Source organism: Gemmiger formicilis (assembly GCF_024462815.1).
Classification (GTDB): Bacteria; Bacillota; Clostridia; order Oscillospirales; family Ruminococcaceae; genus Gemmiger.
The window spans coordinates 110,700-151,414 of sequence record NZ_JANGCG010000008.1 but is presented as its reverse complement, the minus strand read 5'-3'; the positions used below and the strand labels follow the sequence as shown (position 1 = coordinate 151,414).

Sequence of the window (40,715 nt, the reverse complement as noted above, 5' to 3'; positions counted from 1 at the left end):
CCGATCTGCCCATTCAGCCTGTCGATGCAAGCATCGCCCCCTACAACCATAACCAAGCGCAACCCCCTTGACAACCTACCAGATTTGCGCTATAATAGCAGTCACTGATGCGGGATTAGCTCATCCGGTAGAGTGACTGCTTCCCAAGCAGTAGGTGGCGAGTTCGAGACTCGTATCCCGCTCCAAAGTGCCCCGAGGCGTTTCGCTTCGGGGTGTTTTTTATTTTGAGGTGCTGACTATGCTGGATGCTTTTCCGATTTATCACTGGTTCCACAACGGCAACCCCTATTCCGGGGCCGAGGGGGGAATGCGCTACGTTATCACCCCCGGCAAAAAGCCTGACCCGAACGATGAAAGCGGCAAGAAGAAGGTCGAGTACCTGACCGCGCAGGTCTGGCCCGGTCCGTGGAGCATAGAACATACCACGGAGGAGAAAATCGAAGCCGCCGAGTTTGAGGGCAACCAGGCGGGTCTGGATGCCGCCGTGACATGGCTGCATGACCGCTACCACAACGAGCCGGAGCGCTGGGAAAATCTGCCCTCCATTCTGGACTGCGAACCCGACCGATAAGCACACCAAAACCACTTGCTGTTGCAAAACAAGCGGGTGGTTTTTTGTACAGTAAGGTAAAATTGATGTAAAGGGCTCCTGCACCGGTTGCACATCACTGGCAGACGGCGTATAATGAGTGCTAAAGAGGCAATTTGTATGTGGTTGTTGTACGCGGTCGGCTCGGCACTGTTTGCGGGACTGACCTCCATTCTGGCAAAATGCGGCATCCGTAAGACGGATTCCACGGTGGCCACGGCCATCCGCACGATTGTGGTGCTGATTTTTGCGTGGATTATGGTGTTTGTTGTCGGTTCGCAGGGCACACTCCTGGACATTCCGGCCAAGAGTCTTGTGTTTCTGGTGCTGTCGGGTCTGGCTACAGGTGCCAGCTGGCTGTGCTATTTTTACGCGCTGCAGCGCGGGCCGATTGATAAGGTTGTGCCCATCGACAAGAGCAGCACGGTTATGACGATTCTGCTGGCGGCGCTGCTGCTGGGCGAGAGCGTGACCCTGACCAAGGGCGTCGGCGTGGTGCTTATCGCGGTGGGCACCTTCCTGATGATTGAGAAAAAGGGCGGCGTCCAGAAAGAGGCGGGCGGCTGGATGCTGGCCGCTTTCGGGTCTGCTATTTTCGCCGCTCTGACGTCCATTCTGGGTAAGGTTGGCATTACGGCGGTGGAGTCTAACCTCGGCACGGCACTGCGCACCGGCGTGGTGCTTGTTATGGCGTGGGTCATGGTCTTTGTGCAGGGCAAGCAGGGGCAGATGCGCACCGTGCCGCGCAATGAGCTGGGCTTTATCTGCCTGTCGGGTCTGGCCACAGGTGCCAGTTGGCTGTGCTATTACAAGGCGCTGCAGCTCGGCCCGGCCAGTCTGGTTGTCCCCATTGACAAGCTGAGTATTCTGGTCACGGTGCTGTTCTCGTATCTGGTTTTCCACGAAAAGCTCAGCAAAAAAGCACTGGCCGGTCTGGCCGTTCTGGTGGCGGGCACGCTGGTTATGCTGCTGTAAGGAGCCGTCTGCCAAGAAAAAATCTGTCATAAGCAACACCTTTTGTCTGAAATGGTGTTGCTTTTTTTGTGGATTTTTGTCATAATAAACATAGTTACAAGAGAGGGGGATGCAGCTGATGGCTAAAATCGCCGTGGTCGAGGATAACGATGCCGTGCGCGGGGAGCTATGCGGGTTTATCGCGCAGTACGCGCAGGAAAGCGGCTGCCAGCTGGATGTGACCCCCTTCGCGGACGGCTCACAGCTGGTGGAGCCCTACCGCCCTGGCTTTGACATCATCTTTCTGGATATTGAGATGCCCACGCTGGGCGGTATGCCCACGGCGGAGCGCATCCGTATGCTGGACCCCGATGTAATCCTGATTTTCGTCACGAATATGGCGCAGTATGCCATTCGCGGGTATGAGGTTGACGCGATGGACTTTGTGCTGAAGCCCGTCAGCTACTACCAGTTCAGCACCAAGCTGGAGCGCGCCTTGCAGCGCATCCGCCGCCGCCGCGGCGGGCAGGTGGCCCTGCAGGTGGGCGGCGGGGTGCAGCTACTGGACACCGATGACATTCTGTATCTGGAAACCCGCGAACGTCTGCTGCACTACCACACCGCCGATAATACATGGTCGGTGCGCGGCAGCCTGCTGAAGGCGGAAAAGGAGTTGGCACCCTACCACTTTGCCCGCTGCAACCAGTGCTATCTGGTCAATCTGCGCCACGTCCGCGGCGTGCAGGATGATATTGTGCAGGTGGGGGAGGAACGGCTGGAAATCAGCCGCCGCCAGCACACCTCCTTTCTGGCTGCGGTGGCGGCTTATGTCGGGGGTGTGCTGTAGGTGGAAGCGGTTATGACACTGGCGGTCTGTGCAGGGGGCCTTCTGGCTGCGCAGCTTGCCTACTGGCTGCCGCTGAAACGGCGGCCCGATTTTGCCAGACGTGCGGCGCTGAACGCGGTGGCCATGTTGCCCTTTGCGCAGCTGATGGTATGGGGCAACAGCGGGCACGGCAGCACATGGCTGCTGCTGGTCATTTACGGCATTACGTTTGCCTATGCGGCGGTTTCAACGCATCTGTGTACAAAAATGGATTGGCCAGCCAGCGCCTATTGCGGCATCTGGATTGTGCTGACCTCGGAATCCCTGTATGAGCTCTGGCGCGTTGTGCTGTGGCTGGCCGAGGCGCTGGGTATGCAGCACACGGCACTGGACAGCACGCCGCTGCTGCTGGGGCAGCTTGCCTTTACGGTGGCGGGCTGCGTGATTGTCCGCTATACCATGGCCCGCGCCATGCCGGAGGACGGTGGCTACCGCATCGGCCCGCGGCAGCTGGGCAGTGCGGGGCTGCTGGGGGCAATTTTCGTGTTCCAGTTTTTTGCCCTGCAGACCAGTCTGCGCATCGGACTGCGGCCGTCCGCGGTGGTGACGCCCTCTCTGCTGACGCAGCTTTATTGCCTGACGCTGCTGTATCTGCAAACCGAGCTTTTCAAAAAATCGGCTATGCAGAAGGAAATGGAAACGCTGAACCTGCTGTATGACCGCCAGCGCAAGCAGTACCAGATTGCACGGCGCAACGTGCAGATTATCAACCGCAAATGCCATGAGCTGAAGGTGCAGATTGCCGATTTGCGCCGCCTGCAGCCCGATGAGGCAACCGTCCGCAGTCTGGACGAGGCCGAGCAGGCCGCCCGGATGTATGATGCCAACGCTGCTACCGGCAATGAGGTGCTGGATGTTGTGCTGACGGAAAAGAGCCTGCTGTGTGAGTCGCAGCGCATCCGCCTGAACTGCGTGGCGGACGGCATCTGCCTTGCCTATGTGGAGCCGGGGGACCTGTACGCGCTGTTTTCCAACCTGTTGGATCAGGCCGTGGACGCCGCGGTTCAGCAGCAGGAGACCGACCACCGTATGATTGATTTGCTGGTGTGCAAGCGGCAGGGCTTTGCTGTTATCAACGTAATCGGGCCGGTGCTGCCCGCGCAGTCCGAGCATGGTCGCCGCCACAATTATGAGCTGAAGGTGGCCCGCCGTGTGGTGCAGAAATATAACGGTACTATGTCTACCGAGCTGCGTGGTGCCCTGTTTGCGGTTAAGATTGTGCTGCCGCCCCCCAAAACCGAATAACCAAAATGACGCCTATGCTTTTGTGCACATTGTACAAAATATAGGCGCTTTTTTGTACACCGAAACACCGAATTTCACGCCAGAAATACCACTTTTCGCAAACCTGTTGCCATAAAATTAACAGTTCTGTATAATAGTAACACAACAAAAACAACACAGGAGGGCGCAATGCGAAGCACGACCAAGCTGATGGAAAACTGGCAGTTCACCGGCCCCGACGGCAAAACCACCGCCGTGACTCTGCCCCACACATGGAACAACATCGACGGTCAGGACGGCGGCAACGATTACTGGCGCGGCACCTGCACCTACAAAACGCAGTTCGCGGCACCCGCCTTTGACGCGGCCACCCAGCAGGTCTGGCTGCAGTTTGAGGGCGTCAACGCGAGCGCCAAGGTCACGCTGAACGGTCAGGAGATTATGACCCATGACGGCGGCTACTCCACCTTCCGCGCTGACATCACCGCGCTGCTGGCAGAGAACAACGACCTGGTTGTCGCTGTGGACAACAGCAAGAATGACCGCGTCTACCCCCAGAAAGCCGACTTCACCTTCTACGGCGGCATCTACCGTGATGTGACGCTGCTGGTGGTCAACAAAAACCACATTGCACTGAATTATCTCGGCGGCTGCGGTGTGCAGATTACCCCGACCGTCAGCGGCAGCAAGGCCGACATTGCCGTCAAATCCTGGGTCGAGGGCGAGGGTGAAATCGAGTTCTCGATTCTGGACGCTGCCGGTGCAGAGGTACTGACCGGCGGGGGCACCGACACGACCGTGACGCTCGAGCATCCCCACCTGTGGGACGGCGTGCGCGACCCGTATCTCTACACCTGCGCGGTGCGTCTGGTGCTGAATGGGGAAGTGCAGGACGAAGTCCGCCAGCGCTTCGGCGTGCGCAGCTTCAGTGTTGACCCGAAGAAGGGCTTCTTCCTCAACGGCCGCGCCTATCCGCTGCACGGCGTTTCCCGCCATCAGGACCGCAAGGGGCTGGGCAACGCCATCACCCGGGAAATGCACGAGGAGGATATGCAGCTGATTAAGGAGCTGGGTGCGAACACGATTCGCCTTGCCCACTATCAGCACGACCAGTATTTCTACGACCTCTGCGACGAGGCCGGTATGGTCGTCTGGGCGGAAATCCCGTATATCTCGGAGCATATGAACAACGGCCGCGAAAACACGATTTCCCAGATGAAAGAGCTGATTGTCCAGAACTACAACCACGCCTGCATCGTCTGCTGGGGTGTTTCCAACGAAATCACGATTTCCACCAAGGACAAGCGCGATATGCTGGACAACCACCGTGTGCTGAATGACCTCTGCCACGAGATGGACAAGACCCGCCTGACCACGCTGGCCTGCTACGCCATGTGCGGCCCCTTCAACCCGGTGGCGCACATTACAGACCTTGTCAGCTGGAACCTCTATCTCGGCTGGTATGTGCCGGGGCTGTTCCTGAACGATTTGTGGATGGACTTCTTCCACCTCTGCTACCCCAACCGCCCGCTCGGCTTCAGTGAGTACGGCGCCGAGGGTATGCCGAACCTGCACAGCACCCACCCCCACCGCGGCGACCACACCGAGGAGTATCAGGCCATCTACCATGAGTATATGCTGCGCTGCTTTGACCGCCACAAGTGGCTGTGGGCCACCCATGTGTGGAATATGTACGATTTCGCCGCCGATGCCCGCGACCAGGGCGGCGAGCCGGGTATGAACCACAAGGGCCTTGTGACCTTTGACCGCAAGACCAAGAAGGACAGCTTCTACATCTATAAAGCATGGTGGAGCGATGAGCCGTTTGTGCATATCTGCTCCAAGCGGTTCACCGACCGCACCCAGAGTGAGATTGAGGTCAAGGTCTACTCCAACCAGAAGAACGTCAGCCTCTATGTCAACGGCGCAAAGCTGGACGAGCAGGAGGGTGAGCACATCTTCAAGTTCCGCGTCAAGCTGAACGGCGAAACCAAGGTACAGGCCGTGGCAGGGGACTGCATTGATGAGGCTGTGTTTACCAAGGTAAGCACGCCGAACCCCGCCTACAAGCTGACTAAGAGCAAGACAAAGAGCGCAAACTGGGTGTGACACCTTAAATAATAAATAATAGATAATAAATAATAAATATGGAGTGCGCGCCGTGCGCGCACATTCAAAAAAAGCGGCGGTGACCCCGCCAACGCCCTATTGTAACGACCCGCTGTCAGGCGGTTTGTTTATAGAAACCCATGGAGAAAACAACAAGGAGAAAACAAGATGGAAGACGTAAAGACCCAAAAAAAGGCTTTGAAAAAAGCCTACAAAAAGGCTAAGCGTAAGACCATTACGCTGTGGAAAGTCCTGACAATCCTCTGCGCGATCGTTATGATCATTTCCGTGCCTTTGTCCGTACTGGCCGCAAAGTTCGACAACACCATGGCTGCCCGTTTCGGCGGCAGCTTCTGGAAGCTGCAGAACGAGGACACCAACGCCCAGTATTACACCAGTGACTTCAACTCCGCCGAGGAGATGGTCAACTACGGTCTGGCTTTGACCCAGCAGGTCGAGGCCGAGGGCGCTGCCCTGCTGATGAACAACAACAACGCGCTGCCTCTGGCTGCCGACGCGAAGGTCAGCACCTTCTCCAGCAGCAGCGTCAACCTCGTGTACGGCGGCACCGGTTCCGGCAACATTGATGCCTCCACCGCCGACACCCTGCGCACCGCCCTCGAAAAGGTCGGCGTCACCGTCAACCCCACCCTGTGGGACTTCTACACCACCGGCGCCGGCAAGGATTACTCCCGCAAGACCGCCGGCACCGTCGCCAAATCTAGTGAGGTCACCGCCGAGGTGCCTTGGGATGTCTACACCGACGAGGTCAAGGACAGCGTTGCCCAGTACGGCGATGCCGCTATCGTGACCCTGTCCCGCGTCGGCGGCGAGGGTGCTGACCTTTCTTACGGCGAGGTCAACTACCTGGCCCTCGACGAGAACGAGAAGGCCATGCTGCAGAACGTTGCCGAGATGAAGAAGAACGGCACCGTCAAAAAGACCATCTTGCTGATCAACTCCGCCAACGCCCTGCAGGTCGATTTCCTCAAGAACAACGAGTACGACATCGACGCCGCACTGTGGATCGGTGACGTGGGCATCTCCGGTATCAATGCCGTTGCCGAGATCCTGACCGGCAAGGTCAACCCCTCCGGCAGCCTGGTCGATACCTACTGCTACGACAACTTCAGCGCCCCCGCCATGTGGAACTTCAACCCCACCACCTATGAAGGCTACGTCGAGGGCGGCGATGTTCCCGCCAAGGCCAAGTCCTACATGATTTACCAGGAAGGCATCTATGTAGGCTACAAATACTACGAAACCCGCTACGAGGACTTCGTCACCGGCAACGGCAACGCAGGCGACTACGCCTACGGCGATATCGTGGCATACCCCTTCGGCTACGGCATGAGCTACACCGACTTCGACATCAGCGATATGAACGTCAGCTACAATGCCGCCGATGACACCTACACCGTCACCGTCAATGTCACCAACACCGGCGACATGGCGGGCAAAAAGACCGTGCAGGTCTATGTCCAGAGCCCCTACACCGACTACGACAAGGAAAACGGCGTCGAGAAGTCTGCCGTTTCTCTGGTCGGTTTCGGCAAGACCGGCATGATTGAGCCGGGCACATCCGAAACCCTGTCCATGACTGTCAACAAGCGCGACATCGCCTCCTTTGACACCTACGGCGCAGGCACCTACATTCTGGATGCCGGTGACTACTACTTCACCGCCGCCACCGATGCCCACAACGCCGTCAACAACATTCTGGCTGCCAAGGGCTACACCGTCGAGTCCACCGACGGCAAGATGACCGCCGACGGCAACGCCGACCTGACCTACACCTGGACCGAGGATGCCCTCGACACCACCACCTATGCCACCAGCGAAAACGGCACCGCCATCACCAACCAGCTGTCCTGCGCCGACCCCAACCTGTACGAGGGCGTCGAGGAGACCGTGACCTGGCTGAGCCGTTCTGACTGGAACGGCACCCTGCCCACCGAAACCGTTAAGCTGACCCTGACCGAGCTGCTCAAGAAGGACCTGAAGGACATCCGCTACGATCCTGCCGACTACGAGAGCGTCGAGATGCCCACCCTGGGTGCCAAGAACGGCGTCAAGCTGTACGATATGATCGGTCTGGACTACAACGATCCCAAGTGGGACGAGCTGCTGGATCAGATGACCTTCGACGAGATGAACTCCCTGATCAGCGATGCTTTCCACTGGACCATGCCTGTCAAGAGCGTGGAAGCCCCCGGCACCCGTGACGAGAACGGCCCCCAGGGTCTGACCGCCAGCCTGCTGGGCAACGACAAGACCCAGCTGACCGCCACCGCCTTCACCTCTGAGGACGTTATGGCTGCCACCTTCAACACCGAGATCATGACCGAGATCGGCAAGGTCATCGGCAACAACTGCCTGCAAGCCAACATTGCCTGCCTGTACGGCCCCGGCAACAACATTCACCGCACCCCCTACGGCGGCCGTAACTTCGAGTACTACTCCGAGGACGGCTTCCTGTCCGGCATGATGAGCGCCTACGAGGTCGCCGCCATTCAGGCAAAGGGCGTACACGTCGTTATGAAGCACTTTGCCCTGAACGACTGCGAGCAGGACCGTATCGGTCTGGGCGTCTGGCTGAACGAGCAGGCTGCCCGTGAGGTCTACCTGAAAGCCTTCCAGGCTCCCGTCGAGGTCGGCAACGGCAACGGCGTTATGATTGCCTACACCCGCTGGGGTGCCATCTGGTCCGGCGGCAACTACGGTCTGGTCACCGGCATCCTGCGCAACGAGTGGGGCTGCGACGGCATGGTCATTACCGATAACGTTCTGACCCAGTATGTCAACGGTCCCGACGGCGTTCTGGCCGGTGTGTCCATCTACGACGCCATGATGTCCTTCGTCACCGACACCCTGCCCCAGTACAAGAACGACCCCGTCATTGTTACCGCCATGCGCGAGGCCTGCCACCACAACCTGTACGCCATCGCCAACTCCTGCGGTATGAACGGCGTCGGCGCGGACACTACCATCAAGGTGCAGGAGCTGCCTCTGGTAAGCATGCTCAAGAACATTGCCCGCATCTCCGCGGTGCTGTTCATTGTCTTTGCCGTGCTGTGGGTGCTGGGCGGCAAGAAGTTCCGCAAGACCGAAGAATACAAGGCTTATAAAGATTTCAAAAAATCCCTGAAGGCCGCTAAGAAAGCCTAACCCCCCCTACAGGATCCCGTAAGCTCCCCGCCGGCCCCGGCGGGGACTTTTGAGTAAATTCTCCCCCACAACAAGGAGCAGCCCATGAGTGAAAATGCAAAGGCACCCAGTGTCAACCGCGCCAAACTCTACCAGCTGGTATTGTTTCCGCTGAACAACGGTGCCACCAACGTCTATTATGTACTGGTGCTTTCTTACATTGCTACGTTTGGCAGCAATGTGCTGGCACTGGGTACGCTGTTTGCCTCCGTTATGGTTACGGCCATGCGCCTGTGCGACGCTATCACCGACCCGATTATCGGCGCCCTGATGGACCGCACCAACGGTAAGTTCGGCAAATTCCGCCCCTTTATGGCCATCGGCAACATTATTATGGCCGTCAGTATTCTGGTGCTGTACGGCATCACCCCCATGATTCCCGATACCATGATGTGGGCGCGGTATGCCGCCTTCGTGGGGCTGTACTTCGTCTGGGTTATCGGCTACACCTTCCAGACCAGCTGCACGCGCTCCGGCCAGACCGTTCTGACCAATGACCCCAAGCAGCGTCCGCTGTTCACGATTTTCAACACCGTCGGCTCTCTGCTGGGTATGGGCGTTATGCAGTTCTTCGCGCCCATCCTCGCCAAGAATTTTGAGGGCGGCTATTCCTCCGCAGGTTTCTTCCGTGCGCTGGCACCTGTTGGCATCGTGATGTCCATTGCGCTGACCATCCTTGCCATCATCGGCATCTGGGAGAAGGACCAGCCCAAGTACTTCGGTATCGGCGGCGAAAAGACCGAGAAGGTCAAGGTCAGCGAGTATCTGCAGATTATCAAGGAAAACAAGCCCATGCAGCGCCTGATGATTGCGGGCGCCGGCACCAAACTGGCGCTGTCCATCGCCAACAACACCACGGTTCTCTGTATGCTCTACGGCTGCATGATGGGGGCTTACGATGGCCTGTATCTGCCCATGATGGTGCTGGGCTATGTGTTCAGCGTGCCGTTCTTCCTGCTGTCTGTCCGCACCAGCCAGAAGAAGGGCCAGAAGGCCAGCCTGACCAAGTATGTCAGCGTGGCGCTGGTCTGCTATATCGGCGTGTTCGTCCTGCTGGCCCTGTGGGGTCACGGTGACGCCTTCCATCTGAGCCTGATGGGGGAGAACGGTCTGTCCATCAACCTGTACACTGTGCTGTTCATCCTCTTCTTCGGCATCGGTTACGGCGCATACTACGCCACTGCCGATATGCCCATCCCGATGGTGGCCGACTGCTCCGACTACGAGACCTATCGTTCCGGTAAGTATATCCCCGGCATTATGGGTACGCTGTTCAGCCTTGTGGATAAGCTGGTATCCAGCCTGTCCGCCACGGTTGTCGGTATTGCCGTGACCTTTATCGGCCTGAACACCCTGCCCACCCAGTATGAACCCTACACCCCCGGTATGAATGTGGTGGTCATCGTGCTGTTCTGCGTTATCCCGATGGTGGCATGGACCGCCACTCTGATTGCCATGAAGGGCTACAGCCTGACCGGCGAGAAGATGAAGGAAATCCAGGCCGTCAACGCCTGCCGCCGCGACGCCGTGGCCGAGGGCATGAGCCTGGAGGACGCCATGAATAAGTGGCAGACTGCTGACCAGCTGCCCGAGCACTACCGCGCTTAATTTTGCCTTCCTCTTTGTCTTTGTTTCTGTCTTAAAAGCAATGCCGCCCCGGATGCTGCTGCATCCGGGGCGGCGTTGCTTTTGCAGGGAAATACCGTAGGGGTGGATTTCATATTCGCCCATTTTCCCATAAACAAGAAAAGAGCGATGAAACCTGCGTTTCATCGCTCTTGACTTTGGTGCGGAAGATGGGACTTGAACCCACACGTCATAGACACACGCACCTCAAACGTGCCTGTCTGCCGATTCCAGCACTTCCGCTTGTTGCATTGACTGCGAGGATTATTCTATCACAAACCACCCCCAAAAGTCAAGCTTTTACAGCAAAATTTTCCGCCCTTGTAAAAACAGGCCGTGAATGATAGAATGAACACCATAGAGAGGGGAGGCAACCGACGTGCAAAACCTGATATTCAGTCTGAACGCCACCATGCCGGTGTTCTTTGTTATGGTGGTGGGGTATCTGCTGGGGCGGATGGGCTTTCTGCCGCCCGCGTTCTGCAAGGCGGCGGATAAGCTCTGCTTCAAAATTACATTGCCGGTCATGCTGTTTCTGAATATGGGCAGTGTGGATATTCTGCATGAGTTTCAGCCGAAGTTTGTGCTGTTCTGCTTTGCCGCCACGCTCATCGGCATCCTGCTTGTCTGGGCGGGGGCAAAGCGCTTCTTAAAAGACAAGACGCTGGTGGGGGAGTTTGTGCAGGCGGGCTACCGCAGTAGCGCCGCCGTGCTGGGCGTGGCGTTCATCCAGAACATCTACGGCAGTGCGGGTATGGCACCGCTGATGATTTTGGGCAGCGTGCCGCTGTTCAACATCTTTGCAGTGCTGATTCTGATGCTGGAATCCCCGGAGCAGCGCGGCACACCAGATCCAAAGCAGCTTTTGCGCGGTGTGGTGACGAACCCGATTCTGCTGGGCATTGTCTTTGGCACGGTCTATGCGCTGCTGCCGTTCACGCTGCCCCAGATGGTGACAAAAACCATGAGCAATATTGCCTCGCTCACCACGCCGCTGTCGCTGCTTTCCATCGGCGCTTCGTTTGAGGGCACAAAGGCCATCAAAAAGCTCGGCCCCACGGTGGCGGCGGCCTTCATCAAGACAATCGGTCTGGCGGCGGCCTTTCTGCCCTGCGCGGTGGCGCTCGGCTTCCGGAATGAGGAGCTTGTGGCGCTGCTTATTATGCTGGGCAGCCCCACGACCCCCAGTGCCTACGTTATGAGCAAGAATATGGGCCATGAGGGCGTGCTGACCTCCAGCTGCATTGCGCTGACAACGCTGCTATCGGCCCTGACACTGACCGGCTGGATTTTTATTCTGCGCAGCGGGGGATACCTGTGAGGTAAATAAGAAATAAGAAATAATGCGGGAAGCGGATTACGGTTCTTCTGCGGCCACGGGCACGCCGCGGTGCTCTACGGGCGTGGAGAACACAATCTGGGTGCGGGTGCGGCCGAACTGCTGCAGATGGTTGATGAACTGGTCCAGCTCCTGCGTGGTGCCGAACAGCACCTCAATCAGCATACTGTAATCGCCGGTGACACAGTTGCACTCCACCACGTGGGTGCAGCTCTGGATATAGGGGTAAAACTCCGGCTTGCGCTGGGGATCCATATCCAGATTGATGAAGGCCTTGACCATATAGCCCAGCTTAGGCGCATCGACCTGTGCCTGATAGGCCGTGATGATGTCGGCGCTTTCCAGCCGGGCAATGCGGGCCGAAACAGCCGGGCTGGACAAAAACACGTGGTCGGCGATTTCTTTCAGGGGTGCGCGGGCGTTGCCCTGCAGAATGTCAATGATTTTGCGGTCGATGTGGTCCATAATAACACCTCAAATACCTCAAAAAGCTCTCGTTCTGTGCGCCATTGCACTTGAACGAGAGCTTCCTTGCTTCACTATGTAAAGTATTCTAGCATATCGGAACGCGAAAGTAAAGAGCTTTGCAAAATAAAGTAAACAGCCCCGGAGTAACTCAAAAAATACCGCGCAGTAGGGGCGGGCATTGCCCGCCCGCATACGCCGGGGCTGGCGCTTAGCGGCTGGGTACATATCCCAGCGGGTTCACGCGGGCACCGTCCACACGCAGCTCTAAATGTAAATGATACCCGCCGCCCGCGCCGTACACGTTGCCGGTGTTGCCCACATAGCCCAGCAAATCCCCCTTCTGCACGGCGGTGCCCTCAGCAACGGTAATGCTGCTCATATGCGCGTAGAGGCTGTCATAGCGGTGGCCGTCATCGGCTGTGCCATGGCTGACCTGTACGCAGTTGCCGTAGCTGTTCATCGTGCGTGCCGCGCTGACAACGCCGTCGGCGACGGCGTAAATCGGTGTGCCGCCCGGCGCTGCAAAATCGGTGCCGCGGTGGGGGATACCCCATGGGTCGGGCTCGGCAAACTGTGTGGTAATGCGGCCGTAGCTGTCCAGCGGGCAGCGGAAGGCAAGGCTTGTCAGGTGCAGATCGGCGGTGGTATAACGGCGGCTCTGCTCCCGGACATAGGCATCCAGCGCGGCGGTGGCATCCTCATAGGCCTTTTTGGCGGCGTCAGTCACGGCGGCCTGTGCCTGTGCGGCGGCTTGCTGCTGGGTCAGCGCGCTGTTCGCCGCCAGCAGGGCGGCCTCCAGTTCACTTTGTGTCGCGCTGAGAGCTGCCTGCTGGCTTTCCAGCGCGGCCTTGGCCTCGGCGGCCTGCTGTACGGCGGTGTCGGCCTTGGCGCGTGCCTGCTCCAGTGCGGCGGCTTCGGCGTCCAGCTCGGCCAGAACGGCGCTGTTTTTGGCATTCATCTGCCGCAGCACCGTGTCAAAGGTCAACAGCTGGTAAAGGCTTTTTGCCTGCGACAGCAGCCAGATACCCCCGCCGCCGTCCAGCCGCTGCATGGCGCGCAGCTGCTCCTTGCAGGCGGCAAGGCGTGCGTCATATTCGGCCTGCTTGGCATCCAGCGCGGCGCGGGCGGTGTCTGCGGCGGCCTGCCGTTCGTCCAGCGCGGTCTGGGCATCCTGCACAGCCTGCGTCACAGCCGCAATCTGCCCGGTCAGCTCCGCTGCCTGCCCGGACAACGCGGCAACCTCGCTTTCGGTCTGCGTCTGGACACTCTGCAAATCGCGCAGGGTGGACTGTGCGGCCTCGTATTCCTGCCGCGTTTCGGCTTGCTTTTGCGTCAATTCGTCCTTTTTGTCCTCCGCGTAGGCGGTCTGGCCCGAAAAAAGGGTACAAAAAAGCAGCCCCGCCGCCAGAACAGCGGCGGGGAAGTGCCTGTATTTCATCTTGTTACTCCGCTAATAGGGCAGTTCCGGTCAGGTCTGCGGGCGCGCCGTCCTGCCGTGCCTCAAAGTGCAGGTGCGGCCCGGTGGAATTGCCGGTGCTGCCCACATATCCCAAGACCTGGCCTTGGACCACGGACTGCCCGGCAGAGACGAGCAACGACTTCATGTGCTGATACTCCGTTTCCAGCCCGCCGCCGTGGTCAAGCACGACATAGTTGCCCTTTTCAACATCGTAGTCGGCGGCGGTCACGATGCCACCGGCGACGGCGTAAACCTCCGCGCCTTCCTCGGCGGCAAAGTCAATGCCGGGGTGGCCGTTTTCGGGGTCATAGCCGCTGACCTGCGGCGGGGGCGCGACCGGCAGGGTAAAGAGATCCACGCCGGAAAGGGCGGCTCCATCGGCGGCAGTCACCTGGTCGGAAGTGGCACGGCGCACGGCCTCGGCCAGGATTTCATCCGCCATTTCCTGCGTCAGCTCGCCGGAATCTGCGCCGTAATCGGTGAAATAGCGGGGCTGCAGCAGAACACCGCCGACATACATTTCAAAATGGCACGCATTGCCGGTCGCATTGCCGGTGGAACCCACATACCCGATGACATCTCCCGCGTGCACGGTCTGACCCTCCTGCACGGTATAGGACTGCATATGGGCGTACAACGTGGCCCAGCGCAGGCCGTCGGCATCGGTGCCGTGGTCAATCTCGACAAAATTGCCCCAGCTGTAATGCTCCTGCGCGGCTACCACAACGCCGTCTGCGGCGGCGTGGATTTCGGTGCCTGCGTCGGCGCGCAGGTCATCACCGCGGTGGCCGTTCCCCATAAAGCGGATAACGGACTCATACTGCACCGGGCAGAGGAAACGCGGGCTGTTGGCGGCATCATGCAGATTGGGCAGTACAGCGGTGGACGCGGCGTTCACGGCCGGTGCGGGGGAGGATGCTGGCGCGGCGGTCTCGGGGGTCTGGATTTCTGCGGCTTCGGTTTGCGGCTCGGGTGCGGCGTCTACCTGCGGGCGTACCATGCAGGCGGTGGCGCAAAGGCCTACCACCGCCACGCAGAGCGCCAGCGCCCCGGCACCAAGGCGGCGGTAGTGCAGCAGATGCACAATGCGGGCCTTTACGCCGCCTGCGCCAAAGGAGAGGCTGCCGGGCACGGCACGGCCCTGTGTGGCAAATTGCAGCAGGCTGGCACAGTAGGCGCTGCGCTCCGGCAGGGAACGCCCGCGCACCGCGGCCTCATCGCAGGCGGCTTCCATATCGTGCGAAAGCTCCCGGAAGGCCAGCCACGCCAGCGGGTTGAACCAATGCAGGCAGGCCACGGCGTAGAACAGCGGCTTTGTCAGCGTGTCATGGCGGCGGATGTGGGTCTGCTCATGCAGCAGCACCGCCTGCCGCGCTGTGCCCTGCACGTGGTCCGGCATATAGATGCGCGGGCGCACCACGCCCAGCGTGAACGGAACGGCAACACAGGCACCACTGTAGCAGCCGTCCGGCGTTTTGCAGGCCAGTGCCACACGGCGCTTCAGACGGATATATCCGACAACACTGTATACGGCCAGAGCAACTACACCCACGGCCCAGACGGCCGCCGCCGCGTGCCACGGTGTCAGGCGTGCGTACCACGGCAGAGGGAAAACTGCTGCAGCCGCTGCGGCGGGTGCGGCGGACGCTATGGGCGGCACCAGCGGCAGCTCGCCCAACTTCTGCACGGTATCGGCGGCCGCTGCCACGGGGGCACTTTGTGGGCGCGGCAGATGCAGCGGAATCCCCCACGGCAGCACAAACCGCAGCCCTACGGCCAGCCACAGCCAGCACAAAAGGCGGCTGGGGGCGTGGGCACGGCGCAGCAGTTTGCACACGGCCCAGACGGCCAACGCGGCAATGCCGCCGCGGGCGCTCAATAGTAAAAAAGCAAGCACGGTCTGGCGCATGGCTATTCCTCCTTCTGGCAGGCCGCGTCCAGCAGGGCGCGGATCTCGGCGGCTTCGGCGTCACTGATGGGCTTTGCATTCAGAAAGGCGGCCACAAACTGCGGCAGGCTCCCGCCGAAGGTCTTGTCCACCACGGCGGCGCTTTCGGCCTGCTGGACGTACTCCTTTTTAATAAGGCTTGTCACACAGCCGTCCGCATTTTGCAGCACACCGCGCTCACAGAGCTTTTTCAACACTGTGTAGGCGGTGCTTTTTTTCCAGCCCAGTGCGTCATCGGCCAGCGCGGCCAGCTGCCCACTGGGCAGGGGTTCGTGGTCCCACACAAGGGTGGCAAAGCGGTATTCGCCTTCGGCAAGGCGCATTGGTTCATGGGTCGGCATAGAAAACAGCTCCTTTTGGTTTATTGCGATAGACCAGTCTGTACCTATAGTCTATCACGATAGACCGACGCTGTCAATACAAAAAAAGAAAAGAGCTTACAGAAACCTGTAAGCTCTTTTCATGGCGGAAAGAAAGGGATTCGAACCCTTGAGGGCTTTAGGGGCCCTACACGATTTCCAGTCGTGCGCCTTAGACCAGCTCAGCCATCTTTCCACATTTTCAGTTGCGCAGCGCCTGACTGCAAGAGCTATTATAGCAATCGCAGCACAAAATGTCAAGCGCAATTTTGCATTTTTTTGCAAAAAAATCTTAGCTGGGCAAGATGCACGCAAAATGTGCGTGTTAAACGCATAAATTTGCACGTTTTATCCTATTGCAAACTGCTGCACAAGGTGCTAAAACTATATAGGTGTGAAACTTTGCCCTAAAGGAGAGGATATTTCATGTATTCCGTTTTTCGTGATTTGGCGATTATTATTCTGAGCGCAAAATTCTTTGCGCTGGTCGCCCGCAAGTGCAAGGCACCGCAGGTTGTCGGCGAGATTCTTGCTGGCCTGCTGATTGGCCCCTGCCTTCTGAATCTGGTACAAACCAGTGACGCCATCTCTATCTTTGCGGAAATCGGCGTTGTGCTGCTTATGTTCTGCACCGGCCTTGGCACCAACCTGAAGGAGCTTATGCGTGCGGGCCCCATTGCAACCCTGATTGCCTGTGTCGGCGTCTTTGTGCCGCTGGTGGGCGGTACGCTGCTGTACAGCGCGTTCTATGGCTTTGCTGCAGTGGGCAGCCCGGAATTTTACCGCGCACTGTTCATTGGTACGATTATGACGGCCACCAGCGTCTCCATCACGGTGGCCACCCTGCAGGAGCTTGGCCATCTGAAGAGCTTCCTTGGCACAACCATCGTCAGCGCGGCGGTCATTGATGACGTTATCGGCATTATCGTGCTGACCTGTGTGCTGGGCGCAAGCTCGGGCGAGGGGGTCGGCATCGGCGGTGTGCTGATTCAGACCGCGCTGTTCTTCCTGGTGGCCATCGGCGTGGGTGTGGTCATCCACTATGCCATGAAGTGGCTGGACGCCCGCAACCCCCACACCCAGCGCATCACCATCGTCAGCATGGCATTCTGCTTTGCCATGGCCTATATTGCAGAGCAGTATTTCGGCATTGCCGATATCACCGGCGCCTACATTGCGGGCATTGTCCTGTGCACCATGACGGATGCACCTTATGTTGAGCGCCGCGTGGACATCAGCAACTATGTGATTTTTGCGCCGGTATTCTTTGCCAGCATCGGCCTGAAAACCGACATCAGCGGCCTTACGCCGGAAATTCTTCTGTTCTGCATCTGCTTTGTGATTGTGGCGCTGCTGACGAAAATTATCGGCTGCGGTCTGGCCGCCAAGGTCTGCCGCTTCAACTGGGGCGACTCCCTCAAGGTCGGCGTTGGTATGATGACCCGCGGCGAGGTGGCGCTGATTGTTGCCCAGAAGGGTCTGGAAATCGGCGTGGTGGACCCGGTCTACTTCACGGCGGTTATCCTGCTGATTATCGTGTCCAGCGTGGCCACGCCGCTGGTGCTCAAGACCCTGTTTGCCAAAATGCCCCCGGTCCAGCACCCCGGCCAGGTCAACGGATAAAGCAAACGGTTCGAAAATGCCTGCAGCCATGCGGCAGCAGCCGTTTCCCTGTATAAGCATAAGAAAAGCCACCGGTTTCCCGGTGGCTTTTCTTATTTCCCGGTGTTGTGCAGGTGATTGTCCACCCACTTGATGAGCAGCTCCAGCGCGACCAGATTATGGCCGCCCTCGGGGACGATTAAATCCGCCTTGCGCTTGCTGGGTTCGACAAACTGCTCGTGCATCGGCTTGACGGTGGTCAGGTACTGGTTCACCACGCTGTCCAGCGTGCGGCCGCGCTCCTTGACGTCCCGGACAATGCGGCGTAGGATGCGCACATCGGCGTCAGTGTCCACGAACACCTTCATATCCATCAGATTGCACAGCTCGGGGGAGTCGAAAATCAGGATGCCCTCCACGATGATGACCGGCGCGGGCTGTACCGTCACGGTCTTGTCGCTGCGGTTGTGGATGGTGTAATCGTACACAGGCACCTGCACCGGGTGCCCGGCGCGCAGCTCCCGCAGATGGGCAATCATCAGCGCGGTGTCAAAGCTGTCCGGATGGTCATAGTTGAGCTTGCAGCGCTCCTCATAGGGCAGCTCATCGTGGCGCTTGTAGTAGCTGTCATGGTTGATGACGCTGACCTCATCCGCACCGAAATGGTCGCGCAGCTTTTCGGTCAGGGTGGTTTTGCCACTGCCGGTTCCGCCCGCAATGCCGATGATGATGGTATTCATATCCAAAACTCCTTATACATCCAGTTTGATTTCACGTCCTGTTGGCTGGTACGCACGGTACTTCACGCCGGTCATATTGAACATACGGCGGCTGGCAATGCTGGCGTGGGTGTCATGGTACTTGTCGGACAGATAAATCAGTTCCTTGATGCCGCTCTGGATGATGGCCTTGGCGCACTCGTTGCAGGGGAAAAGCGTCACATACATCCGGGCACCGCGCAAATCATGGTTGGGGCTGTTCAGAATCGCGTTCAGCTCCGAGTGGCAGACGTACATATATTTGGTGTCCAGATCCTCGCCCTCGCGCTCCCACGGCATATCGTCATCGTTGCAGCCGATGGGCATACCGTTGTAGCCGAGGGAGAGAATCTTGTTCTCCGGGCTGACAATACACGCGCCAACCTGGCTGTTGTTGTCCTTTGACCGCATGGCCGAAAGCAGGGCAATGCCCATAAAATATTCGTCCCAGCTGATATAATCCTGCCGTTTCATAGGTACACCGTCCTTTTGGTATTTTTGGTATCTATTATTATTGTAATTATACTGTGCTGTGCTGCGCTGCGCAAGATGCTTTGTGCAAATATTTGCGGCGGGTGGCTTCGCCGCCCCGCAGATGGCGCTCGGCCTTGTTTTTCTGCACAACGGCCTGTACCTCGGCCCACAGGCCGGGATTCTGGCGGCGCAGGCGGTGCTGGTCCTTCCAGATGGTGGACTTGCTCACGCCGAACACAACCGCCGCCGCCCGCACGGTAGCAGAATTGTCAACGATATACCGTCCCACTGCTGCCGCACGCTCCTCAGGGTCGCCCTTCATAGCCTGACCTCCTTCACATAGGAATTTCTGTCAAAGCCTATGTGAAAAAGAGGAAAAATATGCCAAACTTCTTAGGGAGCGGTCAGCCTGTTTTATACACGCGGCAGTTGGCGCTTTCGTACCACAGGGGATAGCGGGTGGAATACCAATTTTCGTCTGCGGCAAACTTGCTGTATACGGTGCTGTCAAACACCGCGTAGTCCACGCCCCATAGGGCCAGCGTGGCTTCGTCCGGGGCCTCGTACAGCGCTTTCATAGCGCTGTATTCATCGCTGTAGTCCATGCCGTGGTAGTATACGTAGCTGCCCGAACCACACAGAATCCGCCGCCCGGCCAGCGCAAAGACCGGCGTCAGGTGGCTGTCGCTGGTCAAGAACAGCGCGTCCGATTCGGCGTTGACATCAACAAATTCCGCCAGCGCGATGTCCTCGGCACTCCACTGCTGGTAGTCGCTCAGAAGCTCCCGCCCGACCGTCAGCACACTGCCGAACATGGCCAGAAAACAGCAGGCTGCCAGCCCCAGCGCCCGCCACGGCAGGGCGCGGATTTTGCCGAACACATCCACAAGCAACTGCGCTGCCAGAATACACCCCAGCATATGCCAGACATACAGGAGCTTGTTGTTGTCATAATTGTTGGGCTGAAAGACAACAAACTCCGCCAACACCAGAATCACCAGCCCGCCGCCGTACAGCCACCGCTGCTTCGGCCTTGCGTGCAAAAAGGCGGGAATGAGCAAAAGATAGACAAGGCCGATGTTCTTGATGTAAAACCAGAAATAATTGTCCTTCAGTGTGCCGTCCTGCTGGCCGTTGACCCAGTTGAAATGCAGCCGCAGCATATGTTGGCCGTCCAGGCTCTGGGCCAGCACGGTGGGCAGCATCTGCGCCAGCCATGCCGCGCCGCAGACCAGCGCCAGTCCCAGCCACGGCAGCAGCGTCTCCCGCCGTGCGCCATGCGTCAGCGTATACACGCCGCCCACAAGGCAGAGAAGTACCAGCGCCAGCGCACTGTGGGTGTGCAGCAGCGGCAGGGGCAGCACCAACACCGCCAGCCACGGCCAGAGCCTGCGCTCACCCTCGTAGCAGAACCGCCACAGCAGATACAGGGCGGGGACAAGCACGCACCAGCCGAACAGCGTTGCGCGCTGCGGAATCAGCAAATCAACAATGGGGTTGACCCACTCGATATTCTTTTCCACAAAATTCGTCGGCGTGGTGTAGAAGCCGGTGAAGATCCCCGCAAAGTCTGAGGCGGAGCCCAGAAAATACACAAACCCAAGCCCGCTGCCCATAAAAAACAGGTAAAACGCAAGACTGGCCTTGCCAACACTGCCGGTCACCCGCCGCGCCAGCTGCCAGAACATACCGTACACCGACAAAAACGCGGGGAGCATTGGCAGAATGTACGCCGTGCGCAAATCGGCCCCCAGCACCAGAAAGACGCTGGAAACCGTCTCGCACAAAAACGGATAGCCGAACCGGTGCTCGCCGCCCAACAGAGGATACCGCGGCAAAAATTCGCCACTCTGCGCGATATATTTGATAAATCCCATATGCATTGGCATATCGCCGTAGCAGCTCTGCCCGGTGTGGTACGCGCCGTCCACAAGGTGCAGCACGTGGGTGTAAAGCAACGCCAGCGTCAGCGCCGCCACAGGCAGTACGCAGGCCCAGACCGCCCCGCGGTCAGAATCCTTGGGCAGACCGCGCAGCCGCGTGCCGCTGCGCAGCAGAAAAGCACCGATGGCCCCAGCGACAGCCGCTGCCAAAAGGACGGCGGGCAGGGCAAAGCCCAGCGCGAGAGAAAACACCGCGGGCAAGACTGCCAGCAGGGAAACGCCAAACCCGCACCCCAGCGGGAACAGCACAGCCCCCTCCGCGTCCGGTACGGCCCGCCGCGCCAGCAAAAGCCCCACCGCCAGAAAGAGCAGCAGATACGCAAAAGACAGAAGCATCATACGCCCTCCAAATCGAACGGCGGGGTGTACTCCTCGCGGGCACTGCTCTTTTCCTGCATATAGCCGTCTGTCAGCCCCAGCCGCACGGCCTCATCAATGACCTGACGGTATTCGTAGGTTGTGATGCGCCGCCCCAAACCGTGCTCCGCCGCCTTATAAAAAGGTGTGAACTGGCTCATCAGGCTCGGGACAAAGGCGACGCCGGTCTCCTCGCGCAGGGCGGCCAGCCGCCGCAGAACCGCCTTGCTGTCCTCCACATGGCCGGGCAGGGCCAGATGCCGCACGATGACGCCCTTGTGCAGATAGCCGTCCGCGTCATATACCGGCACGCCGGTCTGCACAAGCATCTGCCGCAGGGCCGCGTCCGCCACAGCGGGGTAATCCCGCGCAGCGGAAAGCTCCGCCGCAAGGGCGCTGTCCGCGTACTTATAATCCGCCAGCCAGATATCCACATACCCGGCCAGCGCTTTGACAGCCTCCACCGTCTCATACCCGCCGGTGTTGTAGACCACCGGCAGAGCCAAGCCCTGTGCCCGGGCTATGTCCAGCGCCGCCGTGACCCACGGCAGATACTGGGATGCTGTCACAAGGTTCAGATTTTTGGCCCCGCCGTTTTGCAGGTCCAGAAAAATTCCGGCCAGACGCTCCGGCGTGATTTCCTTGCCGACACTCCCTTGGCTGATGGGAAAATTCTGGCAGTAGCAGCACCGCAGGGTGCACCCGCAGAAGAACACCGTGCCGCTGCCGGTGGCGGCATCCGGGTCACCACTCAGGCACGGCTCCTCCCAGTGGTGCAGGGCGGCGCGGGCCACCCGCAGGGTGTCATCGGCCCCGCAAAAGCCGCGCTGCCCGGCGGCGCGGTCAGCCCCGCAGGCGCGTGGGCAAAGGGTACAATGGTGGGGCAGCAGCATGGCAAAAACCTCTTTCACAAAATTTCTTGCTTTTAGTTTACCACAAACAGAAAAAATGTGGTATACTATAGCTACTATTATCTCAAAATAAAGGAGTGTGCTTTTATGTCTACCCCTCATAATCGTGCCGAAAACGGCGATTTCGCCAAAACTGTCCTGATGCCCGGCGACCCGCTGCGTGCCAAATTCATTGCCGAGACCTTCCTGGAGAACCCGAAGCTCGTCACCGACGTGCGCGGTATGTACGGCTACACCGGCACCTATCAGGGCCGCCCCATCAGCGTGATGGGCAGCGGTATGGGTATGCCGTCTATCGGCATCTATTCCTATGAGCTGTACAGCCAGTACGGCGTTGAGAACATCATCCGCATCGGCTCTGCCGGCTCCTACACCGACAAGGCCAAGCTGTTCGATGTGGTGCTGGCCACCGGTGCTTACTCGGAGAGCAACTACGCTGTGACCCAGAGCGGCGACACGGATGACATCCAGAAGCCCAGCGCCGAGCTGAACGAGGCCCTGCGCGCCAGCGCGGCCGCTGCAGGCATCCCGCTGATTGAGGGTAACATCCATTCCTCTGACGTGTTCTACCGCCAGCCCAGCGATGCAAAGCCCACCTACTGGGAAAAGCTGCGCGATGAGAAGGGCTGCCTTGCCGTGGAGATGGAGAGCTTCGCCCTGTTCCACAATGCCAAGGTGCTGGGCAAGCGTGCCGCCTGCCTGCTGACCATTTCCGACAGCTTTGTTTCGCCGGAGATTACCACCGCCGAGCAGCGCCAGACCAGCTTTACTGCCATGATGAAGGTGGCGCTGGGCGTGGACGCCTTTTTGGAGAAGTAAGATGGAAAAGTCTGAAATACAGGCACTGATTCGCGCTGCGTTCGCCGCGCAGAAATTTGCCTATGTGCCGTACTCCCGCTTTCATGTCGGGGCGGCCCTGCGCGCCAAGGACGGTCGGGTGTTCGGCGGCTGCAACATCGAGAATGCAGGCTACACTCCGACCAACTGTGCCGAGCGCACGGCGCTGTTCAAGGCGGTCAGCGAGGGTGTGCGTGAATTTGACGCCATCGCCATCGTGGGCAGCAAGGTGGGGGAGACAAACACTCTTGTCACCGGGCCCTGCGGCGTCTGCCGCCAAGCGCTGTATGAGTTCGGCGGCCCGGCGCTGACGGTCATTATGGCCAAGAGCGAGGAGGACTACATCGTCACCACCCTCGGGGAACTGCTGCCCTACGGCTTCGGCCCGGCCAACCTTATGTGATACCCCGCGCAAAAACCAACTACCAAGGAGATTTTTCCATACCCATGAAGAAATTCTTAGCACTGCTCCTGACGCTGTGCCTGCTGGGAACTCTGTGTGCCTGCAAGGGCGTACAGGCCGCCAGCGGTGAGCAGGAGCAGCATACTGTGACGGCCCCCACCGATGATGCCAGCTTTGTCTACCAGCCGGAGGACCCGACGCTGGTCCCGGCGGGCGGCGGAAAAATTGTGCTGGCCGCAGGCCCCGAGGGCCCGGAAGGCGGCGCGGATGCCATGCTGTGGCAGGGCGTGCAGACCTTTGCCGATGCCTACGGCTACACGGCGGAAAGCCAGACCGCCGCGGGAAATACGGCAGATGATGCCGAGGAGGCCCTGCGTGCTGCGGCAGAAAGCGGCGCAAAGCTCGTTGTCTGCCGTGGGGACGCGATGGGCGCGGCCCTCTACCGGATTCAGGGCAGCTACCCGGATGTCCATTATCTGCTGTTTGACAGCGAGCCCCACACCGAGGACTACAGCGCCTACACCACGGCAGAGCTGGTGCACTGCGTGCTGTTTCAGGAGGAACAGGCCGGTTACCTGGCAGGGTATGCGTCTGTGATGGACGGCTACACCGCGCTGGGGTTCATCGGCACACGCGAGATTCCCGGCATTGTCCGGTATGCCACCGGCTTCCTGCAGGGGGCGGAGGCTGCCGCTGAGCAGCAGGGTGAGAGCGTGACCCTGCAGACCTGGTTTGCCGACACCGACGAGACCAATGACGCCATTGCCCAGCGGATGATTGACTGGTACAACAGCGGCGTTTCACTCATTATGGTCAGCGGCGGGGACCTGTACAAGAGCGCCGCTGCCGCAGTCAACGAGACCGGCGCCAAGGCCATCACCACCGACTATGACAGCACCGATATGGCAGAGGGTCTGCTGGCCAGCGCCGTAAAGTGCTACAATGCCGCCGTCCAGCGGGAGTTGTACAGCTTCTTTACGTCCGGCACATGGGCGGCCGATGATGCCGGTCAGACCGAGACGGTCGGCTTCATCAACGGCGAGATTGCGCTGGAGGCAGGCAACCCGTGGCGGTTTGACAATTTCAGTCAGGATGACTACCGCCGCCTGTATGAGCAGCTGCGCACCAGCGTGCTGAAGGTGGACACCTACGCGGACCTTGACACCCTGCCCGATGCCCCCAATGTTACCCTGAACCGGATTATGTAAACGGATTGTTATGCTTTTGTAATGTTTTTTGTGGGGTTTTGTCATTGAATCGCACGGCAAAATGCGGTATACTAAACGTACTGCGGCAGGGAATCCGCCCGGCCGCCTAGTGAAAATCAACCTAAGGAGATCAAAACCATGAAAAAGTTTCTCGCTTTTGTAATGGCTGCCAGCATGGCGCTCTCTCTGGCTGCCTGCGGCGGTTCTTCCGCCAGCAGCACCGCGAGCACCGCAACGGAGGCTACCTCTGAGGCTGCTGCTTCCACTTCCGGCAGCAAGACCGATGTTGCTTTCGTTACCGATGTCGGCAACATTGATGACCAGTCCTTCAACCAGTACACCTGGCAGGGCGTGCAGGATTTCTGCAACGCTAACAGCCTGAACGCCAACTACTACCGTCCCACCGAGGACTCTGACGCAGCCCGTCTGGAGCAGATGGACAACGCCGTCAATGACGGTGCCAAGTCCATCGTTGTGGCCGGCTACCTGTTCGGCTCCGCTATTGCCGAGGCTCAGGAGAAGTATCCCGATGTCCAGTTCCTGGCTCTGGACGTTTCCACCAACGATTTGGGCGACAAGGCTCCCACTGCCAACACGGCCCTGATTACCTACAAGGAAGAGCAGGCCGGCTATCTGGCTGGCTATGCCGCTGTCTATGACGGCTACAAGGAGCTCGGCTTCCTGGGCGGCATGGCTGTTCCCGCCGTTATCCGCTACGGCTACGGCTTTGTGCAGGGTGCTGACGCCGCCGCCAAGGAGATTGGCGCTGACGATGTCAACATCAAGTACTGGTACTCCGGCGGCTTCGCTGCTACCGATGAGGTCAAGAACAAGATGGACGGCTGGTACTCTGAGGGTACCGAGGTTGTCTTTGCCTGCGGCGGCCCCGTCTGCCAGAACTGCGATGCAGCTGCACAGGCCAACGGCGGCAAGATGATTGGCGTTGACGTTGACCAGTCCGGTCAGTTCGACACCGTTGTCACCTCCGCTATGAAGGGTCTGGCTGAGTCCGTCAACGAGGCTCTGACCGATGCTATGAACAACGGCTGGAAGTTCAGCGAGACCTACTCCGGCAAGGAGACCAAGCTGGGCGCTGCTGAGAACTGCGTTGGCCTGCCCATGAGCACCAGCAAGTTCACCAAGTTCACCCAGGAGCAGTACGACACTATGTATGCTGCCATTGTGGACGGCTCTCTGGTCATTGACGACAGCTTTGACGTCGATGTACATCCCGCCGTCACCAATGTGACCGTTGACTATCAGAGCTGATAGCTTAAAAGTATGACTTTTGGCCGCCCTGTGCCTTACCGCACGGGGCGGTTTTTGTTGGTTTTCTACAAATTCTGACGACTTTTTGCGCAGATTCTCTTGTGCACAGCAGAGTTTTTCTGTATAATATAGAGTAAGAATTTGTGTACAAGCGGTACACATTGGAAAGGGGCGTGCAACGATTGGCAGATAATTATGTCATCGAAATGCTGCACATCACCAAGGAATTTCCCGGCATCAAAGCAAATGACGATATCACCCTGCAGTTGCGCAAGGGTGAGATCCATGCCCTGCTGGGCGAAAACGGCGCCGGTAAATCCACCTTGATGAGTGTGCTGTTCGGTCTGTATCAGCCGGAGAAGGGCACTATCAGAAAGAACGGAAAAGAAGTCAAAATCAACAACCCCAACGATGCCAACGCACTGGGCATCGGCATGGTGCACCAGCATTTCAAGCTGGTGGAGTGCTTCACCGTTCTGGATAATATCATCCTCGGCGTGGAGGATACCAAGCATGGCTTCCTGCAGAAGGAAGCGGCCCGCAAAAAGGTCATGGCCCTGAGCGAGAAATACGGCCTGAAGGTTGACCCCGATGCGCTGGTCAGCGATATCTCTGTCGGTATGCAGCAGCGCGTTGAAATCCTGAAGATGCTGTACCGCGACAATGAAATCCTGATTTTTGACGAGCCTACGGCGGTTCTGACCCCGCAAGAGATTGATGAGCTGATGGAGATTATGCGCGGCTTCAAGGCCGAGGGCAAGAGCATCCTTTTCATCACCCACAAGCTGAACGAAATTATGGCTGTCTCTGACCGCTGCACGGTCCTGCGCAAGGGCAAGTACATCGGCACGGTGGATATCAAGGATACCACCAAGGAAGAGCTGTCCAAGATGATGGTCGGCCGCAACGTGCAGTTTGCGGTGGAGAAGAAGCCCTGTGAGCCCGGCAAGCCGATTCTGGAGGTCGAAAACCTCGTTGTGCCCAGCAAGGTACACAAGAATAACGCTGTCCGCGGTGTCAGCTTCAATGTCCGTGCGGGCGAAATCGTCTGCATTGCCGGTATTGACGGCAACGGCCAGAGTGAGCTGATTTACGGCATCACGGGTCTGGAAAAGCCGACCGGCGGTACGATTAAGATTGAGGGCAAGGACATTACGAACGCCACCATCCGTGAGCGCTCCAAAGCCGGTATGAGCCACATCCCGGAGGACCGCCACAAGCACGGTCTGGTGCTGGATTACACGCTGGCGGACAATATGGTGCTGCAGCGCTACTGGCAGCCGGAGTTCCAGAACCACGGCTTCATCAAGCAGGACGCTGTGATGGACTATGCCGAGCGCCTGATTGCGCAGTACGATGTCCGCAGCGGTCAGGGCCCTGCGACCATCGCCCGCAGTATGTCCGGCGGCAACCAGCAGAAGGCCATCATCGCCCGCGAGGTCGATAAGGAGCCGGAACTGCTGGTGGCTGTGCAGCCCACCCGCGGTCTGGACGTCGGCGCTATCGAGTATATCCACAAGCAGATTGTGGCCGAGCGCGACAAGGGCCGTGCAGTGCTGCTGGTCAGCCTGGAGCTGGACGAGGTTATGAACCTGTCCGACCGTATTCTGGTTATTTACGAAGGTGAGCTTGTGGGCGAGTTTGACCCGCGCAAGACCACCGTGGAGGAGCTGGGCCTGTACATGGCAGGTGCCAGAAAGCAAGGGGAGGCGAAAGCATGAGCAAACAGAATAAACAGCCGCTTTTGCAGCGTCCCGCCGTTGTAGGCGTTCTGGCAAGCCTTTTGTTCATCGTCATCGGTCTGGTGCTGGGCTTTGTGTTGCTGGTTCTTCTGAACCCCGGCGAATCCGTGAACGGTATGCGCGCTATGCTGACCACCGGCTTTTCCAGTATGGACAAGCTGGGCAAGGTGCTGTATCAGTCCGCGCCCCTGATGATGTGCGGACTGTCTGTGGGCTTTGCCTTCAAGACGGGCCTGTTCAACATCGGTGCGTCCGGCCAGTACACAATGGGCGCGTTTTTCTCGCTGCTGTGCGCCATTCAGTTCCAGCTGCCGTGGTTCGTCTGCCTGCTGGCTGGCGCGGTGGGCGGTGCCATCTGGGGCATTTTCCCGGGTCTGTTCAAGGCATACTTCAACGTCAATGAGGTTATTACCGCCATTATGTTCAACTGGATTGGTATGTACCTCGTCAACCTGCTGCTGGCCAATATGCCCATGATGCTGGCTTCCGGCTGGGGCGCGTCCAACTCGGACCGTACCGCTGCGCTGAGCGCCGCCAACCCCGGCGCCATCCTGCCCAAGGGCCCGCTGGCCGGGCTGTTCGGCAATTCCAGCTGGATTAACATTTCCATCATCATCACCATTCTGTTCGCCATCCTCGTCTGGGTCATCCTGCAAAAGACCACCTTCGGCTATGAGCTGAAGGCCTGCGGTCTCAGCCGTGACGCCGCCCAGTACGCGGGTATCAATTCCAAGCGCAACATCGTGCTTTCCATGGTTATCTCCGGCGCGCTGTCCGGCATCGGCGGCGGCATCTACTATCTGGCCGGTACCGGCCAGTACGTGCTGGAAAAATCCATCCTGAGCATGGGCTTCAACGGTATCCCGGTCGCCCTGCTGGCCAGCTCCAACCCCATCGGCACGATTTTCTCCGCGCTGTTCATCAGCTACATTCAGGTCGGCGGTGCCGCCATGCAGCCCGCCTTCTCGTCGGAGACCATCGACATCGTCATTGCCGTTATCATCTATCTGGCAGCCTTTGCACTGCTGATGCGCGGCGTGATTGCCAAGCTGGTCTCGGGCCGTAAGGAAAAGGGAGGTGCTGCGAAATGATGATTGCTGCCAACATTATCAGTATGACAATCCTGTTCGCCGTGCCGCTGCTGCTTGTCGCAATGGGTGGTATGTTCAGCGAACATTCCGGCGTTATCAACATTGCGCTGGAAGGCATGATGATTATCGGCGCACTGTTCGCCTGCTTCACGCTGCAGGCCTTTGACAAGAACGGCTTTGGCCCGGCGCATCCGCAGCTGGCGATGTTTATCGCTATCCTTGTTGCGGGCGGCACCGGTATGATTTTCTCCCTGCTGCTGGGCTTTGCGGCCATCAACCTGAAGGCTGACCAGACCATCGGCGGCACGGCGCTGAACCAGTTTGCGCCCGCCTTCGCCGTGGTTATGACCTGGGCCATTCAGGGCCAGGGCCTGACCACCATCTTTATCCCCAACTGGGTGCGCATCACCCGCGAAACCTTCGGCCTTGCCCCGGTGGACGGCCCCAGCTTCTGGAACAACCTGGTTTTCAAGTATTTCTACCTGACCACCCCTGTGGCCATCGTACTGTTCATTGTTGCCTACATTGTGATGTACAAGACCCGCTTTGGCCTGCGCCTGCGCGCCTGCGGCGAGCATCCCCAGGCGGCGGATTCCGTGGGCATCAATGTCTACAAAATGCGGTACGCCGGTGTGCTGATTTCCGGCTTCCTCGGCGGTGTCGGCGGTCTGGCCTACACGGTGGCGGTAGGCTCCGGCTTCAACTCTGACGTCGGCGGCTACGGCTTCCTTGCGCTGGCCGTTATGATTTTCGGCAACTGGAAGCCGCTTCCGATTCTGGCAGCCTCGCTCTTCTTTGCGCTGTTCAAGGTTATCGCGGCACTGAACTCCACGCTGACCTTCCTGCCGAAGTTTGAGGGTGTCAAGGAAATCTCTAACTTCTACCAGATGCTGCCGTATATCGTCACGATGATTGTGCTGATTTTCACCTCTAAGAACTCTCAGGCCCCGAAGGCCGAGGGCATCCCTTACGATAAGGGCAGCCGCTAAAACCAACCATACCAAGGGCCGCCCGGTGCACGCTGCCGGGCGGTCTTTACTTTTCAGAAGGAGAAAAACTATGCGAATGTACGATGTTATCGCAAAAAAACGTGATGGCGGGACACTCAACCATGAGGAACTGGCCTTCGCTGTCAACGGCTATGTGGCCGGGGATGTGCCGGATTACCAGATGTCGGCGCTGCTTATGGCCATCTATCTGCGCGGTATGACGGACGAGGAGACCGCCATGCTCACCGATGTAATGGCGCACTCCGGCGATATGGTGGATTTGTCCGCCATTGCGGGCGTCAAGGCGGACAAGCACTCCACCGGCGGCGTCGGCGACAAGACCACACTGGTCATTGCGCCGATTGTAGCGGCCTGCGGTGTGAAGATTGCCAAGATGAGCGGCCGCGGTCTGGGGCATACGGGCGGCACCATCGACAAGATGGAGGCCGTGCCCGGCACCCGCACCAGCCTTACGCAGGAGGAGTTTTTCAAACAGGTCAACGAGATTGGTATTTCGGTCATTGGCCAGAGCGGAAAGATCGCGGTGGCAGACAAAAAGATGTACGCCCTGCGCGATGTGACCGCCACGGTGGGCTGCATCCCGCTGATTGCTTCCTCCATTATGTCCAAAAAGCTGGCCGCCGGGTCGGACGCCATCCTGCTGGATGTCACGATGGGTGACGGCGCGTTTATGAAGGATCTGGACGGCGCGCTGGAGCTGGCCCGCCAGATGGTAGCCATTGGCACCGCGCACGGCCGCAAGGTGGCTGCGCTGATTACCGATATGGACAAGCCGCTGGGCCATAACATCGGCAACTCTCTGGAGGTGGCCGAGAGTATGGCCGTGCTGCAGGGCAATGGCCCGGCGGACCTGACCGAGGTCTGCCTGCAGCTGGCCAGCAATATGCTGGTGCTGGCGGGCAAGGGCGATATACCCACCTGCCGCAAGCTGGCCGAGGGCGTCATTGCGGACGGCTCCGCTTTTGAAAAGTGCTGCCAGATGTTTGCCGCGCAGGGCGGCGACACCAGCGTGCTGCGGGACGCCGACAAGTTCCAGAAGGCCAAATACAGCTATGAGCTGACCGCCCCGACGGACGGCTATATCTACAAGAATGATGTGGAAAAAATCGGAAACGCCAGCGTGCTGCTGGGTGCAGGCCGCATCAAGAAGGAGGACAGCATCGACTTTGCCGCAGGCATCACGATGCACAAAAAGCTGGGCGATTACGTCAAGGCTGGGGAGAGCATCTGCACCTTCTACGCCGACGACGAACGCCTGTTTGCCGCCGCCGAGGAGATGTACCGCGGTGGACTGGTAATCCGCAGCGAGAAGCCGAGCATCCCGCCGCTGATTTACGCAAGAGTCACCGCCGACGGCGTGGAGAAATTCTGATAGAACCACATACCAATAAAAACACGTGCCCTCCGAGTGCTAGGAGGGCACGTGTTTTTGTTGTGGAAGTAAATATCAAAAAATGGCGGCAGGGGCGGGGCTCTGCTCCGCCCGCGGGCCGATGCGAGCATCGGCCTCTACAACCTACCCGGGAAACTGCCCCTCTTCTGGCCATGCGGGGCCACCTTCTCCCGGTGGGAGAAGGCTTTGGGGGTTATTTCTTCTTCTGCTTCAGCCAGAATACCTTGAATTTGCTGTAGCCGTTGGGCTTATCCTCTGCAAATTCCTCGGTCAGCAGATAGCGCTTGCGGGCACCGTCAAACTGCAGGGCGCGGCCGTCCTCCTGCACATCTGTCAGATAGCGGGGAATAGCGGTCTGCTGGCTTTCAAACTCCGGCTCGCGGTCCCACAGGATTTTTCCGTCGGCATCAAAGCCGTGCGCCCACACGCTGAAAACAAGGCAGGCGGCCTCGCCGTAGCAGTAGCGCTCAAAACGGATGCGGCCATCCAGATAAAACAGCATACAATCGCGGAAATGCGTTTCCAGCTCCTTCTCGTAGCGGCGTCCGCACCCGGCACCGGCAAAATCGGCAGCGTTGGCAGTCATTGGCGTTGACCCTCCTGTTGTTTTGTTGCTACCATTATACCGTTTTGCGCCGCGGTTGGCAACAAAAATCACGCTTTTACATCGCGCTTTTCCAGCAAGAGGCGTGCGGTAAGGCCAATCACCAGAAGCCACACGCCGCAGGCCAGAAAGAACAGCGGCAGCCTGCCGGCCAGCATATCCTCGCTGCGGTTTGAGTTCATGCCCTGCTGCATCAGACAGTAGGGCCAGAGCAGGGCATACCCCTTGGCGGCAAGCAACATACCGGCAATGCCGCCCACCAGCCCCAAAAAGACCGGCACGGCAAAGCTGCGCACCAGCATCGCCAGCAAAAGCTGCAGCGCGGCAACGGCCAGACCGCCGACCAGCCCGCGCAGCATAAATACAAGCGTTTCCGCCGGGGGCCAGCCGGGAAAGCCTGCAAATAGCCGCCCACAAACCAGATACAGCAGATAGACAAACACCTGTGTAAAGCACATCAGCTTTACAACAACAAACAGCTTGGCCAGAAACAGTGTAAATGGCGGCACCGGCGCGGCCATAATCAGGTTCCAGTTGTGGCCCATATGCTCTAACCGCCACAGGTAGGCCGCATATGCGGACACCAGCGCAGGGAAAAATAGCAGCGAATAAAACAGCGTGTGCTGCGTCCACAGGCTGTACCAGCCGTCCGTAAGAATTTCAAGATTTTGCAGATAATTGAAGGTGCCGTAGCCCGCAGAAATCAGCGGCAGGATCAGAAACAGCAGCCAGATGGGCGAGGTGTGCAGCTTGCGGTTCTCCGCACGGATACAACGTTTCAGCATAGGTCAGACCTCCTTATTGCGGATAAGCTGCCACGCGGCGGCAAACAGCAGCGCGGCCAGCAGCATGGTAAAGCCCAGCAGACCCCAGTTGTAGCGGGTCATCCCGTAGAGGACGGTGTGCTCGGCCTCGTTCCAGACGGCAACCTCATAGCAGCCTAGCGGGACGTAATACCCCCACGGCACAAAGTAACTGACAAGCCGCGGCATAAACGCGGAAAACAGCCCCAGCAGCGTGCCGACAATCGCCACGCAGAGCGCGGGCATCGGATTGCTGAAAACCAGCATCAGCAATAGCTCCGAGAAAAAGAGCATCAGGTTTACGCCATACGTGCAGACGCCCAGATAGGCAAGCTGCGCGGCGGGGAAGGCCTCAGTATAGTGCTGGATGTACCCCAGCAGGGCGGTGGCCGCCAGCTCCAGCAGAACCATCAACAGAATCTCCCCGGCGCCAAACACCGCCTTGGCGGCAAACAGGCTGCGGCGGGTCTGCAGGGTGTAAAGCAGCTTTACTGTACACCCTTTGACCTCGACATCCCACAGGCGGCTTGCCAGCACTGCCATGGCAAGGGGCATCAGGACGGTGTTCAGAACCGGGAGGCTGTACAGCAGGGCGCTGTATGCGTTGGCAAGTTCGTCTGCGCCGCGCGGCATGGCGCTTGCGGACCAGATGGCCGCCGCCAGCGGCACGGCCAGGCAAATCCATAGATCGTGGCGGCGGTGCGCCTTCTGGAATTCGGTGTGCAGGGCTTTATTCATGGTGTGCTGCCTCCGTGCCGGTCAGGCTCAGGAAAATCTCCTCCAGCGATTTTGTGTGGGGCGTTACCTCCACCACACCCGCACCGCTGTCGGCCAGCTTTTGCACAAGGTCTGCCAGCAGGGCATCCTGCAGCGGGGGCAATGTCACGGTGCAGCTGTCACCGGCGGGCAGACCGTTGGCACGCAGCACCGGCGCGGCCTTGGCTGGGTTCAGCAGCCGCACCGCAACATCACCGCGGCTGTGGCGCTGCAGCTGGCTCAGGGGGCCTTCAAACAGCATATGGCCGTGGTCGATGATGCCCACCTGTTCCACCATCTGCTCCATCTCGCCCAGAAGGTGGCTGGAAATCAGCACCGTTGCGCCGGTTGCGGCGGGCATGGACTGGATGAGGGTACGCATCTCCTGTATCCCTGCCGGGTCAAGGCCGTTTGTCGGCTCATCCAGAATCAGCAGCTTCGGGCTGCCCAGCAGGGCCATCGCTATACCCAGCCGCTGCTTCATACCCAGCGAATACTGCCCGACCCGGCGGTTTTTGTCCTGTGTCAGGTGCACAATGTCCAGCACGCGGGCAATGTCCTTGTACGGTATGTCCTTCAAATCGGCCACAATTTCCAGATTCTCCTGCGCCGTCAGGTGCAGATACCCGGCGGGGGACTCAATCATACTACCGGTCTGGCGCAGCAGGGCCAGGCGGTTTTTCTCGTTCAGCGTCTGGCCCAGCAGCGTAACCTGCCCCGCCGTGGGGTGGATAAGCCCCAGCAGCATCTTCATGGTGGTGGATTTGCCCGCACCGTTCGGCCCGATGAACCCATACACGCACCCCTGCGGTACATGCAACTCCACATGGTCAACCGCCATGCGGCTGCCGTACTGCTTGCACAGCGCTTTTGTCTCAATAACTGTCTGCATTGTCAGCACTCCTTTTCATTTTGGTGGCTTTATCCTACACCGCCCGGCTTAACAAAGCTGTAAGCCCAGCTTAATTTCAGCTTAAACTTTGCCGTCTGCCATAGTGGAGGCGAAAAAATCGTTGTATACTGTAGAAGAAAAAACCAGAAAGGCGGCTGCCAATGACTACCATTTATGACGCGGAAATCCTGCTTGTGGACGACAACCCGGATTTGCTGACTTTGATTACTGACAATCTGCATACAGCGGGCTACAAAACCGTGCGTACGGCGGAAAGCTGCGCGGCGGCGCGGGCTGCTTTTGCGGCGCACCGGCCCGCGCTTATGATACTTGACATCAATCTGCCGGACGGGGACGGCTTCAGCCTGTTCCGCGCCCTGCATGAGGGAAACGAGGTTCCGGCCCTGTTTCTGTCGGCGCGGGACGCGGATGCCGACCGGCTGTTCGGACTCGGGCTGGGTGCAGACGATTACCTGACAAAGCCCTTCCTGATGCAGGAGCTGCTGCTGCGGATGCAGCACATTTTGCAAAGGACCTACCGCGCCGTGCTCGGACGTGCCCGCACGCTGCCGCTGGGGGACTGCACCGTGGATTTGCAGGACGCGGCTGTTCAACGCGCTGACGGCACCACCCTGCCGCTGACCGCCACCGAGCGCGCCTTGCTGCAAAAGCTGGCCGACAACCGCGGCCACATTGTGACCTACGATGCCCTTTGTGAGGCGGTCTGGGGTGCTGACTATTACGGCTATGAAAACAGCCTGAATGTACACATCCGCCATCTGCGGGAGAAAATCGAGGCCGAGCCGGGCCGCCCGCGCTGGCTGACAACGGTGCGGGGCATCGGCTACCGGCTGACAGGGGAGGGCGGAAAATGAAAACCTTTGCGCGGCTGATACGCCGCTACGTGCTGGCCACGGCGGCGGTAGTGCTGGTGGCGGCAGCGCTGTGCCTGGGCGCGGTTGCCTACATAGGGCTACACTACGGCAATGTGGAGCAGGACCGCACCGGCATTGAAACGCTGGCCGGTGCGCTGGCGCAGACGGCGGGTGGCCTGCAGCTGGACCCCGCCCGCACGCCCGAGGAATGGCTGCAGGGGTATGCATGGGCGATGGTGCTGGACGATAACGGCGAAGTCCTCTGGCAGTATGATCTGCCTGCTGAGCTGAATAAGTGCTACACAGCGTCAGAAATTGCTTCTTTCTCGCGCTGGTATCTCGAGGACTGGCCGGTGCTTTGCTGGACGGAAGAATACGGCCTGCTGGTGGCAGCTGCGCCAAAGGGAACATTGTGGAAATATAATATCTGCAGCAGTCAGGCCATGATGGCGGATCTGGCCGCCGGTATCCTGCCTGCTCTGGCGGTGCTGCTGGCGGCGGTGCTCGGGTGTTGCTTGCTGTTCGGCTGGCGCGGTGCGCGGCAGCTGCAGGCGATTGCGGCGGGGCTGGAGGCCGTTGCAGCGGGCCGCACGGTCTGCCTGCCAACAGACGGCTTTGCGGGGGAACTGGCCGATGCGGTCAACCGCACCAGTGAGCAGCTGCGCCGCCGCAATGAGATTATCGCCCGGCGGGACGATGCCCGCACCGCGTGGGTTGCGGGCGTCAGCCACGATGTGCGCACGCCGCTGGCCATGATTCTGGGCTGGGCCGAGCAGCTTGAGCACGACACGGCACTGCCGGACACTGCACGGCGGCGGGCAGCGGGCATCCGCGCCCAGAGCGAAAAACTGCGGACGCTGATTGAGGATCTGAACCTGACCAGCAAGCTGCAATACGGCGCACAGCCGCTGCGGTGCCGCCCGGTACAGGCCGGGCCGCTTCTGCGCAGCATTGCGGCGGAGTTCTGCGACAGTCCGCTGGCGGACCACTGCACCGTGACGCCGGAGCTGACGCCGGACGCTGACAAGGCTGAGATAAATGTGGATGCCGCCCTGCTGACGCGGGCGCTGGAAAATCTGCTGAACAACGCCGCCCGCCACAATCCCGGCCCGGTACAGGTTGCCATCACGGCGACACGGCGGGGCAGGATGCTGGAGATCGCGGTGGCCGATGACGGCGCAGGCTATCCGCCCGCGGTGCTGAACGCCCTGCAAACCGGGGCCAACACGCCACACATTCTGGGGCTGTATGTGGTGGAGCAGATCGCCCGGGCGCACGGCGGTACGGCCCAATTTGTCCAAAATGACCCGCACGGCGCAAGGGCAACGGTCACAGTGCCGCTGTGCGGGCAGTAAAAGACCATATTTTTCATTTCATACAAAAAAATCATCCAGATTTTAGTGGATTTTCTTGGCATAACCCTGTATAATATTTTTATACATAATATAAAGGGGGCAGTGTGCCCGATGTCAAAAACAAACCTTCCCACCGTGACCGCCATTGTGGTGGCTGCGGGCGCGTCCCGCCGCATGGGATTCGATAAGCTCAGCTACCGTTTGCCGGATGGCCGCACCGTGCTGGAGACAAGCTGTGCGGCACTGGCCGCCCACCCGGCTGTCAGCCAGCTGGTGCTGGTCTGCGGCGGCAACCGCGCCGCGTGTGAGGCGATTGCCGCGGCCTGCCCGAAGCCCTGCACCGTTGTGCAGGGCGGGGCCACCCGCGCCGACAGCGTCCGCAACGGCTTGAACGCCGCAATGGGGGAGCTGGTTGCCATCCATGACGCCGCCCGCCCCTTCGTCAGCGAGGCCGTTATCACTGCCGCCCTGACCGCCGCGGCTGAAACTGGTGCTGCGGCACCGGCTGTGCCGGTCAAGGATACCATCAAGGTGGCGGACAAGTCCGGTCGCGTGGTGGAAACCCCCGACCGCGCCGCGCTCTACGCCGTGCAGACGCCGCAGTGCTTCCGTCGCGCCCTGTATGCGCAGGCGCTGGCCGCCGTGACCGGGGAGAAGGCCAGCCTTGTCACCGATGATTGCAGTTTGTTTGAGCTGGCGGGCCTGCCGGTCACCCTGACCGCGGGCGATTACGCCAACTACAAAATCACCACCAAAGAGGATTTACAAAAGGAGAAAACCATGCGCATTGGCCACGGATATGACGTTCACCGCTTAGTGGAGGACCGCAAGCTCATTATGGGTGGTGTGGAGATCCCTTATGAGAAGGGCCTGCTGGGCCACTCGGACGCGGATGTGCTGCTGCACGCCGTTATGGATGCCGTGCTGGGTGCGGCGGCGCTGGGGGACATCGGCCAGCATTTCCCGGATAATGACCCCGCCTACAAGGGCGCGGATTCCCTGGTCCTGACCCGCGAAGTGGCCAAGATTATCGCGGCGCACGGCTACACGGTGGGCAACATTGACGCTACAATCCTCTGCCAGCGCCCGAAGCTGGCCCCCCACATCCCGGCCATGCGGCAGAACATTGCCGATGCCTTCGGCCTGCCGGTGGATGCCGTCAGCGTCAAAGCCACCACCGAGGAGCACCTCGGCTTCACCGGCGAGGGACTGGGCATTGCCGCCCACGCCGTGGCGCTGCTTGCGTAAACCGTACAAATACCTACTGAATTCTGACCCGGAAAGGGGGACGCGGAAGCCATGCTGCCTAATCAGACGCTCAATGCAATTCTAAGCAGTCTGCGTACATTTGATCCGCTGTCCGATACACTGGACATTCTTATCATTTCCTTTGTGTTCTACCAGCTGCTGCAATTTGCGCGCAAATCCCGGGCAGGCCAGCTGGTCAAGGGTATTCTGCTGATTCTGGTTTTCTACGGTCTGGCCGTTATGCTGGACCTGAAAACCGTCACATGGGTGCTGAACAGCGTGATAACCATCGGCTTTATGGCGGCGGTTGTCATTTTCCAGCCGGAGCTGCGCCGTGCGCTGGAGCGCATGGGCCAGAGCACGATGTGGGCCAACCTGATGATGGGTACACGCCGCAATGACCCGACCCTGCGCGCCGCATGGCAGAGCGCCGTGGTGGCAATCTGCGATGCAGCCGAGCAGCTGTCCGACACCCGCACCGGCGCTTTGATGGTGCTGGAGCGCAACAATAACCTTGATGAGATTATCCGCACCGGCACGCCGATGCACGCCGATGTCATCCGCGAGATGCTGGGCACGATTTTCTACGAGGGCACCCCCCTGCATGACGGCGCGGTGGTCATCCGCGACGGCGTCATTGTGGCGGCGGGCTGCGTGCTGCCGCTGTCCAACAACCTGGAAATGGGCAAGGATATGGGCACCCGCCACCGTGCGGGTCTGGGTATGAGCGAAAACTCGGATGCCATCGTTGTTATTGTCAGTGAGGAGACCGGCATTATCTCTATGGCGAAAAACGGCGTTCTTATCCGCCGACTGGATCGTCAGAACCTGTTCAACCTTCTGCAGGAGGAAATTGTTCCCCCCGCCGAGGACGAGAACGCCAATGTCTCGCCGCTGCAAAAGCTGCTGCGCAAGGGAGGCGCAATGAACTATGCCAAACCCGAATAACTCCGCGCCCGGCGCAAAGGGCGCAGCGCCCAAGGCCCGGCACACCGTCTGGGACAACCCGGTTTTCACCATGGTGCTGGCCCTCGTTATGGGCTTTGCCACATGGGTCATTGTGACGGTCTTTGTGGACCCGCAGGGCGGTGTGCGCACCGTGACCAACGTGCCCATCAACTACACCAACGGCGCGTCCACCTACACGGCGCAGGGCCTTGATATTGTTGAAAAGCCGGACATCGAGGGCGTCACCGTCAAGGTGGAGGGCAACAGCACCATCATCGGCAATATCCAGAACTCCGATATTATGGTCTACCCCAGCTATGCGGGCGTCAGCGGTGCGGGCAAGGTCAGCCTGCGCCTGCAGGCCCGCGTGACCAACACCACCGATTTCCCCGGCAACATCGAGTGCACCGTCGAAAATCCAGAGACGATTGACGTGGTCTTTGACGAGGTCAGCGAAAAGACTGTCCCGGTCACGGTGGATGCCTCCGCTGTGTCGATTTCCTCCGGCTATATGCTGAACAAGACCGCCGCTGTGCCCGCAGAGATTACCCTGCGCGGCCCCACCAGTGAGTTGGATCAGGTGTCCAGCATTGTGGCCCCGGTGCAGACCGACGGCGAATTGGCCGATACCACCACCGTGCCCGCCACGCTGGAGCTGCGCGATGCCGAGGGCAACGTCTTTACGCCGCAGTACACCTCTATGGAGAGCGACTCCGCCAACGTCACACTGACGGTCTATCAGGTGCGGGAGTTGCCGCTGAAGGTGGACTTCATCGGCACGCCCAACGGCTTTGACGTGGATAGCCTGCACTACTCCCTGAGCCAGCAGACGCTGCAGGTGGCAGGCCCGGCCCGCACCATCAGTACGCTGGAAGCCCTGACCGTAACCGACTTTGACCTTGCGCGTGAGTTTGAGCCGGGGCGCGATTATCAGCGCCTGATTGAGCTGCCCGCGGGCATTGTCTCGCTGGACGGCGTGACCAATGTCACGCTCGACTTCGACACCGAGGATATGGCTACCACCAAACTGAATGTCTCCAACATCCGCGCCATCAACGTACCCAGCAACTATGAGCTGCAGATTCTGTCCAGTCTGGTCAGCAATGTCACACTGTACGGCCCGGCAGAGGAAATTAAGGAGCTGAGCGCCGACAGCATTGTGGCGCAGATTGACTGCCAAAGCCTGAACCTGACGGTGGGCCAGCAGACGATTGCCGTCAGCATCCAGATACCCTCGTCCAGCCGCATCTTCGCCACCGGCAGCTATACGGTTCAGTGCGAGGTCACATCCAAGTAAAATCTAAGGGAATGTAGTATGCTTTTAGTCCGCAATATCCGCCTGCCGCTGACCTGCCCCGACCCTGATGCCGAGGCAGCAGCAAAGGCACTGGCCATTCTGCGCGTGCCCGCCCGCAAGGCGGCGCACTGCGGTGTGGCGAAGCTCAGTGTGGATGCCCGGCACGGTACGCCGGTGCTGGTCTACACCATCGCAGTCACACTCCATGACGAGGGTGAGGAATCGGCACTGGCCGGGGCCTCGCCCTGCGTCTGTTTCACCAGGAAGCTGGAGTTTGACTTCCCGGTGGGGCGCACGCCGCTGGCACACCGCCCGGTGGTGGTCGGCCTTGGCCCGGCGGGGCTGTTTGCTGCGCTGCTGCTGGCCCGCAAGGGCTTCCGCCCGCTGGTGCTGGAGCGCGGCCCCGCGCTGGATGACCGTATCCGCGCAGTGGAGCATTTTGAAAAGACCGGCGAACTGAACCCGGAAGCCAACATTCAGTTTGGCGAGGGCGGCGCGGGAACCTTCTCGGACGGCAAACTGACCACCCGTGTGGGGGACCCCCTCTGCGCGTTCGTGACAGGGGCCTTCCTTGACCATGGCGCGCCCGCGGATATTGCATGGCGGCAGAAGCCCCATGTGGGAACCGATTTGCTGCGGGGCGTTATCCGCAGCATCCGCGGTGAGATTGAGACGCTGGGCGGCGAGGTACGATTCAACACCGCCCTGACCGGGCTGGAAACCCGCGGCGGCGCGCTTATCGGCGTCAACACCACCGCGGGCCCTATACCC

The 40,715-nt window shown here is 59.4% G+C and carries 36 protein-coding genes and 3 tRNA genes (1 of these 39 only partly in view); 24 read left to right on the top strand and 15 right to left on the bottom strand.

All coding sequences use genetic code 11. The features are described 5' to 3' along the window. Positions 1-109: 109 nt before the first annotated feature. The 8 genes from NE623_RS08900 to NE623_RS08860 all read left to right on the top strand — a co-directional run bounded on the left by NE623_RS08900 (position 110) and on the right by NE623_RS08860 (position 10,577). Positions 110-185: transfer RNA gene (locus tag NE623_RS08900), tRNA-Gly, on the top strand. Between the two features lie 53 nt (positions 186-238). Beyond that, positions 239-571, top strand: coding sequence for a hypothetical protein (locus NE623_RS08895; protein WP_256272000.1), 333 nt, complete (start codon positions 239-241; stop codon positions 569-571). 138 nt (positions 572-709) lie between these two features. Then, positions 710-1,564: an EamA family transporter gene (locus NE623_RS08890; RefSeq protein WP_256272001.1), complete on the top strand. Its 855-nt coding sequence runs from the start codon at positions 710-712 to the stop codon at positions 1,562-1,564. A 118-nt stretch (positions 1,565-1,682) separates the two neighbouring features. Further along, positions 1,683-2,390: a LytR/AlgR family response regulator transcription factor gene (locus NE623_RS08885; RefSeq protein ID WP_256272002.1), complete on the top strand. Its 708-nt coding sequence runs from the start codon at positions 1,683-1,685 to the stop codon at positions 2,388-2,390. 12 nt (positions 2,391-2,402) lie between these two features. After that, positions 2,403-3,674, top strand: coding sequence for a GHKL domain-containing protein (locus tag NE623_RS08880; protein WP_256272003.1), 1,272 nt, complete (start codon positions 2,403-2,405; stop codon positions 3,672-3,674). 168 nt (positions 3,675-3,842) lie between these two features. Next, complete coding sequence (locus NE623_RS08875) at positions 3,843-5,762, top strand: glycoside hydrolase family 2 protein (protein ID WP_256272004.1); 1,920 nt, start codon at positions 3,843-3,845, stop codon at positions 5,760-5,762. A 168-nt stretch (positions 5,763-5,930) separates the two neighbouring features. Continuing rightward, positions 5,931-8,930, top strand: coding sequence for a beta-glucosidase (locus NE623_RS14770; RefSeq protein ID WP_305146119.1), 3,000 nt, complete (start codon positions 5,931-5,933; stop codon positions 8,928-8,930). 84 nt (positions 8,931-9,014) lie between these two features. Continuing rightward, the gene (locus NE623_RS08860) at positions 9,015-10,577 is read left to right on the top strand and encodes an MFS transporter (protein ID WP_256272005.1); all 1,563 of its coding nucleotides are present in this window, start codon (positions 9,015-9,017) and stop codon (positions 10,575-10,577) included. Positions 10,578-10,754: 177 nt separating this feature from the next. Here the strand turns inward: NE623_RS08860 and NE623_RS08855 are convergent. Beyond that, positions 10,755-10,838, bottom strand: a tRNA-Leu gene (locus NE623_RS08855). Positions 10,839-10,974: 136 nt separating this feature from the next. Here NE623_RS08855 and NE623_RS08850 point away from each other — a divergent pair. Next, a complete protein-coding gene (locus NE623_RS08850) occupies positions 10,975-11,916 on the top strand; it encodes an AEC family transporter (protein ID WP_256272006.1) in 942 nt (313 codons plus the stop codon). Positions 11,917-11,952: 36 nt separating this feature from the next. On the opposite strand, the gene NE623_RS08845 is transcribed toward NE623_RS08850, so the two are convergent. The 5 genes from NE623_RS08845 to NE623_RS08825 all read right to left on the bottom strand — a co-directional run bounded on the left by NE623_RS08845 (position 11,953) and on the right by NE623_RS08825 (position 16,364). Next, positions 11,953-12,399: an Lrp/AsnC family transcriptional regulator gene (locus tag NE623_RS08845; protein WP_256272007.1), complete on the bottom strand. Its 447-nt coding sequence runs from the start codon at positions 12,397-12,399 to the stop codon at positions 11,953-11,955. Between the two features lie 211 nt (positions 12,400-12,610). Continuing rightward, a complete protein-coding gene (locus NE623_RS08840) occupies positions 12,611-13,840 on the bottom strand; it encodes a murein hydrolase activator EnvC family protein (protein WP_256272008.1) in 1,230 nt (409 codons plus the stop codon). A 4-nt stretch (positions 13,841-13,844) separates the two neighbouring features. Further along, a complete protein-coding gene (locus NE623_RS08835; protein WP_256272009.1) occupies positions 13,845-15,770 on the bottom strand; it encodes a M23/M56 family metallopeptidase in 1,926 nt (641 codons plus the stop codon). 2 nt (positions 15,771-15,772) lie between these two features. Beyond that, complete coding sequence (locus tag NE623_RS08830) at positions 15,773-16,150, bottom strand: BlaI/MecI/CopY family transcriptional regulator (protein ID WP_256272010.1); 378 nt, start codon at positions 16,148-16,150, stop codon at positions 15,773-15,775. Positions 16,151-16,272: 122 nt separating this feature from the next. Continuing rightward, positions 16,273-16,364: transfer RNA gene (locus NE623_RS08825), tRNA-Ser, on the bottom strand. A 230-nt stretch (positions 16,365-16,594) separates the two neighbouring features. On the opposite strand from NE623_RS08825, the gene NE623_RS08820 reads away from it, so the two are divergent. Then, positions 16,595-17,791 carry a cation:proton antiporter gene (locus NE623_RS08820; protein ID WP_256272011.1) on the top strand — a complete coding sequence of 399 codons (1,197 nt, stop codon included), beginning with the start codon at positions 16,595-16,597 and terminating at the stop codon, positions 17,789-17,791. Positions 17,792-17,883: 92 nt separating this feature from the next. Here the strand turns inward: NE623_RS08820 and udk are convergent, their stop codons facing one another. From udk to NE623_RS08795, 5 genes are all read right to left on the bottom strand, one after another. Next, the gene (gene udk / locus NE623_RS08815) at positions 17,884-18,510 is read right to left on the bottom strand and encodes a uridine kinase (protein WP_256272012.1); all 627 of its coding nucleotides are present in this window, start codon (positions 18,508-18,510) and stop codon (positions 17,884-17,886) included. Positions 18,511-18,522: 12 nt separating this feature from the next. Then, a complete protein-coding gene (locus NE623_RS08810; RefSeq protein WP_256272013.1) occupies positions 18,523-19,002 on the bottom strand; it encodes a deoxycytidylate deaminase in 480 nt (159 codons plus the stop codon). Between the two features lie 46 nt (positions 19,003-19,048). Next, a complete protein-coding gene (locus NE623_RS08805) occupies positions 19,049-19,324 on the bottom strand; it encodes a sporulation transcriptional regulator SpoIIID (protein ID WP_256272014.1) in 276 nt (91 codons plus the stop codon). An 82-nt stretch (positions 19,325-19,406) separates the two neighbouring features. Further along, positions 19,407-21,284, bottom strand: a complete 1,878-nt coding sequence (locus NE623_RS08800) for a hypothetical protein (protein WP_256272015.1) — start codon at positions 21,282-21,284, stop codon at positions 19,407-19,409. Continuing rightward, positions 21,281-22,213: a radical SAM protein gene (locus NE623_RS08795; protein ID WP_442490234.1), complete on the bottom strand. Its 933-nt coding sequence runs from the start codon at positions 22,211-22,213 to the stop codon at positions 21,281-21,283. Before NE623_RS08795 ends, NE623_RS08800 begins: the two co-directional genes overlap by 4 nt. Positions 22,214-22,300: 87 nt before the next feature. On the opposite strand from NE623_RS08795, the gene deoD reads away from it, so the two are divergent. From deoD to NE623_RS08755, 8 genes are all read left to right on the top strand, one after another. Then, entirely contained in the window at positions 22,301-23,032 is a 732-nt protein-coding gene (deoD, locus tag NE623_RS08790) for a purine-nucleoside phosphorylase (protein ID WP_256272016.1), read from the top strand. A gap of 1 nt (position 23,033) precedes the next feature. After that, entirely contained in the window at positions 23,034-23,453 is a 420-nt protein-coding gene (locus tag NE623_RS08785; RefSeq protein ID WP_256272017.1) for a cytidine deaminase, read from the top strand. Between the two features lie 44 nt (positions 23,454-23,497). Beyond that, the gene (locus NE623_RS08780) at positions 23,498-24,661 is read left to right on the top strand and encodes a BMP family ABC transporter substrate-binding protein (protein WP_256272018.1); all 1,164 of its coding nucleotides are present in this window, start codon (positions 23,498-23,500) and stop codon (positions 24,659-24,661) included. A gap of 138 nt (positions 24,662-24,799) precedes the next feature. Then, on the top strand, positions 24,800-25,930 hold the full coding sequence (locus NE623_RS08775) for a BMP family lipoprotein (protein WP_256272019.1): 1,131 nt from the start codon (positions 24,800-24,802) through the stop codon (positions 25,928-25,930). Between the two features lie 206 nt (positions 25,931-26,136). Next, complete coding sequence (locus NE623_RS08770; RefSeq protein ID WP_256272147.1) at positions 26,137-27,651, top strand: ABC transporter ATP-binding protein; 1,515 nt, start codon at positions 26,137-26,139, stop codon at positions 27,649-27,651. Then, positions 27,648-28,763, top strand: a complete 1,116-nt coding sequence (locus tag NE623_RS08765) for an ABC transporter permease (RefSeq protein WP_256276145.1) — start codon at positions 27,648-27,650, stop codon at positions 28,761-28,763. Before NE623_RS08770 ends, NE623_RS08765 begins: the two co-directional genes overlap by 4 nt. Then, positions 28,760-29,752 (top strand): ABC transporter permease, encoded by a 993-nt coding sequence (locus NE623_RS08760; RefSeq protein ID WP_256272021.1) that lies wholly within the window; start codon positions 28,760-28,762, stop codon positions 29,750-29,752. The genes NE623_RS08765 and NE623_RS08760 overlap by 4 nt, the downstream gene beginning before the upstream one ends. A gap of 70 nt (positions 29,753-29,822) precedes the next feature. Continuing rightward, a complete protein-coding gene (locus NE623_RS08755; protein ID WP_256272022.1) occupies positions 29,823-31,145 on the top strand; it encodes a pyrimidine-nucleoside phosphorylase in 1,323 nt (440 codons plus the stop codon). 214 nt (positions 31,146-31,359) lie between these two features. On the opposite strand, the gene NE623_RS08750 is transcribed toward NE623_RS08755, so the two are convergent. From NE623_RS08750 to NE623_RS08735, 4 genes are all read right to left on the bottom strand, one after another. After that, positions 31,360-31,752, bottom strand: coding sequence for a hypothetical protein (locus NE623_RS08750; protein ID WP_256272023.1), 393 nt, complete (start codon positions 31,750-31,752; stop codon positions 31,360-31,362). A 68-nt stretch (positions 31,753-31,820) separates the two neighbouring features. Next, a complete protein-coding gene (locus tag NE623_RS08745) occupies positions 31,821-32,555 on the bottom strand; it encodes an ABC transporter permease (RefSeq protein ID WP_256272024.1) in 735 nt (244 codons plus the stop codon). 3 nt (positions 32,556-32,558) lie between these two features. Continuing rightward, positions 32,559-33,311: an ABC transporter permease gene (locus tag NE623_RS08740; protein ID WP_256272025.1), complete on the bottom strand. Its 753-nt coding sequence runs from the start codon at positions 33,309-33,311 to the stop codon at positions 32,559-32,561. Continuing rightward, positions 33,304-34,221, bottom strand: coding sequence for an ABC transporter ATP-binding protein (locus NE623_RS08735; RefSeq protein WP_256272026.1), 918 nt, complete (start codon positions 34,219-34,221; stop codon positions 33,304-33,306). The genes NE623_RS08740 and NE623_RS08735 overlap by 8 nt, the downstream gene beginning before the upstream one ends. Positions 34,222-34,382: 161 nt before the next feature. On the opposite strand from NE623_RS08735, the gene NE623_RS08730 reads away from it, so the two are divergent. From NE623_RS08730 to NE623_RS08700, 6 genes are all read left to right on the top strand, one after another. Next, positions 34,383-35,096: a response regulator transcription factor gene (locus tag NE623_RS08730; protein ID WP_256272027.1), complete on the top strand. Its 714-nt coding sequence runs from the start codon at positions 34,383-34,385 to the stop codon at positions 35,094-35,096. Then, positions 35,093-36,451, top strand: coding sequence for a sensor histidine kinase (locus tag NE623_RS08725; protein WP_256272028.1), 1,359 nt, complete (start codon positions 35,093-35,095; stop codon positions 36,449-36,451). Before NE623_RS08730 ends, NE623_RS08725 begins: the two co-directional genes overlap by 4 nt. 111 nt (positions 36,452-36,562) lie before the next feature. Continuing rightward, positions 36,563-37,699, top strand: a complete 1,137-nt coding sequence (gene ispF / locus NE623_RS14765; protein ID WP_305146120.1) for a 2-C-methyl-D-erythritol 2,4-cyclodiphosphate synthase — start codon at positions 36,563-36,565, stop codon at positions 37,697-37,699. Positions 37,700-37,750: 51 nt separating this feature from the next. After that, positions 37,751-38,647 carry a diadenylate cyclase CdaA gene (cdaA, locus tag NE623_RS08710; protein WP_256272029.1) on the top strand — a complete coding sequence of 299 codons (897 nt, stop codon included), beginning with the start codon at positions 37,751-37,753 and terminating at the stop codon, positions 38,645-38,647. Continuing rightward, the gene (locus NE623_RS08705) at positions 38,631-39,944 is read left to right on the top strand and encodes a CdaR family protein (RefSeq protein ID WP_256272030.1); all 1,314 of its coding nucleotides are present in this window, start codon (positions 38,631-38,633) and stop codon (positions 39,942-39,944) included. The genes cdaA and NE623_RS08705 overlap by 17 nt, the downstream gene beginning before the upstream one ends. An 18-nt stretch (positions 39,945-39,962) precedes the next feature. Continuing rightward, positions 39,963-40,715, top strand: the 5' portion of a protein-coding gene (locus tag NE623_RS08700) for an NAD(P)/FAD-dependent oxidoreductase (RefSeq protein ID WP_256272031.1). The gene runs 846 nt beyond the window's last position; 753 of the gene's 1,599 nt are visible here — the first part of the coding sequence; the start codon lies at positions 39,963-39,965; its stop codon lies beyond the right edge, outside the window.

Excerpts from the sequence above, each read along its gene's own strand:
- NE623_RS08895 (WP_256272000.1), top strand. The coding sequence starts at position 239 with ATGCTGGATGCTTTTCCGATTTATCACTGGTTCCACAACGGCAACCCC.
- NE623_RS08730 (WP_256272027.1), top strand. The coding sequence starts at position 34,383 with ATGACTACCATTTATGACGCGGAAATCCTGCTTGTGGACGACAACCCG.
- NE623_RS08750 (WP_256272023.1), bottom strand. The coding sequence starts at position 31,752 with ATGACTGCCAACGCTGCCGATTTTGCCGGTGCCGGGTGCGGACGCCGC.
- NE623_RS08860 (WP_256272005.1), top strand. The coding sequence starts at position 9,015 with ATGAGTGAAAATGCAAAGGCACCCAGTGTCAACCGCGCCAAACTCTAC.
- udk (WP_256272012.1), bottom strand. The coding sequence starts at position 18,510 with ATGAATACCATCATCATCGGCATTGCGGGCGGAACCGGCAGTGGCAAA.
- NE623_RS08800 (WP_256272015.1), bottom strand. The coding sequence starts at position 21,284 with ATGATGCTTCTGTCTTTTGCGTATCTGCTGCTCTTTCTGGCGGTGGGG.
- NE623_RS08805 (WP_256272014.1), bottom strand. The coding sequence starts at position 19,324 with ATGAAGGGCGACCCTGAGGAGCGTGCGGCAGCAGTGGGACGGTATATC.
- NE623_RS08820 (WP_256272011.1), top strand. The coding sequence starts at position 16,595 with ATGTATTCCGTTTTTCGTGATTTGGCGATTATTATTCTGAGCGCAAAA.
- NE623_RS14770 (WP_305146119.1), top strand. The coding sequence starts at position 5,931 with ATGGAAGACGTAAAGACCCAAAAAAAGGCTTTGAAAAAAGCCTACAAA.
- NE623_RS08830 (WP_256272010.1), bottom strand. The coding sequence starts at position 16,150 with ATGCCGACCCATGAACCAATGCGCCTTGCCGAAGGCGAATACCGCTTT.
- NE623_RS08725 (WP_256272028.1), top strand. The coding sequence starts at position 35,093 with ATGAAAACCTTTGCGCGGCTGATACGCCGCTACGTGCTGGCCACGGCG.
- NE623_RS08835 (WP_256272009.1), bottom strand. The coding sequence starts at position 15,770 with ATGCGCCAGACCGTGCTTGCTTTTTTACTATTGAGCGCCCGCGGCGGC.
- NE623_RS08890 (WP_256272001.1), top strand. The coding sequence starts at position 710 with ATGTGGTTGTTGTACGCGGTCGGCTCGGCACTGTTTGCGGGACTGACC.
- NE623_RS08775 (WP_256272019.1), top strand. The coding sequence starts at position 24,800 with ATGAAAAAGTTTCTCGCTTTTGTAATGGCTGCCAGCATGGCGCTCTCT.
- NE623_RS08810 (WP_256272013.1), bottom strand. The coding sequence starts at position 19,002 with ATGAAACGGCAGGATTATATCAGCTGGGACGAATATTTTATGGGCATT.
- NE623_RS08760 (WP_256272021.1), top strand. The coding sequence starts at position 28,760 with ATGATGATTGCTGCCAACATTATCAGTATGACAATCCTGTTCGCCGTG.
- NE623_RS08845 (WP_256272007.1), bottom strand. The coding sequence starts at position 12,399 with ATGGACCACATCGACCGCAAAATCATTGACATTCTGCAGGGCAACGCC.
- NE623_RS08785 (WP_256272017.1), top strand. The coding sequence starts at position 23,034 with ATGGAAAAGTCTGAAATACAGGCACTGATTCGCGCTGCGTTCGCCGCG.
- NE623_RS08770 (WP_256272147.1), top strand. The coding sequence starts at position 26,137 with ATGCTGCACATCACCAAGGAATTTCCCGGCATCAAAGCAAATGACGAT.
- NE623_RS08705 (WP_256272030.1), top strand. The coding sequence starts at position 38,631 with ATGCCAAACCCGAATAACTCCGCGCCCGGCGCAAAGGGCGCAGCGCCC.
- NE623_RS08780 (WP_256272018.1), top strand. The coding sequence starts at position 23,498 with ATGAAGAAATTCTTAGCACTGCTCCTGACGCTGTGCCTGCTGGGAACT.
- ispF (WP_305146120.1), top strand. The coding sequence starts at position 36,563 with ATGTCAAAAACAAACCTTCCCACCGTGACCGCCATTGTGGTGGCTGCG.
- cdaA (WP_256272029.1), top strand. The coding sequence starts at position 37,751 with ATGCTGCCTAATCAGACGCTCAATGCAATTCTAAGCAGTCTGCGTACA.
- deoD (WP_256272016.1), top strand. The coding sequence starts at position 22,301 with ATGTCTACCCCTCATAATCGTGCCGAAAACGGCGATTTCGCCAAAACT.
- NE623_RS08880 (WP_256272003.1), top strand. The coding sequence starts at position 2,403 with ATGACACTGGCGGTCTGTGCAGGGGGCCTTCTGGCTGCGCAGCTTGCC.
- NE623_RS08740 (WP_256272025.1), bottom strand. The coding sequence starts at position 33,311 with ATGAATAAAGCCCTGCACACCGAATTCCAGAAGGCGCACCGCCGCCAC.
- NE623_RS08765 (WP_256276145.1), top strand. The coding sequence starts at position 27,648 with ATGAGCAAACAGAATAAACAGCCGCTTTTGCAGCGTCCCGCCGTTGTA.
- NE623_RS08885 (WP_256272002.1), top strand. The coding sequence starts at position 1,683 with ATGGCTAAAATCGCCGTGGTCGAGGATAACGATGCCGTGCGCGGGGAG.
- NE623_RS08735 (WP_256272026.1), bottom strand. The coding sequence starts at position 34,221 with ATGCAGACAGTTATTGAGACAAAAGCGCTGTGCAAGCAGTACGGCAGC.
- NE623_RS08840 (WP_256272008.1), bottom strand. The coding sequence starts at position 13,840 with ATGAAATACAGGCACTTCCCCGCCGCTGTTCTGGCGGCGGGGCTGCTT.
- NE623_RS08875 (WP_256272004.1), top strand. The coding sequence starts at position 3,843 with ATGCGAAGCACGACCAAGCTGATGGAAAACTGGCAGTTCACCGGCCCC.
- NE623_RS08755 (WP_256272022.1), top strand. The coding sequence starts at position 29,823 with ATGCGAATGTACGATGTTATCGCAAAAAAACGTGATGGCGGGACACTC.
- NE623_RS08745 (WP_256272024.1), bottom strand. The coding sequence starts at position 32,555 with ATGCTGAAACGTTGTATCCGTGCGGAGAACCGCAAGCTGCACACCTCG.